Annotated in this window: 58 protein-coding genes, 1 tRNA gene and 1 other RNA gene (1 of these 60 cut by a window edge); 27 read left to right on the forward strand and 33 right to left on the reverse strand. The window is 70.1% G+C overall.

The window, feature by feature from the left end; all coding sequences use genetic code 11:
• Window positions 1–943, reverse strand: a 943-nt coding sequence (locus Aut01nite_RS20785) for an alpha/beta fold hydrolase (RefSeq protein WP_204037606.1), incomplete at its 3' end; no start/stop codon positions are given.
• Window positions 944–1,125: 182 nt separating this feature from the next.
• On the opposite strand from Aut01nite_RS20785, the gene Aut01nite_RS20790 reads away from it, so the two are divergent.
• Window positions 1,126–1,743 (forward strand): carbonic anhydrase, encoded by a 618-nt coding sequence (locus tag Aut01nite_RS20790; RefSeq protein ID WP_043525368.1) that lies wholly within the window; start codon window positions 1,126–1,128, stop codon window positions 1,741–1,743.
• Between the two features lie 91 nt (window positions 1,744–1,834).
• Here Aut01nite_RS20790 and Aut01nite_RS20795 read toward each other — a convergent pair whose 3' ends face one another.
• Window positions 1,835–2,161: a hypothetical protein gene (locus Aut01nite_RS20795; RefSeq protein WP_043525369.1), complete on the reverse strand. Its 327-nt coding sequence runs from the start codon at window positions 2,159–2,161 to the stop codon at window positions 1,835–1,837.
• A gap of 245 nt (window positions 2,162–2,406) precedes the next feature.
• Here Aut01nite_RS20795 and Aut01nite_RS20800 point away from each other — a divergent pair, with 245 nt between their 5' ends.
• Window positions 2,407–2,898 carry a DUF3145 domain-containing protein gene (locus Aut01nite_RS20800; protein ID WP_043525370.1) on the forward strand — a complete coding sequence of 164 codons (492 nt, stop codon included), beginning with the start codon at window positions 2,407–2,409 and terminating at the stop codon, window positions 2,896–2,898.
• A 91-nt stretch (window positions 2,899–2,989) separates the two neighbouring features.
• Window positions 2,990–4,729: a glycoside hydrolase family 3 protein gene (locus Aut01nite_RS20805; protein WP_043525371.1), complete on the forward strand. Its 1,740-nt coding sequence runs from the start codon at window positions 2,990–2,992 to the stop codon at window positions 4,727–4,729.
• 614 nt (window positions 4,730–5,343) lie between these two features.
• Here Aut01nite_RS20805 and Aut01nite_RS20810 read toward each other — a convergent pair.
• The 6 genes from Aut01nite_RS20810 to Aut01nite_RS20835 all read right to left on the reverse strand — a co-directional run bounded on the left by Aut01nite_RS20810 (window position 5,344) and on the right by Aut01nite_RS20835 (window position 11,680).
• Window positions 5,344–6,969: a carboxyl transferase domain-containing protein gene (locus Aut01nite_RS20810; RefSeq protein WP_043525372.1), complete on the reverse strand. Its 1,626-nt coding sequence runs from the start codon at window positions 6,967–6,969 to the stop codon at window positions 5,344–5,346.
• Window positions 6,966–8,192: a beta-ketoacyl-ACP synthase II gene (gene fabF / locus Aut01nite_RS20815; protein WP_043525373.1), complete on the reverse strand. Its 1,227-nt coding sequence runs from the start codon at window positions 8,190–8,192 to the stop codon at window positions 6,966–6,968. The genes Aut01nite_RS20810 and fabF overlap by 4 nt, the downstream gene beginning before the upstream one ends.
• A gap of 1 nt (window position 8,193) precedes the next feature.
• The gene (locus tag Aut01nite_RS20820; RefSeq protein ID WP_043525374.1) at window positions 8,194–8,436 is read right to left on the reverse strand and encodes an acyl carrier protein; all 243 of its coding nucleotides are present in this window, start codon (window positions 8,434–8,436) and stop codon (window positions 8,194–8,196) included.
• 56 nt (window positions 8,437–8,492) lie between these two features.
• A complete protein-coding gene (locus tag Aut01nite_RS20825) occupies window positions 8,493–9,443 on the reverse strand; it encodes a beta-ketoacyl-ACP synthase III (RefSeq protein WP_043525375.1) in 951 nt (316 codons plus the stop codon).
• Complete coding sequence (locus Aut01nite_RS20830; protein ID WP_043525376.1) at window positions 9,440–10,366, reverse strand: ACP S-malonyltransferase; 927 nt, start codon at window positions 10,364–10,366, stop codon at window positions 9,440–9,442. The genes Aut01nite_RS20825 and Aut01nite_RS20830 overlap by 4 nt, the downstream gene beginning before the upstream one ends.
• 159 nt (window positions 10,367–10,525) lie before the next feature.
• Window positions 10,526–11,680, reverse strand: a complete 1,155-nt coding sequence (locus tag Aut01nite_RS20835; protein WP_043525503.1) for a PucR family transcriptional regulator — start codon at window positions 11,678–11,680, stop codon at window positions 10,526–10,528.
• Between the two features lie 343 nt (window positions 11,681–12,023).
• On the opposite strand from Aut01nite_RS20835, the gene Aut01nite_RS20840 reads away from it, so the two are divergent.
• Both Aut01nite_RS20840 and Aut01nite_RS20845 read left to right on the forward strand, forming a co-directional pair.
• Window positions 12,024–12,245 (forward strand): hypothetical protein, encoded by a 222-nt coding sequence (locus Aut01nite_RS20840; RefSeq protein WP_043525377.1) that lies wholly within the window; start codon window positions 12,024–12,026, stop codon window positions 12,243–12,245.
• A gap of 101 nt (window positions 12,246–12,346) precedes the next feature.
• The gene (locus Aut01nite_RS20845) at window positions 12,347–12,949 is read left to right on the forward strand and encodes a TetR/AcrR family transcriptional regulator (RefSeq protein ID WP_043525378.1); all 603 of its coding nucleotides are present in this window, start codon (window positions 12,347–12,349) and stop codon (window positions 12,947–12,949) included.
• Here Aut01nite_RS20845 and Aut01nite_RS20850 read toward each other — a convergent pair.
• The 3 genes from Aut01nite_RS20850 to Aut01nite_RS20860 all read right to left on the reverse strand — a co-directional run bounded on the left by Aut01nite_RS20850 (window position 12,930) and on the right by Aut01nite_RS20860 (window position 17,431).
• Complete coding sequence (locus tag Aut01nite_RS20850) at window positions 12,930–13,577, reverse strand: hypothetical protein (protein ID WP_052163773.1); 648 nt, start codon at window positions 13,575–13,577, stop codon at window positions 12,930–12,932. The two genes, Aut01nite_RS20845 and Aut01nite_RS20850, sit on opposite strands and share 20 nt — an antisense overlap.
• A gap of 304 nt (window positions 13,578–13,881) precedes the next feature.
• A complete protein-coding gene (gltX, locus tag Aut01nite_RS20855) occupies window positions 13,882–15,288 on the reverse strand; it encodes a glutamate--tRNA ligase (protein ID WP_083999011.1) in 1,407 nt (468 codons plus the stop codon).
• A gap of 25 nt (window positions 15,289–15,313) precedes the next feature.
• Window positions 15,314–17,431 (reverse strand): methyl-accepting chemotaxis protein, encoded by a 2,118-nt coding sequence (locus Aut01nite_RS20860; RefSeq protein WP_204037610.1) that lies wholly within the window; start codon window positions 17,429–17,431, stop codon window positions 15,314–15,316.
• A gap of 137 nt (window positions 17,432–17,568) precedes the next feature.
• Here Aut01nite_RS20860 and Aut01nite_RS20865 point away from each other — a divergent pair, with 137 nt between their 5' ends.
• Complete coding sequence (locus tag Aut01nite_RS20865; protein ID WP_043525382.1) at window positions 17,569–18,102, forward strand: dihydrofolate reductase family protein; 534 nt, start codon at window positions 17,569–17,571, stop codon at window positions 18,100–18,102.
• Window positions 18,103–18,140: 38 nt separating this feature from the next.
• Here the strand turns inward: Aut01nite_RS20865 and aceE are convergent, their stop codons facing one another.
• Together aceE and Aut01nite_RS20875 are read right to left on the reverse strand one after the other, a co-directional pair.
• Window positions 18,141–20,879, reverse strand: a complete 2,739-nt coding sequence (gene aceE, locus Aut01nite_RS20870; RefSeq protein ID WP_043525383.1) for a pyruvate dehydrogenase (acetyl-transferring), homodimeric type — start codon at window positions 20,877–20,879, stop codon at window positions 18,141–18,143.
• A 188-nt stretch (window positions 20,880–21,067) separates the two neighbouring features.
• Window positions 21,068–21,472 (reverse strand): YjbQ family protein, encoded by a 405-nt coding sequence (locus Aut01nite_RS20875; protein WP_043525384.1) that lies wholly within the window; start codon window positions 21,470–21,472, stop codon window positions 21,068–21,070.
• A gap of 238 nt (window positions 21,473–21,710) precedes the next feature.
• Here Aut01nite_RS20875 and Aut01nite_RS20880 point away from each other — a divergent pair, with 238 nt between their 5' ends.
• From Aut01nite_RS20880 to Aut01nite_RS20900, 5 genes are all read left to right on the forward strand, one after another.
• Window positions 21,711–23,951, forward strand: a complete 2,241-nt coding sequence (locus tag Aut01nite_RS20880) for a transketolase C-terminal domain-containing protein (protein ID WP_043525385.1) — start codon at window positions 21,711–21,713, stop codon at window positions 23,949–23,951.
• A gap of 112 nt (window positions 23,952–24,063) precedes the next feature.
• The gene (locus Aut01nite_RS20885; RefSeq protein WP_043525386.1) at window positions 24,064–24,495 is read left to right on the forward strand and encodes a DUF3052 domain-containing protein; all 432 of its coding nucleotides are present in this window, start codon (window positions 24,064–24,066) and stop codon (window positions 24,493–24,495) included.
• Window positions 24,496–24,623: 128 nt separating this feature from the next.
• Window positions 24,624–25,088 carry a peroxiredoxin gene (locus Aut01nite_RS20890; protein ID WP_043525387.1) on the forward strand — a complete coding sequence of 155 codons (465 nt, stop codon included), beginning with the start codon at window positions 24,624–24,626 and terminating at the stop codon, window positions 25,086–25,088.
• Window positions 25,089–25,172: 84 nt separating this feature from the next.
• Window positions 25,173–25,247 (forward strand) — tRNA-Val (locus Aut01nite_RS20895).
• Window positions 25,248–25,438: 191 nt separating this feature from the next.
• Window positions 25,439–26,308, forward strand: coding sequence for a hypothetical protein (locus Aut01nite_RS20900; RefSeq protein WP_152628719.1), 870 nt, complete (start codon window positions 25,439–25,441; stop codon window positions 26,306–26,308).
• Window positions 26,309–26,324: 16 nt separating this feature from the next.
• On the opposite strand, the gene Aut01nite_RS20905 is transcribed toward Aut01nite_RS20900, so the two are convergent.
• Window positions 26,325–26,888, reverse strand: coding sequence for a DUF402 domain-containing protein (locus Aut01nite_RS20905; RefSeq protein WP_236642712.1), 564 nt, complete (start codon window positions 26,886–26,888; stop codon window positions 26,325–26,327).
• A gap of 347 nt (window positions 26,889–27,235) precedes the next feature.
• Here Aut01nite_RS20905 and Aut01nite_RS20910 point away from each other — a divergent pair, with 347 nt between their 5' ends.
• Window positions 27,236–28,078: a hypothetical protein gene (locus Aut01nite_RS20910; RefSeq protein ID WP_204037612.1), complete on the forward strand. Its 843-nt coding sequence runs from the start codon at window positions 27,236–27,238 to the stop codon at window positions 28,076–28,078.
• Window positions 28,079–28,260: 182 nt separating this feature from the next.
• On the opposite strand, the gene Aut01nite_RS20915 is transcribed toward Aut01nite_RS20910, so the two are convergent.
• A complete protein-coding gene (locus tag Aut01nite_RS20915; RefSeq protein WP_043525391.1) occupies window positions 28,261–28,896 on the reverse strand; it encodes a bifunctional DNA primase/polymerase in 636 nt (211 codons plus the stop codon).
• Between the two features lie 224 nt (window positions 28,897–29,120).
• On the opposite strand from Aut01nite_RS20915, the gene Aut01nite_RS20920 reads away from it, so the two are divergent.
• From Aut01nite_RS20920 to Aut01nite_RS20970, 11 genes are all read left to right on the forward strand, one after another.
• On the forward strand, window positions 29,121–30,350 hold the full coding sequence (locus Aut01nite_RS20920) for a helix-turn-helix domain-containing protein (RefSeq protein ID WP_043525392.1): 1,230 nt from the start codon (window positions 29,121–29,123) through the stop codon (window positions 30,348–30,350).
• A 49-nt stretch (window positions 30,351–30,399) separates the two neighbouring features.
• Window positions 30,400–30,984 carry a flavoprotein gene (locus Aut01nite_RS20925; RefSeq protein ID WP_043525394.1) on the forward strand — a complete coding sequence of 195 codons (585 nt, stop codon included), beginning with the start codon at window positions 30,400–30,402 and terminating at the stop codon, window positions 30,982–30,984.
• A gap of 163 nt (window positions 30,985–31,147) precedes the next feature.
• Window positions 31,148–31,969, forward strand: coding sequence for a Nif3-like dinuclear metal center hexameric protein (locus tag Aut01nite_RS20930; protein ID WP_043525395.1), 822 nt, complete (start codon window positions 31,148–31,150; stop codon window positions 31,967–31,969).
• Between the two features lie 15 nt (window positions 31,970–31,984).
• Window positions 31,985–32,719 carry a zinc ribbon domain-containing protein gene (locus Aut01nite_RS20935; RefSeq protein ID WP_043525396.1) on the forward strand — a complete coding sequence of 245 codons (735 nt, stop codon included), beginning with the start codon at window positions 31,985–31,987 and terminating at the stop codon, window positions 32,717–32,719.
• On the forward strand, window positions 32,716–33,816 hold the full coding sequence (locus Aut01nite_RS20940) for a bifunctional RNase H/acid phosphatase (protein ID WP_043525397.1): 1,101 nt from the start codon (window positions 32,716–32,718) through the stop codon (window positions 33,814–33,816). Before Aut01nite_RS20935 ends, Aut01nite_RS20940 begins: the two co-directional genes overlap by 4 nt.
• A gap of 80 nt (window positions 33,817–33,896) precedes the next feature.
• Window positions 33,897–35,189 carry a glycoside hydrolase family 18 protein gene (locus tag Aut01nite_RS20945; RefSeq protein ID WP_043525398.1) on the forward strand — a complete coding sequence of 431 codons (1,293 nt, stop codon included), beginning with the start codon at window positions 33,897–33,899 and terminating at the stop codon, window positions 35,187–35,189.
• 131 nt (window positions 35,190–35,320) lie between these two features.
• Entirely contained in the window at window positions 35,321–35,542 is a 222-nt protein-coding gene (locus Aut01nite_RS20950; RefSeq protein ID WP_043525399.1) for a DUF3311 domain-containing protein, read from the forward strand.
• Entirely contained in the window at window positions 35,539–37,185 is a 1,647-nt protein-coding gene (gene mctP, locus Aut01nite_RS20955; protein WP_043525400.1) for a monocarboxylate uptake permease MctP, read from the forward strand. The genes Aut01nite_RS20950 and mctP overlap by 4 nt, the downstream gene beginning before the upstream one ends.
• Before the next feature lie 507 nt (window positions 37,186–37,692).
• On the forward strand, window positions 37,693–38,439 hold the full coding sequence (locus Aut01nite_RS20960) for a DUF2637 domain-containing protein (protein WP_043525401.1): 747 nt from the start codon (window positions 37,693–37,695) through the stop codon (window positions 38,437–38,439).
• A gap of 58 nt (window positions 38,440–38,497) precedes the next feature.
• Window positions 38,498–38,761: a hypothetical protein gene (locus Aut01nite_RS20965; protein WP_043525403.1), complete on the forward strand. Its 264-nt coding sequence runs from the start codon at window positions 38,498–38,500 to the stop codon at window positions 38,759–38,761.
• Window positions 38,758–38,913: a hypothetical protein gene (locus Aut01nite_RS20970; RefSeq protein ID WP_161790642.1), complete on the forward strand. Its 156-nt coding sequence runs from the start codon at window positions 38,758–38,760 to the stop codon at window positions 38,911–38,913. The genes Aut01nite_RS20965 and Aut01nite_RS20970 overlap by 4 nt, the downstream gene beginning before the upstream one ends.
• A gap of 91 nt (window positions 38,914–39,004) precedes the next feature.
• Here Aut01nite_RS20970 and Aut01nite_RS20975 read toward each other — a convergent pair whose 3' ends face one another.
• The 15 genes from Aut01nite_RS20975 to Aut01nite_RS21045 form a co-directional block, all read right to left on the reverse strand.
• Window positions 39,005–40,141 carry a tyrosine-type recombinase/integrase gene (locus Aut01nite_RS20975; protein WP_052163759.1) on the reverse strand — a complete coding sequence of 379 codons (1,137 nt, stop codon included), beginning with the start codon at window positions 40,139–40,141 and terminating at the stop codon, window positions 39,005–39,007.
• Between the two features lie 101 nt (window positions 40,142–40,242).
• A complete protein-coding gene (locus tag Aut01nite_RS20980) occupies window positions 40,243–40,428 on the reverse strand; it encodes a helix-turn-helix transcriptional regulator (protein ID WP_043525404.1) in 186 nt (61 codons plus the stop codon).
• Window positions 40,429–40,463: 35 nt separating this feature from the next.
• Window positions 40,464–42,194: a replication initiator gene (locus Aut01nite_RS20985; protein ID WP_043525406.1), complete on the reverse strand. Its 1,731-nt coding sequence runs from the start codon at window positions 42,192–42,194 to the stop codon at window positions 40,464–40,466.
• Window positions 42,191–43,270, reverse strand: a complete 1,080-nt coding sequence (locus Aut01nite_RS43645) for a DNA cytosine methyltransferase (protein ID WP_236642715.1) — start codon at window positions 43,268–43,270, stop codon at window positions 42,191–42,193. Before Aut01nite_RS43645 ends, Aut01nite_RS20985 begins: the two co-directional genes overlap by 4 nt.
• 11 nt (window positions 43,271–43,281) lie before the next feature.
• The gene (locus Aut01nite_RS20995; RefSeq protein ID WP_043525408.1) at window positions 43,282–43,470 is read right to left on the reverse strand and encodes a hypothetical protein; all 189 of its coding nucleotides are present in this window, start codon (window positions 43,468–43,470) and stop codon (window positions 43,282–43,284) included.
• Entirely contained in the window at window positions 43,467–43,700 is a 234-nt protein-coding gene (locus Aut01nite_RS21000) for a hypothetical protein (protein ID WP_043525409.1), read from the reverse strand. The genes Aut01nite_RS20995 and Aut01nite_RS21000 overlap by 4 nt, the downstream gene beginning before the upstream one ends.
• Window positions 43,697–44,344, reverse strand: coding sequence for a hypothetical protein (locus Aut01nite_RS43650; protein WP_373871525.1), 648 nt, complete (start codon window positions 44,342–44,344; stop codon window positions 43,697–43,699). Before Aut01nite_RS43650 ends, Aut01nite_RS21000 begins: the two co-directional genes overlap by 4 nt.
• A 277-nt stretch (window positions 44,345–44,621) precedes the next feature.
• A complete protein-coding gene (locus tag Aut01nite_RS21010; RefSeq protein WP_043525412.1) occupies window positions 44,622–44,831 on the reverse strand; it encodes a hypothetical protein in 210 nt (69 codons plus the stop codon).
• Window positions 44,832–44,936: 105 nt separating this feature from the next.
• Entirely contained in the window at window positions 44,937–45,410 is a 474-nt protein-coding gene (locus tag Aut01nite_RS21015) for a hypothetical protein (RefSeq protein WP_043525413.1), read from the reverse strand.
• 11 nt (window positions 45,411–45,421) lie between these two features.
• Entirely contained in the window at window positions 45,422–45,622 is a 201-nt protein-coding gene (locus Aut01nite_RS21020; protein WP_043525414.1) for a hypothetical protein, read from the reverse strand.
• 1 nt (window position 45,623) lies between these two features.
• Complete coding sequence (locus tag Aut01nite_RS21025) at window positions 45,624–47,021, reverse strand: P-loop NTPase family protein (protein ID WP_043525415.1); 1,398 nt, start codon at window positions 47,019–47,021, stop codon at window positions 45,624–45,626.
• Window positions 47,022–47,356: 335 nt separating this feature from the next.
• A complete protein-coding gene (locus tag Aut01nite_RS21030) occupies window positions 47,357–47,569 on the reverse strand; it encodes a hypothetical protein (RefSeq protein ID WP_043525416.1) in 213 nt (70 codons plus the stop codon).
• Entirely contained in the window at window positions 47,566–47,910 is a 345-nt protein-coding gene (locus Aut01nite_RS21035) for a hypothetical protein (RefSeq protein ID WP_043525417.1), read from the reverse strand. The genes Aut01nite_RS21030 and Aut01nite_RS21035 overlap by 4 nt, the downstream gene beginning before the upstream one ends.
• Before the next feature lie 416 nt (window positions 47,911–48,326).
• Complete coding sequence (locus Aut01nite_RS21040) at window positions 48,327–48,650, reverse strand: hypothetical protein (RefSeq protein ID WP_152628720.1); 324 nt, start codon at window positions 48,648–48,650, stop codon at window positions 48,327–48,329.
• A 29-nt stretch (window positions 48,651–48,679) separates the two neighbouring features.
• Window positions 48,680–49,102 carry a hypothetical protein gene (locus Aut01nite_RS21045; RefSeq protein ID WP_043525420.1) on the reverse strand — a complete coding sequence of 141 codons (423 nt, stop codon included), beginning with the start codon at window positions 49,100–49,102 and terminating at the stop codon, window positions 48,680–48,682.
• 159 nt (window positions 49,103–49,261) lie between these two features.
• Between Aut01nite_RS21045 and Aut01nite_RS21050 the strand changes: the two genes are divergently transcribed.
• Window positions 49,262–50,044, forward strand: a complete 783-nt coding sequence (locus Aut01nite_RS21050) for a GntR family transcriptional regulator (protein ID WP_083999015.1) — start codon at window positions 49,262–49,264, stop codon at window positions 50,042–50,044.
• The gene (locus Aut01nite_RS21055) at window positions 50,041–50,739 is read left to right on the forward strand and encodes an HIT family protein (protein ID WP_201775517.1); all 699 of its coding nucleotides are present in this window, start codon (window positions 50,041–50,043) and stop codon (window positions 50,737–50,739) included. Before Aut01nite_RS21050 ends, Aut01nite_RS21055 begins: the two co-directional genes overlap by 4 nt.
• 461 nt (window positions 50,740–51,200) lie before the next feature.
• Here Aut01nite_RS21055 and Aut01nite_RS21060 read toward each other — a convergent pair whose 3' ends face one another.
• Window positions 51,201–52,367: a hypothetical protein gene (locus Aut01nite_RS21060; RefSeq protein ID WP_152628721.1), complete on the reverse strand. Its 1,167-nt coding sequence runs from the start codon at window positions 52,365–52,367 to the stop codon at window positions 51,201–51,203.
• Window positions 52,368–52,698: 331 nt separating this feature from the next.
• Window positions 52,699–53,097: RNase P RNA component class A (gene rnpB / locus Aut01nite_RS21065), an RNA gene on the reverse strand.
• A gap of 337 nt (window positions 53,098–53,434) precedes the next feature.
• Here rnpB and Aut01nite_RS21070 point away from each other — a divergent pair.
• Complete coding sequence (locus Aut01nite_RS21070; RefSeq protein WP_043525421.1) at window positions 53,435–54,202, forward strand: sulfite exporter TauE/SafE family protein; 768 nt, start codon at window positions 53,435–53,437, stop codon at window positions 54,200–54,202.
• Window positions 54,203–54,445: 243 nt separating this feature from the next.
• On the opposite strand, the gene Aut01nite_RS21075 is transcribed toward Aut01nite_RS21070, so the two are convergent.
• Entirely contained in the window at window positions 54,446–54,835 is a 390-nt protein-coding gene (locus tag Aut01nite_RS21075) for a toll/interleukin-1 receptor domain-containing protein (RefSeq protein ID WP_043525422.1), read from the reverse strand.
• Window positions 54,836–55,039: 204 nt separating this feature from the next.
• On the opposite strand from Aut01nite_RS21075, the gene Aut01nite_RS21080 reads away from it, so the two are divergent.
• Window positions 55,040–55,927 carry the 5' portion of a type I glyceraldehyde-3-phosphate dehydrogenase gene (locus Aut01nite_RS21080; protein WP_043525423.1) on the forward strand. Its footprint extends 171 nt past the window's final position, so the window shows 888 of its 1,059 coding nt (coding positions 1–888); the start codon lies at window positions 55,040–55,042; its stop codon lies off the right edge, out of view.

Genomic DNA, 55,927 nt, shown 5'->3' on the forward strand with positions numbered 1-55,927 from the left:
CCCGAAGGTCCCGGCTCTGCTCGCGCGACTCTCGTTTCTGCTCCCGTGCCTCCCGGCTCTGCTCCCGCAGCACCCGGCGGATCAGGCCGGTCAGCGCGGCCGACACCTCCGCCGGGCGCTCCAGCGGCAGCATGTGCCCGGCGCCCGGGACCACGGTCAGGTCGGCGTCCGGCAGCGCGCGGGCGATCGACTCGGCACAGGCCGGCGGGGTCAGTCGGTCCCGGTCGCCGACCAGCACGGCGGCCGGCAGACCGGCCAGCTCGGCCAGCGTCTCCAGGCGGGCCTGGGTGCCGATCGACTCCCGGAAGCCGCCGATCGAGCGCAGCGGGGCCCGGCCCAGGGCACGCATGGTCAGCCGCATCGCCTCCTCGCCGCACTCGTCGCCGAACAGCAGCCAGCGCAGCGCCGGGCGCAGGGCCGGCAGCATCACCCGATGCGGGCGCCACGGGCCGGACCGGGCGAGCAGGCCGGCGCCCAGGGTCTCGCCGGCCCGCAGGAGGCCGGCGATCTGGTCGGGCAGCCCGTACCGGGTGTGGGTGTGGCCCTCGGCGGTGGTCGAGACGAGCAGCAGGCCGGAGACCCGCTCGGCGAACTCCTCGGGGTGGCGGTGCGCGTACTCCATGATCGTCATGCCGCCCATCGAGTGGCCGGCCAGCACGACCGGGCCGGCCGGGGCGAACCGCCGGACCACCTCGGCCATGTCGTCGCCGAGCTGGGCCAGGGTCGCCGACCGCAGGTGGGTGGTCCCGGAACGGCCGTGACCCCGGGTGTCGTACGCGATCACGCGCGGCGCCCGGCGGCCCATCCCGCTCAGGGCCTCGATCTGATTCCGCCAGGTCCGCCGGTCCTGGCACCACCCGTGCGACAGCACGACGGTCAGCGGCGCGTCGTCCGGGCCGGAGACCGAGACGTGCAACCGGACACCGTCCGACAGCGTGATCATGGGTACCTCCGTGGGGGTCACGGTTCCCCGCAGTACCCGCGGGTAATAAGCATTACTCGCGATCAGCAGTATTACCAGCATGTTTCGGAGGGTCCTCCGGCCCGGTCGCCCGGATGTCGGATCCACAGTGAGTTAGCTCGCAAACACTTCTCCCCGCGCCACGGACAGCGAAAATCCTCTTCATGACGGCCCTTAGCGACGCACAGGTCAGCACGCCCGCCGCCGCTTTGAGTGAACTCATCGCGGGTAACAAACGTTTCGTCTACGGCCGCCCCCGCTACGGCCACGACGTCGCACGCGCCGCCGCCACCGCGAACGGGCAGAAGCCCCACTCGCTGGTGTTCGGCTGCATCGACTCCCGGGTGCCGCTGGAGGCGATCTTCGACCAGACCTTCGGCTCGATCTGTGTGGCCCGGTCCGGCGCGCACGTCCTGGACCGGTCGCTGATCGGCTCGATCAACTTCGCGGTGGCCGAGCTCGGCGTCTCGCTGGTGCTCGTGGTCGGCCACAAGCGCTGCGGCGCGGTGCACGCGACGGTGGAGGCGCTGCGGGCCGGCGCCCAGCCGGGCGGTGACGTGGATTACGTGGGGTACCTGGTCGACGAGCTGGCCCCGGCCGTGCAGGCGGTCGGCCTGGACCACGAGGACACCGACGAGAAGGCGGTGCGCGAGCACGTCAGCCGCACCGTGGACCGGCTGCGGGAGGTCCCCGGTCTGGTCGAGGGCATCGCGGCCGGCAAGGTGAAGGTGGCCGGCGCCGTCTACGACCTGGACAGCGGCTGGGTCGAGTTCCTGGATTAGGCCCCGCGGGGCCGGAGCCGTGATCCGCTGATCATGCGAAAAAGCGCCTCCCGGTCGAAACCGGGAGGCGCTTCTCGCGTTACGGGAGAGCTCAGCCCTCGAAGACGCCGGCGTCGACGAGACGCTTCTCGACGTCCGCCCAGCCGTGCTCCGGGTTGCTGTTGTGCAGACCGGTGATCTCGGTGCGGATCTTGACACCGTGACCGGCGGCGCTCAGAGCCCGGATCTCCTCGACGAAAGCGTCGGAGTCGGTCTTGAGGTGGGTGGTCTTACCGTTGGTCAGGTTACGCACGTACGCGAAGCGGCCGTCGGCGAGCGGGATGAGGTACTTGTACTCACCGAGCACGCTGAGGGCGCCACCGCTGCCCTGGCCGGCGCGGACTGATGCGCGGGCGGTCTTTGAAGTGTTGCTCGCCACGGCGGTACTCCTTGAAGGAAAGCTGAAAAGGCAGAAAAAAGGCCGTGGCAACTCTACACGACGGCAGCCGGACCATACCGTCGGAGCAGGTAACAGCGTTGGGCAGGGTATGCCACTACGGCAGCTCCCATAGTCGATGTTGCGGATTCCCTGGCGCACCGTCCGTACCACCCGGCATCATGGGACACGATCAACCGCGGTCGAGGTCGTAGGGGAAGACGCACCTCGGTCTCCGGGAGGTCACCGTGCCAACGTGTGGCGTCGTATACGTCCACTCGACCCCACTCGCCGTGTGCCAGCATGTCGAGTGGGCGATCGCGCGCGTCCTGACCGCGCCGGTCAAACTGGAATGGACCGTGCAACCGGTCGATCCCAGCATGCGCCGAGCCGAGTGCAGCTGGACCGGCCGGGCCGGTACTGGCGCCGAGCTGGCTGCTGCCCTCCGGCAGTGGCCCATGATCCGTTTCGAAGTGACCGAGGAGCCGAGCCCCGGCGTCGACGGGGAGCGGTTCATGCACGTCCCCGGTCGCGGGCTGTTCCACGGGGTCATGGGCGCGTCGGGTGACATCCAGATCGGTGAGGACCGGCTGCGCGCCATCATGTCCTCGGTCCGTGCACCCGAGGCGCTGTCGCATGCCCTCGAGAAGGCGCTCGGCACCGCCTGGGACGCGGAGCTGGAGCCGTACCGGTACGCCGGCGACGGCGCCCCGGTGACGCTGCTGACCCGGGTCGGCTGACACTCGCCCACTGGCATAGGGCAAATCCCCCTGAATCATGCCCAAGACACGTTGGGGGGTCGAGTAGCGACCTTTGCCGTGAACTGGTTCGATGGCGATCGTGAGAAACCTGTCGCGCGCGCTGGTCGTACCCCTGCTCCTGCTCCTGGGGGCGTGCGGGGACGAACCCGCACCGACCGGCACCACACCGGCCCCGGCCGCCTCCCGGCCGGAGGCCGCACCCGTCTCGCCGAGCGCCGTCCCGTCCGCGACCAGCGCCGATCCGGCGGCCCGGGCGGCCGAGGCGGTGGCCCGCCTCAGCGACGAGGACCTGGCCGGGCAGGTCCTGATGCCGTACGCCTACGGCAGCGACGCGACGAAGGTGGACGCCGCCAACGCGCGGGGCAACCAGGGCCTCGCCGGCGTCGACACCCCCGCCCAGATGATCGAGAAGTACCGTCTCGGCGGTCTGATCCTGGTCGGTTTCACCCCCGGCGACCCGACCGGCAAGACCAACCCCACCACGAACGTGGAGAACCCGAAGCAGGTCCGCGCACTCACCGAGGGCCTGCAGCAGGCGGCCGGACGGCTGCCCGCCGCGGCCCCGCTGATGATCGGCATGGACCAGGAGTACGGCACCGTCACCCGGGTCACCGACGGCGTCACCATGCTGCCGTCCGCGATGGCGTTCGGCGCCGCCGGGCAGCCCGCGCTGACCGAGGCGGCCTGGCGAGCGGCCGGCGAGGAGATCGCCGCGATGGGCGTCACCGTCGACTTCGCCCCGGTCGCCGACACGCTCAGCCCCAGCGGTGCCGGCGTGATCGGCTCCCGCTCCTTCGGCAGCGACCCGAAAGCCAACGCCGCCCAGGTCGCCGCCGCCGTCCGGGGCCTGCAGTCGGCCGGGGTCGCCGCCGCCCTCAAACACTTCCCCGGCCACGGCCACACCACCGCCGACAGCCACGACGAGCTGCCGCTGATCAGCCAGACCCGGCAGGCGTGGCAGGCGCAGGACGTCCCGCCGTTCGCCGCCGGGGTGAGCGCCGGCGCCGGCGTGGTGATGTCCGGCCACCTCGACCTGCAGGCCGTCGACAAGGGCGTGCCGGCCACCTTCTCCCACAAGATCATGACCGAGGTGCTGCGCGGCCAGCTCAAGTTCACCGGCGTCGCCGTCACCGACGCGATGAACATGGCCCCCGCCAAGAAGTGGCCCGCCGGGGAGGCCGCCGTCCGCGCCCTCAACGCGGGCAACGACATGCTCCTCATGCCGCCGGACATCGGCGCCGCCCGGGACGGCATCCTCGCCGGCCTCAAGAACGGCAGCCTCAAACGGGAACGCCTCACCGAGGCCGTCACCCGCATCCTCACCCTCAAGTTCACGACCGCCCGGACCCCGCAGCCCGACCTCACCACCATCGGCTCCGATGCCCACCAGCGGGCCGTCAGCGCCCTCGACGCCGCCGCCGTCACCGTCCTGCGCGGCAAGTGCGCCGGCCCGCTGGTCACCGGTCCCGTCTCGGTCACCGCGCCGGCCAGCCGCGAGGTCGCCCGGGTCGCCCTGGTCAAGGCCCTGCAGAACGCCGGCGTCCCGGTCCAGGCCTCCGGTGGCTCGGTGATCCGCCTCGTCGGGTACGGCGACGCGCGCGTCGACCTCGACGACACCGCCGCCGTGACCGTCATGATGGACGCTCCGCGCCTGCTGGCCGTGGCCCAGACCCCGACCCTGGTCGCCACGTATTCGTCGAGCCAGCTGTCGCTCACCGCCCTCGCCGCGGTCATCGCCGGGAAGGCGAAGGCTCCCGGCCGGTCACCCATCGCGGTCGGCAACCTGCCCCGCAGTGCTTGCGTGAAATAAGACCCGTTTCTGGTACGCCCGTGACCGTCCCGAACGCGACCATCCCGTTCCGCCGGGTCCGCGCGAGGTTCGCGCGGGTCCGGACCGAAACGCGGCCACCGGGCCGGATCCGTGGTCACCGAACGGCCCGCCCCGCCGCCCACCGGTCCCGGACGTATCCGCCGGGGACGGCCGGACCCACCCCCGGACGTGTCGGCCGGGGACGGCCGGACCCACCCCCGGACGTATCCGCCAGGGACGGCCGGACCCGGCCCCGACGTGTCGGCCAGGGCCGGCCGGACCCGCCCGGACTGACCCCGGACCCCCTGACCGCCCGCCCCATCGCCCGCGGAGCTGAAGCCGGACCGGGTCAGTCCAGCCGCCCCGGCCTTCCAGAAGACCTCGGCTGGCTCTCAGGGCTGACTCGAAAGTCGGCCATCACCGCGGCTCATGCCTTGATTGAAGACGTTATGTCAATCGCGCCCGGCGTTCGGCTTTCACGCAGGGCACGGGCGTCGCAAGGACACGGATGGCTGTCTCGGGCGGCCGGAGACAGCCCTGATGACCAGCCGGGCAAGATCCACCGTCTCTCGGGCCTCTACCGGGCCTCTGCCGGGCGAAGCCGGTGACTTCGGTCAAAGGGGCGTGGGGCCGGGCCGGCCGCGGCCGGCGGGCGCCGCGGCGAAGGTCTCGGCGATCCGCCGGCGGGTCTCGGTGGGAGTGATCACGGCATCGATGACGCCGGTCGCGACGGCCTGAGTGATGTCGCCGGCGGCGGCCAGGCGGTCGCGCAGCAGCCGGGCGTGGTGGGCCGGGCGGTCCCCGGGCGGGGTGGCGGCGAGGGCCCGGCGGTGCAGGATGCCGACGGCTGCGGACGGGTCGAGGGCGGCGACGTCGGCGTCCGGCCAGGCGAACACGGCGGTGGCGCCGAGAGCGCGGGAGTTCATGGCGATGTACGCGCCACCGTAGGCACGCCGGGTGACCAGGGTGACCCGGGGGACGACCGCCTCGGCGAAGGCGTGCAGCAGTTTGGCGCCGCGGCGGATCACGCCGTCCCAGTCGTCGCCGGGGCCGGGAAGGTGGCCGGGGGCGTCGACGAGGACGATCAACGGCAGACCCAGGGAATCGCACATGCGGACGAAACGGGCGGCCTTCTCGGCGGCCGGAGCATCCAGGCAGCCGCCCAGGTGGAGCGGGTTGTTGGCGATCACGCCGATGGTACGGCCGGCGAAACGGCCCAGGGTGGTGACGACGTTCGGCGCCCAGCCGGCGTGCAACTCGGTGCCGTGCTCGTCGAGAAGGCCGCGGATCACGGGCCGCACGTCGTACGGGTGGATGGAGCCGGCCGGGATCAGCGCGTCCAGGGAGATGCCGGTGCTCGCGCCGGGTTTGACGTCATCGGGGGAGACCCGGCCCTGACGGCCGAGCAGCACGATCAGCGCGCGGGTCTGCGCCAGCGCCGCCTCGTCGTCGGCTGCGGTGAGGTGGACGACCTCGGAGCCGTGCGCGCCCGCTTCCGGACCGGCGGAGAAGCCGGCGGAAGGACCTGTGGGGAGGCTGGTGGAAGCGCCGGTGGAAGGACCTGTGGGGAGGCTGGTGGAAGCGCTGGTGGAAGGACCTGTGGGAACGCCGGTGGGAACGCCGGTGGAACGGGCGCCGGTTGCCGGGCGGGAATGGCTGTGTGCCGGGGCGCCGGGGAAGGGCCCGCCGAAGGCCGTCGTGAGGCCGGTGTGGCCGGGAAGGGCGGTGCCGGGCGGCGGCGGGACCGGTGTCGCGTCGCCGGTGACGAAGAGCCGGCCTGCGCGGCTGCGGATCACGATGTCGGTGAGGGCGGGCGCGTAGGCCGCTCCTCCGGCGGCCGGGCCGAGCACCGCCGAGATCTGCGGGATCCGGCCGGAGGCCTGGACCACCGCCGCGAAGACCCGGCCGACGCCGTCCAGCGCGACCACGCCTTCGGCGAGCCGGGCGCCGCCGGAGTGCCAGAGGCCGGCGACCGGGACGCGTTCGCGTACCGCGGTTCCGATCGCCTCGACGATGCGCCGGCATCCCGCCACGCCCAGGGCGCCGCCTTTGCGGGTGGCGTCGGTGGCGAAGGCGATGGCCGGGATCCCGTCGACCCGGCCGCGCCCGGAGAGCACGCCGGATCCATCGGGATCGGCCAGCAGCCGGAGCGTGCCCCGGTCGAACAGCGCCCGGAGCCGGAGCTCCGGGTCGCGGTGGTCGACCGGGGACGGTACGTGCCCGGAGGGGTTCGGGCTCACGCCCGGGTGAAGATCAGCGCCACGTTGTGCCCGCCGAAGCCGAACGAGTTGTTCAGCGCCGCCTGGATGTCGGCGGTGCGGGCCTTGTGCGCCGCGACGTCGAGGTCGAGCCGCTCGTCGGGGTCGTCGAGGTTGATGGTCGGAGGGATGATGCCGTCCCGGATGGCCAGGATGGTGGCGATCGACTCGAGCGCGCCCGCCGCGCCGAGCAGGTGCCCGGACATCGACTTGGTCGACGTGACGATCGGGTGCCCACCGATGGCGGCCCGGATGCCCTTGATCTCGCCCATGTCGCCGGCCGGGGTCGAGGTGGCGTGGGCGTTGACGTGGTGGATGTCGGCGCCGGTCAGACCGGCGTCGCGGATCGCCGTCCGCATGGCGCGGATGCCGCCGGCGCACTCCGGGTCGGGCTGGACGATGTCGTACCCGTCCGAGGTGATGCCGGCCCCGGCCAGACGCGCGTAGACCCGGGCGCCGCGAGCGGCGGCGTGGTCGGCGCGTTCCAGGATGATGGTTCCGGCGCCCTCGCCGAGGACGAAGCCGTCCCGGTTGGCGTCCCACGGGCGGGAGGCCCGTTCCGGCTCGTCGTTGCGGGTCGACATGGCCCGCATCGAGGCGAACCCGGCGATCGGCAGCGGGTGCACCACGGCCTCGGTGCTGCCGGCCACGACGACGTCCGCGCGGCCGGCGCGGATCAGGTCGAGGCCGAGAGCGACCGCCTCGGCGCCGGTGGCGCAGGCGCTGGCCATCGCCCGGACGCCGGCGCGGGCGCCGAGTTCCAGGCCGATGTGGGCGGCGGGGCCGTTCGGCATGAGCATCGGCACGGTGTGCGGGCTGACCCGGCGGGGTCCGGAGCTCTGCAGGATCTCGTTCTGCTCCAGCGTGGTGATCACACCGCCGATGCCGGTGCCGAAGCTGACGGCGAGCCGGTCCTGGTCCACCCCGGCGTCGGCCAGGCCGGAGTCGGCCCAGGCCTCGCGGGCCGAGATGACGGCCATCGCCTCGGCCCGGTCCAGCCGGCGCAGCTTGACCCGCTCGATGATCTCGGAGGGCTCGACGGCGAGCTGGGCAGCGATCCGCACCGGGAGGGGACCGGCCCACTCCTGGGTGAGCGGACCCACCCCGGAGCGGCCGGCGAGCATTGCGTCCCAGGTGGACGCGACGTCCCCGCCGAGCGGGGTCGTCGCGCCGAGCCCGGTGACGACGACGTCTACGCTGCTCATGTCAGTGGTTCGCCTCGATGTAGGTGACGGCGTCGCCGACGGTCTTCAGGTTCTGCACCTCGTTGTCCGGGATCTTGACGCCGAACTTCTCCTCGGCCGCCACCACGACCTCGACCATGGACAGCGAGTCGACGTCCAGGTCGTCGGTGAAGGACTTCTCCTCGGCGACGTCGTCCGGGTTCACCCCGGCGACCTCCTCGAGGATCTCAGCGAGGCCGGAGGTGATCTCTGCGCGAGTTGCCATTGTGGGAATCTTTCCTCTCGATGGTGGTGCGGAATTCGACGGTCAGGGCACGCTGCTCAGGGGCAGCGGATGACCTGGCCGGCGTAGGTGAGGCCGCCGCCGAAGCCGAAGAGCAGCACCGGCGCCCCGGAGGGCACCTCGCGGCGCTCGATCAGCTTGGACAGGGCCAGGGGAACGCTCGCGGCGGACGTGTTGCCCGACTCGACGAGGTCCTTGGCGACGATCGCGTCGGGGCTCAGGCCGAGCCGCTTGACGATGCCGTCGATGATCCGGGTGTTGGCCTGGTGCGGCACGAAGGCGGCGAGTTCGGACGGGTCCACCCCGGCACGCTTGCAGACCTCGATGGCGAACGGCGCCAGTTCGGTGGTCGCCCAGCGGAACACCACCTGACCGGTCTGCTTGATGTACGGCTGCCAGCCCGCGATCGTCAGGGCGTCGCCCTTGTCCGGGGCGGAACCCCAGAGCACCGGGCCGATCCCGTCCTCCTCGCCGTCCGGGACGGCGCTGACCACTGCCGCGCCGGCGCCGTCGGCGAAGAGCACCGCGGTGGTGCGGTCGGACCAGTCGACCACGTCGGAGAGCTTCTCCGCGCCGATCACCAGGGCGTGGCGGCTGGCGCCGGCCCGGACGGCGTGGTCGGCGGTGCCGAGCGCGTAGGAGAAACCGGAGCAGGCGGTGTTCAGGTCGAACGCGGCCGGCGAGGCGATGCCGAGCCGGGCCGCGACCCGGGTGGCGACGTTCGGGCAGCGGTCGATGGCCGAGCAGGTGGCGACGACGACCATGTCGATGTCGGCCGCGGTGAGCCCGGACGCGGCGAGCGCCTTCTCCGCCGCGAAGGTGGCCATGTCGGCGACCGACTCGGAGTCGGCGATCCGCCGTTCGGCGATGCCGACTCGGTCCCGGATCCACGCGTCGTTGGTCTCCAGGGTGGCGGCCAGGTCGTCGTTGGTGACCACACGCGAGGGCTGGTAGTGGCCCATCGCGACGATGCGGGAACCCGCGGTCATCGTGTCTCTCCTTCGGTGCGGGCGATCAGGTCGAGGGCAGCCGGCAGGTCGTCCGGGGTGTTCAGGGTGACGATCTCGGGGGCGCCCTCGCCCTTGAGCTCGCGTTTGACCAGCCCGGCGAGGGTGCCGGCGGGCGGCAGCTCGATGATGCCGGTGACACCGAGGTCCTTGAGAGCACGCATGCACAGGTCCCACCGGACCGGGGCGGTGACCTGGCGGACCAGGCGCCGGAGCATCTCCGCGCCGTCGCCGACGGCGGTCCCGTCCAGGTTGGACAGCAGGGTGCGGGCCGGGTCGGCGGCGGTGATCCCGCTCGCGACGGCGGCCAGCGCGGTCTCGGCGGGCGCCATGAACGGCGTGTGGAACGCCCCGGCCACCTTGAGGGCGATGACCCGGGCCCGGGCCGGCGGCGCGGCCGCGAACTCGGCGAGCGCGGGCAGCGCCCCGGCGGCGACGATCTGGCCGGCGCCGTTGCGGTTGGCCGGGAACAGCCCGTGCTTCTCGATGGCGGCGACCACCTCGTCCGGGTCGCCGCCGAGCACGGCGCTCATGCCGGTCGGCTCGAGGGCGCAGGCGGCGGCCATCTCCCGGCCGCGGACCCCGGCGAGGGTGATCGAGGTCTCGGCGCTCAGCACCCCGGCGAGGGCGGCCGCGCCGAGCTCGCCGACACTGTGCCCGGCGATCACCGCGCCGCCCAGCGGCAGGTGCTCACCGGCCAGCAGGGCGGCGGCGACCAGCAGCGGCTGGGTCCGGGCGGTGTCCTTGATCTCCTCGGCGTCGGCTTTGGTGCCGAGGTGGAGGAGATCGACGCCGGCGAGCGCGGACCAGTCGGTCAGGCGGGCCTCGGCGCCGGGGAGGTCGAGCCAGGGGGTCAGGAAGCCGGGCTTCTGGGAACCCTGGCCGGGCGAGAGTACGGCGAACACGTCCTCGACTCTTCCGGATCCGGAGGCTTTGCGGGGTAGCCGGGCGCGACGAAACCCTACGATCAGGGTTGTAGGTTTCCTACAAAACCCCTGTGCTTCTGGGTAACTTCCACCCCTTTTGTGGCTACCGCCATCGTGTCTGATGGTGAGAGATCCGGCTCACGTCGCGGGGTCGAGACGCCCGATCGTGAGCGCCATCCGCAGGGCGAGCGAGTCCCGCCCGTCCAGCGGGGACAGGGCGGTGACCTCGGCGACCCGGCGCAGCCGGTACCGGACCGTGTTCGGGTGGACGTACAACTCGCGGGCCGCGCTCTCCAGCACCCCGCCGGAGGCGAAGAAGGCGTCCAAGGTCTCCAGCAGCCCGCTGCCGGCCAGCGCCAGCGCGCCGAAGACGTCGTGCCGGAGCTTGCGCCGGGCGTCCATGTCGCCGGAGAGCACCCGCTCGGGCAGCAGGTCGTCGGCGGCCACCGGGGACGGCGCGCCGGGCCAGGCGGCCGCCGCGCGGAACCCGGCGAGCGCCGCCCGGGCCGACTCGGTCGCCTGGTCGAGGGAGGGGACCGCCGGGCCGACCACGACCGGCCCCTCGCCGAACCCGGTCCGCAGCGTGGCCGCGGCGGCGACCGGGTCGGTGGCGCCGCCGACCACGACCACGAGCCGGTCGCCGTGCACGCCGGCGATCACCTCCAGGCGCGCGCGGCGGGCGGCCCGGTAGACCGCGTGCAGCACCGCGGTGATGTCGCCGCCCGGGGAGCGGCCCACCACCACCGCGACCGGCGGGGCGTCCGCCCAGCCGAGGGCGGCGGCCCGGCTGGCCAGCACGTCGGAGGAGTCGCCGCGCAGCAGGGCGTCGACGAGCAGCGCCTGCAGCCGGGCGTCCCAGGCGCCGCGGGACTCGGCGGCCCGCGCGTAGACCCGGGCGGCGGAGAAGGCGATCTCCCGAGAGAACCGCAGGATCGCCTGGATCAGCGCCTCGTGCTCGCCCGGCTCGGCGAATCCGGGCACCTCGGCCTCGGCGACGTCGATCGTCACCTTGATCAGCTGGACGGTGTGGGTGAGCGTGATGACCCGGGCCAGCGCGCGCGGCGCGGCGGCGAACACCTCGTCGGAGATCTCGGTGCTGGCCGCGACCGTGCCGCCGGAGCGCAGCCACTCGACGAGCGACCGGACGCCCGCCTGTGCGACGAGCATCACCCAGGCGCGCTGGTCGGCCGGGAGCGCGCGGAACCAGGGCAGCGTCTCATCCATGCGTGCCACGGCCGAGCTGGCCAGCGCGCCGGCATGCCGTTCGATCCGGCGCAGGGTGGCCGGGAGCAGCGGTTTCGCCGGGGCGTCCGGGCGGGCCGCCGGGGTCTCCGGGCGGGGGGTCGCGGCGCCTGCAGTGTCGGTGTCTGCCACCGGCACAGCGTGACACGGCACGACCGGGGTCCGGCATCCGGATGACCTCGCGGCGAGCACATGACGGCGTACGTTTTAGGAGTTTTTATGACATTTGACCGGTGTAGCGGTGCGCCTTCCCCACGATTCCGGTGGGTGACCTGGCATCGTGTCGAACGGCGTGTCGGCCCGCCGGACCCGTTAACCCCGGGCGGTGCGATGCCGATGAGGAAGCGGTGCCGGCGACACCGGCGCCGATGGCACTGATCGAGGAGGCGAGACGATGGAACGGGACGACGCGTTCGCGTACACCGACAGGGATCCCGCCCTCGACGAGGTGCCGGCGGCGCTGCCGGCCGACGAGGAGCCGATCGCGGACGGCGGCCCCGGCCGGGTCGGCTGCCGGACCGATCTGCGCGGCTGGGCCGGCGCCCATCTGCACGGCGCGGTCCGCCCGCGCCGCCGGGCCGCCGGCCGCGGCCGCCCGCCGGGCCGCTGGTGCTGAGCCCTCCACCGGGCCGGTGAGCGCCTCGATCGGGTGAGTGCGGGCCGCCGTCCTGGCGCGTTTCGCCCCGGCCGGGCGGCGGGCCTGGTCAGGTTGACGTGGTGGACGACAAGAGACGGCAGATCCTCGATCAGGCGCTCGCGCTGGTGGACGAGCGCGGGCTGGCGGCGATGTCGATGCGGGCCGTCGCCGAGCGCGTCGGGCTCACCTCGATGGCGCTGTACCCGTACGTCGGGGGTAAGGACGCCCTGCTCGACGGCCTGGTCGATCTGCTGCACCTGGAACTGGGCAGCGCAGTGGGCGCCGATCCCGCGGACATCGACTGGCGGCACCGGCTGTGCGCGGTGGGCCGCGCCGTCCGGTCCCTGGCCCGCAACCATCCCAGCGCCTTCCCGCTGCTGCTGAACCGGTCGGCGGCCGGGCCCTCGGCCTCCTGGCTGGCCGGCGCGCTGCAGGGGATCCTCGCCGACGCCGGGGTGCCGGCCGCCGAAGTGCCCCGGACAGCCCGGTTGATCTGCGCGTTCCTGCTCGGGTACACCACCGGCGAGGTCACCGGCGGCCTGCCCGGATCGACCCCGGAGATGCTGGAGGGCGCCGCCGAGTTCGATGCCGACCTGGAGGATCTGGTCCGCCTGGTCGAGAACTCGGCGACGCCCCGCAGCGACGTCGGTCAGCCGGAGCGCGTCAGACGCGCCGGCGGATGAGGAACGCCATGCCGGCCAGACCGGTCAGGATGATCAGCAGGACCGCCCCGTTGAGCAGGAACAGCCGGCGGAACTCGGTGACGGCCGCGGTGACCTCGTCGAAGGCGCTCGCCTCCTCCTCGGTCAGGTCGGTGCCGACACCGCCGCCGATGCCGCCGCCGACCACGTCCGGCTTGGCCTCCAGCGGAGCGCCGGCGAGCCGCAGCGCCTCCGGCATGGAGAGCCGGCCGTAGAACCAGCCCTCGGTCATCTTGCCGCTCGGCTGCTTCGCCGGACGGTGTGCCCGCGGCCCGCCGGCGGCCAGCGGGTACAGGTGGTAGATCTGGTTCGGCGCGTCCTTGACGAGCACGGTGACCGTGTATTTCGCGCCGAGGGTCGCGGTCTTCGGAGCCGATGTCGACGACGTTGCCGACCCCAGCCAGTTGACCTCGCTCATCAGCATCTGGAACAGCTTCGGCCGGTCCGCCTGGTCGACCCGGACCGCCTCCTCGAGACCGTTTCCGGTCACCTGCACCGCCGTCGGCTGCGGCGCTTTCGGCGCCGCCTGGGCCGCGGCCGGAGCCGTGCCCGCCGCCAGCGCCAGCGCCGCGGCGAACGCCGTGCCCGCCGTGACCAATCTGGTGATCATCCCCCGCACCATCCGACCTCCCCGCCCGTGGATGGACATCAACCCGCTGCTCGTGCCCGGCGATGGAACCGGGGCACGGCCCCAGGCCTCCAGCCTTCCCGGACACCGCCCTGCTCGCATCCGGAGGCAGGGTGAATTGGAGCCATGTGGGGGATGGCCGCGGAGACGGAACGGCCGTTGATCAGCGGCCGAATAGTACCGAGTCCCGGCAATCGGTGGGTGTGGTGGTCACCCTGTTGACGGAGAGCGTCACCGCATGCGGCGACCGGCTCTAGCGGGCCGGGCGCCGCATGCGGTAGAACCGTCAAAGGCGGGCGCGAGCAGCGGAAATGCGGGCGAGCGTGCGCTCCCGGCCGAGCAACTCGATCGATTCGAAGAGCGGCAGCCCGACGGTCCGGCCGGTCACCGCGACGCGTACCGGCGCCTGAGTCTTGCCCAATTTGAGACCTCGCGCCTCGCCGACCTGCTCGAGCGCCGCCTTCAAAGCGTCCGCGGACCAGTCGGTGAGGTCGCCGAAGGCGGCCGCCGCGCCGTCCAGAATGTCCGCCGCGCCCTCCTTCATGGCTTTCGCCCAGGAGGCTTCGTCCTGTACCGGCTCGTCGAGGAACAGGAAGTCGACGTTCTCCACGATCTCGGAGAGGACCGAGATCCGGGTCTGGGCCAGCGGGGCGATGGTGGTGAAGATCTCGCTGTCGAATTTCGCGGGATCCCACGGCGGGGCCGGGATGGTGTCGGTGCCGGACAGCCACGGCGCGCAGACCTGAGTGAACTCGCTCGGCGTGAGGGCCCGGATGTACTCGCCGTTGAACGCCCGCAGTTTCTTCACGTCGAAGAAGGCGGGGGCGTGGTTCACATCCTCGATCCGGTACTCCTCCTCGACCACCGACCACGGGACGATCTCCCGGTCGCCGGTCGGGGACCAGCCCAGCAGCATCAGGTAATTGCGCATGGCGGCGGCCAGGTAGCCCTCGTCCCGGTACGACTCCAGGGCGACCTTGTCACGGCGCTTCGACAGCTTCTGCCGCTTCTCGTTGACGATCACCGGCACGTGGCCCCACACCGGCGGGGTGTGGCCCAGCGCCTCCCACAGCAGCTGCTGCTTCGGCGTGTTGGGCAGGTGCTCCTCGGCGCGGAACACGTGGGTGATCCCCATGCTCATGTCGTCGACCACGTTGGCCAGCAGGAACACCGCCGAACCGTCGCTGCGGGCGATGACGAAGTCCTCGAGCAGCTTGTTCTCGAAGGTGGGCTTGCCGCGGACCAGGTCCTCCACCACGGTCTCGCCCTCGTCGGGCGTGCGGAACCGCAGCGCGCGGCCCTCGCCCGGCCCGAGCGCCCGCTCCCGGCAGAAGCCGTCGTAACCGGTGTGCTTGTTGCCGGACCGGGCCACCACGTCGTCGCGGGTGCAATCGCAGTAGTAGGCCTTGCCCTCGCCGTAGAGGCGGGTCGCCGCGGCGGTGTGGTCGGCGGCGTAGGACGACTGGAAGTAGGGCCCCTCGTACGTCCCGCGCTCGATGCCGATCCAATCGAGCGCCGAGATGATGCCCTCGGTCCATTCGGGCCGGTTACGGGCCGCGTCGGTGTCCTCGATCCGGAGCACGAAGACACCGCCGTGCTGCTGGGCGTAGATCCAGTTCTGCAGGGCCGAGCGGGCGCCGCCGACGTGGAACATGCCGGTCGGGGAGGGTGCGAAACGTACGCGAACAGTCACCGCCCCAGCGTACCGACCAACCGTCTCAAACGGTGAAGCGCCCGACCAGCCCGGTCAACCGCTGGGCGGTGGCGGTCAGCTCGTCCGCGGCCCGGTGGGACACCGCCACCGACTCGCGGGTGCTGCGCATCGCCCCGTCCACCGTACCGATGCCGTCGGCGATGTCCCGGCTGCCACCGGCCGCCTCGGCGATGTTGCGGGCCATCTCCGCGGTGGTGGCGGCCTGTTCCTCGACCGCAGTCGCGATGGCCGTCTGATAGTCGTTGACCTGGGCGATCCGGGCCGAGATGGCGTCGATGGCGGAGACCGCGCGGGCCGTGTCGGCGTTGATCGCGGCGACCCGCGTGGTGACGTCCTCGGTCGCCCGGGCGGTCTCCTGGGCCAGCTCCTTGACCTCGCCGGCGACCACCGCGAAGCCCTTCCCGGTCTCACCCGCGCGGGCCGCCTCGATGGTGGCGTTCAGGGCGAGCAGGTTGGTCTGCTCGGCGATGGTGGCGATCAGCCGCACCACGTCGGTGATCTTCGCGGTGGAGGCCCGCAGTTCGGTGATGACGTCGGCGGCGGCCGCGGTCAGGTCGACCCCGTCCCGCCCGGCCCGCGCCGCCTCCTGGGCGTTGTGCGAGATCCGCGAGATCGACGTGCCCATCTGCTCGGCGCCGGCGGCCACCGTCTGCACCACGTGCGAGACGCTCTCCGCCGAGACGCTCACCGTGCCGGCCCGGTCCGCCGCGGTGTCGGCGGCCGTGGACATCTCGCCGCTGGTGGCCGCGACCTGCCGGGCGGTCTGCGTCACCTCCTCGGAGGCGCCGGTCACCTCCCGCATCACGGTCCGCAGCTCCTCGGCGGCGGTGTTGAGCGCGGCTCCGGCCGCCCCGATCTCGTCGCGGCCCCGGTCGTCGACCCGGACGGTGAGATCGCGGCCGGCCAGCCGGGTCAGCGCCCCGGTCAGCGCGGCCATCCGGCCCGAGATCCGGGAGGCCTGCTGGTACGCCACCCCCGCCCCGGCCAGTGCCAGCAGCACCGCGGCGATGAGGAACGAGGTCAGCATGGTGTCGCGGCCCTCGCGGACGGCGGTGACCGCGGCGGCGGCGTCGGCGTCGTAACCGCCCACGGTCACCGCCCACTGGTACGGCGCGTAGTAGGCGACCGTGGTGGTGGTGTCCCCGGCGGGCGCGCCGGCTGCCCCGGGCAGCCGGTACTCGGTCTGCCAGGTGGCTCCGTCGGCGAGTTCCGGCGCCTTGGCGACGATCTCCTCGACGTACCGGACTCCGTCGGCGTCCGTGGCGTCGAACGCGGTCTGCTCGGCCGCGCCGTCGATGTTGGAGGCCACGATCCGGCCCTTGTCGGCGGCCGCCGTGCTGAAGACGGAGACCCAGCCGTTCGTCTGGATCTTCAACCGGCTGATCGTCTCGGTCAGGTTGACCAGCGCCTCGGCCTGCGGCACACCGACGTAGAGAGCGCCGATCACGTCCCCGGCGGCGTTCTTGATCGGGTCGTAGACCGAGATGAACGGCGTGCCGACGACCAGCGCGACGCCGCGATACGCCTTGCCGTCCCGGATCGCGGCGGCCACCGCGTTCGGTTTGCCGTCCGCGGTGGCCGGGATGTAGGTCCCGATGGCGCGGGTGCCCTTCGCGGACTTCACCGTCGTGCCGACCCGCAGCAGGTCACCGGCCGCGTTCATGCGCTGGAAGACCGTGACGGTGGCGCCGGACAGAGCCGCCGTGTCGTCGACGAACGGGGTGGCCCGCTTCAGGTCGGTGTTCTGCCCGAGCCATCGGCCGCCGACCTCGACCCGGGGCAGGGTGACCGTCGTCGTCTCCTGGGTGACCTGGTTGGTGGCCGTCCAGGTGGCCTGCCGGCCGGCGTACCGCATGCCGCCGTTCTGGGCCAGGTACACCGAGGCGCTGTTCATGCTGCGGTCGAGGCCCTGCTGGAGTTGATCACCGACGGTCCGGACCAGGGCGCTGACGTCCGCCGTGCTCTGCGCCAGGGCCGCCTGGTTCTGCCGGAGCACCTCCTTCGCGGTGCTGTCGGCGAACCGGCCGCTCTGCCAGGCGCCGACCACGACCAGCACGATGGCCGTGACCAGGACACTGCCGAGGCCCAGCAGGAGCAGTTTGTGGCTGATGCGGAATCCCACCCCAGGATCATCGTCCCCGGCAGGTCTCGCCGGAGGCGGATTTCCACTGTCCGTGACGCCACCGCGCTCACACTTGCTCGTTGCGACGGTACCGGCTGTGATTTCACGGCAACGTCGACCAGAACGAGGTGAGGACGATGGGCAAGATCGTCGCAGTGGAGTACGTGACCCTCGACGGGGTCTTCGAGGAGCCGGTCTGGAGCGGGCCGTACTTCAACGCCGAGCTCAGCGCCTGGCAGGCGGCCAACCTTCAGGAGGCCGACGCGCTGCTGCTCGGGCGCAAGACCTACGAGGGGTTCAAGGCGGCCTGGCCGCAGATGGCGGCCGAGACCGGTGACTTCGGCGCCAAGATGAACGGGATGCCCAAGCACGTGGCCACCACGACGCTCACCGAGCCGGAGTGGAACGCCACCTTCATCGAGGGCGAGGTGGCCGATGCGGTGGCGAAGCTCAAGACCGAGCCGGCCAACCTGCTGATCAACGGCAGTGGAAACCTCGTCAACTACCTGACCAGGCACAACCTGATCGACGAGTACCGAGTGATGATCTTCCCGGTGGTGGCCGGGGAGGGTCGCAGGCTCTGGGAGCCGGGCACGAAGATCGCCCTGGGCCACGCCGGCAGCTGGAGGTCCGAGACCGGCGTCGAGGTCATCAACTACGTCCCGGCATGAGAAAAGGGGGGCCGAGGCCCCCCTTTCCCGGCGTTCTCTTACGAGTCGCCGCCGGTCTCGCCCACCGGCGCGGCGTTGACGTCGTCGATCGCGTACTTCTTGGCCGCCTCGGCCGGCACGTGCGCCGGGACCAGGCCGCGCAGCGCCAGCTCCCGCAGCGTCGCCACGGTGACCGACTCGCCGTCCACGTGGAAGTGGCGGCGCAGCGCGTGCCGGGTGTCGCTCATGCCGAAGCCGTCGGTGCCGAGCGAGGTGTACCCGTTCGGGACCCATCGGCTGATCAGGTCCGGCACCGCCCGCATCCAGTCGCTGACCGCGACCGACGGGCCCTCGGTGGCCTCCAGCTTCTGCTGGATGTACGGCTTGCGCGGCGCGTCGCTCGGGTGGAGCAGGTTGTGCTCCTCCGCCTCGATGGCGTCGCGGCGCAGCTCGGTCCAGGAGGTGACCGACCAGACGTCGGCGCTCACGCCCCAGTCCGCGGCCAGCAGCTCCTGCGCCTTGAGCGCCCACCGCATGCCGGTGCCGGAGGCGAGCAGCTGCGCCTTCGGCCCGTCCTTCTGCGGGCTCTCGCTGAACCGGTAGATGCCCTTGAGCAGGCCCTCGGTGTCCAGGCCGGCGGGCTCGGCGGGCTGGATCGCCGGCTCGTTGTAGATGGTGAGGTAGTAGAAGACGTTCTCCTGCTTCTCCCCGTACATCCGGTGCAGGCCGTTCTCCATGATGTGCGCGATCTCGAACCCGAAGGCCGGGTCGTACGCCACCACGGCCGGGTTCGTCGCCGCGATCAGCAGCGAGTGCCCGTCCTCGTGCTGCAGGCCCTCACCGTTGAGCGTGGTCCGCCCGGCGGTCGCGCCGAGCAGGAAGCCGCGGGTCATCTGGTCGGCGGCCGCCCACAGCTCGTCGGCGGTGCGCTGGAAGCCGAACATCGAGTAGAAGATGTACAGCGGGATCATCGGCTCGTCGTGCGTCGCGTACGACGTGCCGGCCGCGATGAAGCTCGCCGTGGAGCCCGCCTCGTTGATGCCCTCGTGCAGGATCTGACCGTCGGTCGCCTCCTTGTAGGACAGGAACAGCTCCCGGTCCACCGAGGTGTAGGTCTGGCCGTGCGGCGAGTAGATCTTCTTGGTCGGGAAGAGCGAGTCCATGCCGAAGGTCCGGGCCTCGTCCGGGATGATCGGCACCCACCGGGCCCCGAACTCCTTGTCCCGCATCAGGTCCTTGAGCAGCCGGACGAACGCCATCGTGGTGGCGATCTTCTGCTTGCCGCTGCCGCCCTTGAGGCCGCTGAACGCCTTCGAGTCCGGGATCGCCAGCGACTTCGCCGTGGTCCGCCGGGACGGCACGTAACCGCCCAGCTCACGGCGCCGCTGCTGCAGGTACTCGTACTCGTCGGACTTCTCGCCGGGGTGGTAGTACGGCGGGAGGTACGGGTTCTCCTCGAGCTGCTTGTCGCTGATGTCCAGGTAGAGCCGGTCCCGGAAGCCCTTGAGGTCGTCCAGGGTCAGCTTCTTCATCTGGTGCGTGGCGTTGCGGGCCTCGAAGTGCGAGCCCAGCGTCCAGCCCTTGACCGTCTTGGCGAGGATGACGGTCGGCTGACCGGTGTGCTCGGTGGCCGCCTTGTACGCCGCGTACAGCTTGCGGTAGTCGTGGCCGCCGCGCTTGAGGTTCCAGATCTCGTCGTCGGTGAAGCCCTCGACGAGCTTGCGGGTCCGCGGGTCCCGGCCGAAGAAGTGCTCCCGCACGTATGCCCCGGACTCGCCCTTGTAGGTCTGGTAGTCACCGTCGGGCGTCACGTTCATCAGGTTGACCAGGGCGCCGTCGGTGTCCGCGGCGAGCAGCTGGTCCCACTCGCGGCCCCAGACGACCTTGATCACGTTCCACCCGGCGCCGCGGAAGAAGGCTTCCAGCTCCTGGATGACCTTGCCGTTGCCGCGGACCGGGCCGTCGAGGCGCTGCAGGTTGCAGTTGACCACGAAGGTGAGGTTGTCCAGCTCCTCGCGGGCGGCCAGGCCGATCGCGCCGAGCGACTCGACCTCGTCCATCTCGCCGTCGCCGAGGAACGCCCAGACGTGCTGCTGGCTGGTGTCCTTGATGCCGCGGTTGTGCAGGTACCGGTTGTACCGCGCCTGGTAGATCGCGTTCAGCGGGCCGAGGCCCATGCTGACCGTCGGGAACTCCCAGAAGTTCGGCATGAGACGCGGGTGCGGGTACGACGGGAGGCCGCCACCGGGGTGCGACAGCTCCTGCCGGAAACCGTCGAGCTGGTGGGTGGTGAGCCGGCCCTCGAGGAAGGCCCGCGCGTACATGCCGGGGGAGGCGTGACCCTGGAAGAAGATGTGGTCGCCACCGCCCGGGTGGTCCTTGCCCCGGAAGAAGTGGTTCATGCCCACCTCGTAGAGGCTGGCGCTCGACGCGTACGTCGAGATGTGGCCACCGACGCCGATCTCCGGCCGCTGCGCGCGGTGCACCAGCATCGCCGCGTTCCACCGGATGTAGGCGCGGATCCGCCGCTCGACGAACTCGTCACCGGGGAACCAGGGCTCGCTCTCCGGCGGGATGGTGTTGATGTAGTCCGTGGACGTCAGTGGCGGAACGCCGACCTGTCGCTCCCGGGCCTTCTCCAGAAGGCGCAACATCACATAACGGGCTCTCTTGGCGCCTCGTTCGTCGATGACTCCGTTGAGCGACTCGACCCACTCGTTGGTTTCCTCGGGGTCGATGTCGGGAAGCTGGCTCGGCAGGCCATCGCTGATCACCGGGCGCTTGCGCTCCGTGGCCACAGGCAATCCTCTTGGTGTGAGTAGCGGACGTCCGGGCGACCCAGCTGCCTCACAGGGTCAAGGTGGCGAATCGCTCGGAAATATCTCTCCATCCTGCCCCCTCACCGTGGGGCCCGTCACGCCTACCGGCCGTTGCAGCGACGCGCGACACACGTACTGACCAGTAACTTCCTGACCCCGGTGGGACGTCAGCCGGCCACGAAGGAGAAACGTACCTGGCGGACCTGGTTGTCGCCGTTCGGGTCGACCAGGCAGATCGACTGCCACGTGCCGAGCGCGATCCGGCCGTTGATCACCGGCAATGTGGCGTACGGCGGAATCCACGCCGGAAGGACGTGGTCGCGCCCGTGCCCCCGGGAGCCGTGCCGGTGCCGCCATTTGTCCTCGGCCGGCAGCAGATCGTCGATCGCGGTCAGCAGATCGTCGTCGGAGCCCGCCCCGGTCTCGATGATCGCCAGCCCGGCCGTCGCGTGCGGGACGAAGACGTTCAGCAGACCGTCCCGTTCGGACGCCACGAAATCGGCCGCCTCACGGGTGATGTCCACGACGACGGGAGCGCCGCCGGTCCGCACGGTGATCACTTCGGTACGCATCACGCGAGCTTAGGACTTGTCCGGTGGATCACCCAGGGCCTCGCCTCGCACTCGGGTGATCCACCGGACAAGCCTAGATGTAGAGATCGAGCAGCAGGAACGCGGTCGCTGTCCAGATCAGCCAGAACGCGCACCGGGCGGCAGCCCACAAGATCATGTCCCGATTACACCACCGGATGCGCACGGTCCGTGCAAAGATCGATTCTCTTCGCAGTGGCACGGCTGGCTCCGGTCGGGAATGCTGAGATTCGTGACCACCCCGCAAAGCCTCGACGAGCGGTTCCGCGATGCGGTCTCGGCCCTGCCGCCACCGGATTCCGGGCGCCCTCCCGGCGACCCGGTCCGCGACGGCGCCACCCTGACCGGCGCCGGCGCCCGGGACCTCTTCGACGCCCAGTTGACCAGCCGCCACCTCGACCTCGCGGCGCGCTGGCTGCGCAGCTTCAACGAGGGCTTCCACACCGGCGGATCGGCCGGGCACGAGGGCGACGCGGCGGTCGCCGCGGCGCTGCGCGGCGACGATCCGGCACTGCTGCACCACCGGTCCGCGGCGTTTTATTGCGTCCGCGCGGAACGTCACCCCGGATCCGCCGGCCAGGACCGTGGCCGCCGGCTCGAGGACGCCGCCCGGGACGTCCTGCGCGGAGTGGTCGGCTCGGTCCGCGACCCGATCAGCGGCGGCCGCGACAAGGTGTTCGGCCACCCCGGCCTGCACCTCATCCCGGCCGTCTCCACCTCCGGCGGCCACCTGCCCCGGGCCGTCGGGCTCGCGCACGCCCTGAGCCGCGGCGGCGAACACCCCTGGCCGGCCGACGCGATCGTGGTGGCCACCTTCGGCGACGGCGCGGCCGGCCGTCCCGGCGGCGCCGCCGCACTCGCCGCCGCCGGCCGCCTCGACCACGCCGGCGGTCCCCTGCCGCTGCTGCTGGTCTGCGAGGACGACACCCCCGGCGGCCCGCACCCGGACGGCCTGGTCGCGGCGGCGCTGCGCGACCGCCCCGGGCTGCGGTACTCCTTCGCCGACGGCGGCGACCTGGCCGCGGCGTACGACGCGGCGGCCGAAGCCGCCGAGTTCGTGCGCACCGAACGCCGCGCCGCCGTCCTGCACCTGTCCGCCGTGCGCCTGCTCGGCCGGCCCGGCGACCCGGACCCCGGCGACGAGGGACTGGACCGCGACCCGCTGATCGGCGCCGCCCGGCTGCTCGTCGCGGCCGGGCTGTACACCCCCGACGAGGTGATCACCCGGTACGACGAGGTCGGCTGGCAGGTCCGCAAGGCCGCCGAGGAGGTGCTCGGCGAACCGAAACTGGCCGCCGTCGGCGAGATCGTCGCCACGCTCGCCCCGCGCCGGCCGCTGCGGGTCGCGCACGCCGTCGCCGAACACGCCGACCGGGCCCTCGGCGCCGGGACGGTCCGGCAGCGGGTCTTCGGTGGGCGGCTACCCGAGGACGCCGGGCCGATGACCCTGGCCGAAGCCATCGGGGCGACCCTCGTCGACGCCCTCGCCGCCGACCCGCGGATGCTGGCCTTCGGGCCCGCGACCACCCGCGGCGGGCGGTACGGCGTCACCAGCGGCCTGCACGAGCACGCCGGTGACCGGGTCTTCGACAGCCCGCCGGACACCACCACGATCCTCGGCCTGGCCCTCGGCGCCGGGTCGGCCGGCCTGCTGCCGGTGCCCGAGCTGGACTGCCTGTCCGCCCTCACCGACGGCGCCGAGCAGCTGCGGGCCGAGGCCGCCACCATGGCGTACCTGTCCTCCGGCGCCTACCGCAACCCGATGGTGCTGCGGGTGCCCGGCCTGCCCCAGCCGTTCGGCGTCGGCGGGCACCTGGTCAACGACAACACCGTGGCCGCCCTGCGCGACGTGCCGGGCCTCGTCGTCGCGGTGCCGGCCCGCGCCTCCGACGCCGTGCCGATGCTGCGCTCCTGCCTCGCCGCGGCGGAGGTGGACGGGAGCGTCTGCGTCTTCCTCGAGCCGGCCGCCCTCTACCAGACGAGGGACCTCTATCAACAAGGCGACAATGAGTGGCTGGCGCCGTACCCGCCGCCCGGCGCATGGGCCGAGGATCACGTCCCGATCGGCCGGGCCCGCATCTACGGGCTCGGCACCGCCCAGGACCTGACCATCGTGACGTACGGCAACGGCGTCCGGATGTCGCTGCGTGTCGCCGCCCAGCTGGCCGCCGAAGGCTACGGCTCCCGCGTGGTCGACCTGCGCTGGCTCAACCCGCTCCCCGTCGCTGACCTGGTACGGGAGGCCGGCGCCACCGGCCGGGTGCTGATCGTCGACGAGACCCGGCGCTCCGGCGGCGTCGGCGAGGGCGTGCTGGCCGCCCTGGTCGACGGATCCTTCGTCGGATCCGCGCGCCGGGTCGCGGCCGCGGACGCGCCGGTTCCGCTCGGTCCCGCAGCCCAGCACGTGCTGGTGGGAGAGGATGCCATCACACAGGGTGCCCACACGCTGCTGGCACGGTAAATTGCCACACACTCGGTGCGCCACTTGCGCACCGGCCCCGGAATGTGTGGACTACCCCCAGGTTCCGGAACATTTCGACGGTATTTTTTTGACGGCTAGGAGGATTTGGACAGTGAGCGCGACCGCGGGTCAGGCCGACGGCGTACGCAGCCTGGCGGACCGGTTCGGCCTGGAGCCGAACATGGTGGTCATGGAGATGGGTTACGACGATGACGTCGACGAGGATCTCCGTGACGCCCTGACCGAACGCGTCGGTGACATGGTCGACGAGGACACCGACGAGGTGGTCGACGCGGTGCTGCTGTGGTACCGCGACGGCGACGGTGACCTTTTCGAGATTCTCACCGATGCCCTTGGCCCCCTCGCCGACAACGGCGTGGTGTGGCTGCTGACCCCGAAAGCCGGCCGTGACGGGCACGTCGAGCCGAGCGAGATCAGCGAGTCGGCCCCCACCGCGGGTCTGCAGCAGACCTCGACGGTGAACGCCGGCAAGGACTGGACCGGTGCACGCCTGGTCTCCCCCCGGGGCGCCAAGAAGAAGTAGCTCACTGCGACCTCCCCCCAGGTCGGCGCCCACCGCGGGCGCCGGCCCAGCGGCGCACGCCCACCCGGCGTAGCGATCTTGGTGGTATCCGGCGCGACGGCCGGCAAAGCCCGTTCTAGGCTGGGCGGATGCCGATCGACGTGGGCGCGCCGGCCCCGGACTTCGTCCTCAAGGATCAGAACAACCAGGAGGTACGCCTCGCCGGCTTCCACGGCCGCAAGGCGGTCCTTCTGGTCTTCTACCCGCTCGCGTTCAGCCGCCGCTGCCACGGCGAGCTCACCGAGATCCAGCAGAACCTGGACACCTACGTCAACGAGCACGTCCAGGTGCTCACCATCAGCGTCGACTCGTCGTACAGCCACAAGGTCTGGGCTCTCCAGGAAGGCTTCGACTTCCCCCTGCTGGCCGACTTCTGGCCGCACGGGGCCGTCGCCGACGCCTACGGCGTCTTCGACTCCGAACGCGGCATCGCCAACCGCGGCACCTTCCTCGTCGACGCCACCGGCACCGTCCGCTTCGCCGAGATGAACGGCCCCGGCGAGGCCCGCGACCAGAACGCCTGGCGCGCCGCCCTCGCCACCCTCGGCCGCTGATCCCGCTTTGCGGCGATGAGGTCGCCGTTTCCCGCCCTCGATCAGCGGCAGGGTAAGATGACGGCTCCGGCCATGCCGTGTGCCGGGCGCGTAGCTCAGTGGGAGAGCACTCGCCTTACAAGCGAGGGGTCGTAGGTTCGAAACCTACCGCGCCCACCACTCGAACTGCAGTGGACCGGGCAGCTTGCAGCGAGCAGGCATGCCCGGTCTCTCTGCACCGTCTCCACCTCGAACTCCAGCCATGATCACGAATGGCGACTGCCGTACTGGGGGTCGCCATGCCAGCGTGGTTGTGCGGGATCATGCCGCCGGTGGGCATCCCTGTTGACGGCGGCCCTCACTCTCGAGGCATGGCGACTGTGGACAAGACCTTCGATGTTGTGGAGATCGACTCGTCGCTTCAGCGCGTCATCAGGCGGAAGAGATTGTTCGTCGCGGTTCCCATCGCGGCTGGGGTGCTGGCTTTCCTCATGGTGGTCTGGGAGGTCATCCGGCAGAACGTTCCGGACGGCTATCTGAAGCGGTGGCCGTGGAAACTGGAGCTGCTCAACCTGGAGTCGGGCGCTACGGTGCTCACCGTTCTCATCGTCGTGGTCTTCACCCGCATGCAATACGCGGAGACCGTACGACCCTCGATCGGCTGGACGATGGGCCCCGTCCGCAGCGAGGCCGAGCGTAGTTCGGCGGCGTACTGGCTGAGCGACATCCGCCATATGATGATCGTCAACGTGTTCAACGGCGGGGGCGGCGGTGCGGTCCTCGTCGGTGTCCATTACCGCGTCGCTCTCTCGACGCAGGAGCACACGTCCGGATGGATCGACCACGCCGAGCTGTATGAATTGCTGGACAGTTTCGGGATGGCTCGTGGCGACGGCTTCTACTGCTCCCTGTTGCGAGCGGGCCTTCCCGTGCCGCCGGGCACATCCCTGCTCGACCGGAACCTCATCGCGATGATGATGTCCCGGGAATGCCTCCGACGTCTGCGGATACTGGACATCCGGCTGCGTTTCTCGGATCCGGTCGGTGACCTTCATGAGCGGGTGCTCGCCTGCCGTTTCAACTTCGTCGATGAGCACGACTACGACGGTGTCGAGGACGGGAGCCCTCCTGAGTCGCACCCTGAGCGACGGCCTGTGCAGCAGGGCGGCCGGCTCAGGGCGCTCCTGGCGATGCCGGCAGGTCGGCGTGCTGCGCGGCAGCGATCTTCGACGAACCGATGATGAGGGCCCGGTGGGCTCAGCGGTGGCGGCCGGTCCCCGCGAGCATGCGGTTCATCCAGATCTCATGACGGCCGGTGAACGGGTCGTGTGGGCCGGCCAAGGCCTGGTGAAGCGCGTCGGCGGCGCTGCCGGCCGCGGTGACCACGTCGGCCGGATAGCCGAAATGCTCGCGGTGCTGGTGGAACTCGTCCTCGTCGTCGATCTGGACGCGGCCGTCGGAACGGAAGCGGAGGACGTCGATGTCGAGGTCGACGACGGTGAAGCGGGGGATTCCGGTGGGGGAGACGTCGCGTTCGGCGGGGGTGGCGACGTCGCAGTAGACATCCAGGCGGTTCGGGCGGTCCAGGAACATCGCCATCCACCAGCCGTGGTGGGGGAGCAGGCGGACGGCGTGTTCGCGGGTGCGCTGGCGGCGGCGCCAGCCGTAGCTGTAGTGGACGACCGAACCGCGGGGGGTGCCGATCCAGGTGCCGAAGTCGTCGGTGCCGAGGAGGTGGCCGGTCACCCGGCGGTGCGGGCGGCCGTCGTACTTGCGCAGGACCAGTTCGGCCGGGGTCATGCGGTTCGGCGCCGGGATCACGCGGTGAGGATAGGCGGTCCCCATCGAGGGACGTCGGCCGCCGTTGCGATGCCGCGGTCGACACCGGGCGTCGGCGGGTGGTGAGTGGCCCGCCGACGGGATGATCCGGCTGGTGAGATCGGACGGGCCGTTCCGCGCGGCGAAAGGGTGGCAACCGGGCGGTGGGGAAGAGGCAACCAGGGTGCAACGGGTGCGGGCTCAAGACGGGGCGGGGGGAACCGATTCTTGATTTCGTCCGCCGGGGAAGCCCCGCGGTGGGCGGGTCCGGGCCGGTGTCCCCTCGGCGGCCGGGGCCCGCCCTGACGGACGGGGAACAGCCGGGCAGGCGCGACACCACGGAGGCCGACGTGACCACGGAGCTGCACGCCGGTTTCGACGACGAGAAGGTGGTCGTCTCCTCGTACCCCCTCAGGATGCGCAGTGGGCGCGCCCGCCGTGAGCGGACCGGAAGCCTGATCGAATTCGTCCCCCGCCCGCCCAGCGGGCGCGGCCGGGAGGAGCGGGTGACGCTGACCGCACGCGTCGCCCTGCCTGTTCTTCTCGTCGTCGCCGGGCTGAGCGCGGCCGGGTTCAGCTGGTGGCTGGCGGCCGGTGGCGGCGCGGCGCTGCTGGTGGCGTTCTGGCGCCGGCAGGCCCGGGCGGCGCAGCAGGCGGCGTTCGCGGTGCCGCGTGACACCGGGTCCCGGGTGCTGTGGACGCTGCCGGAGCGGGCCGCCTTCCAGGGTGCGCTGGCCGCCTCGCAGCGGGTCCGGCGGACCTGGCCGGCGCTCGGCGACATGATCGACCCGGTCGCGGCGGACCGGTCTCTGACCCGGGCTCTGGAGGAGTTGTCCGAGGTGCTGGCCCGGCGGCAGGAGCTGCGGCGGTTGCGGGAGGACCTGGCGGGGGTACGCGATGCCGACATCCCGGCGGACAGCCCGGCCCGGATGGCCGCCGACCTGCAGGAGGAGCGTGCCGGCGCGGCGTGGCGGGAGGCGGGCGAGGCCGCGAACCGGATCCTGCGCAGCATCGACACCGCGGCCCGCGCCGGCGAGGGTTTCATCCGGGAGCGGCAGGTCGCGGCGACGGCCCGGCACGCCGAGCGGACCCTGGCCCGGGTCACCGGCGCCGGCACGGTGGCCGAGAGCGGCCCGGAGCTGGCCGACCGTACCGAGGCCGTGATCGCCGCCTATCGCGACCTCGCGATCTGACGGCTCGACCCCCGGCTGGTCGTGGCTGCTGTCTCAGCGCGGTGGAGACAGCAGCCACGACCAGCCGGAGGTTTCCCGCAATTCACTCAACAACTTCATCCTCTGGGGTGATGCGCCCGACGGCGACCTGCGAGAACCTTGTCGGGTGACAGGTGTTCCCGTGTTCAGGAGATTTCCGGGCTTCAGGCTGCTCTGCGCGATGTGGACAGTTGCCGTGGCACCACCACGGCGCCCGCCCGGCGATCCGTCCCGAGCGCGGCGATCAGCTTCTCCTGCACCTCTTCCGGGTCCGGCAGGCGCCACTGTGACCGGTCCGGATGGACCTCCCAGCGGACCTGGCCCTCGGGCATCCGGCTGGGCGGGGCGGGGATCCACGAGCCGGCGCCGTGCCGCACGACGTCGAGGCGCCGTTCCAACTCGGGCCGCAGCGGGCCGCCCGGCCGCGTCAGGAACATCCATCGCCCGCCGGCGGTCACCGCGACCGGCCCGATGCCCGGGCCGAGGCGCCCCACGGACGCGGGGACCTCCAGGACGTCGAAGGATGTTCCGGTGGTGAGGAGGACGGTGTGCGGCAGGCGCCGCCACCACGCGGCGATCCGGACCGGATCGTCGCTCGCCGAAGCGGCCCACTCAGTCAGGGCCGGATGGCATCCGGAGATCGAGCAGTCGGGTCGACCGCAGTCGAACCGGTGGCCGGTGAGATACGAGCCAGGAGTCACGGACCACCCGTGCGCGGCATAGCGCAGCGCGGCCCGGCGCAGCAGGGCCCGGTCGAGGATTGACGGTGGGACGTTCGGCTGACGGCTGGTCCACTGCATGGCTCGATACCCCCGGATCGGGCTGGAGAGCCGTATCCCGCTGCGACGGTCGTCGTTGGATTCGGCAGATCCACCCTTTGCAAGTTGCAAGAAAACTACGAGCATCGGTGAGCAGGCGATCACACACGCTGTGCGATCTGTGCACACGTGAGCGGTCCACACTGCGAGTGACACCGGATGGCTCAGCCCGGCGGAGACTCCGCCGGTTGAGTGGGGGAGGCACCGTGGACGAGCTGCCGATCGGCCGCCGCGTCGCCTATTGGCGGGGCCGACGCAAGATGTCCCAGCAGGTGTTCGCGGACCGGCTGGGCAAATCCAAGAGCTGGGTCGACAAGGTGGAGCGCGGGGTCCGCCGTCTCGACAAGTTCTCCGTGGTCTATGACATCGCCGACGTGCTCCAGGTCGATGTCACGTTGTTGCTGGGCAAGGAAGTGGAGCGCAAACCGGAGACACAGAACTGCATCGACCAGGTGGAGGTCGAGGAGATTCGCGCCGCTCTGGAGCGTTATGACCAGATGAGCGCGTTCTTCCAGGCGGTGCCACATTCGCCACCACTGACGGAGATGCGCAAGGCGGTCAGCCATGCCTGGCTGACCTACCAGCACGCCAAGTACGGGGTCCTGGCGCGCGCCCTGCCCAAGCTGCTCCGTGACGCCCAGGCGGCGGACAGCGCCCACGCGAGCAGCGACGAGGCGAGCACCGCCGCGCACCTGCTCGGGCAGGTCTATCAGATCGCCTCGTCGGCGCTGCGCAAGGTCGGCGAGCACGAGTTGTCCTGGCTGGCCGCGGACCGTTCGATCGCGGTCTCGCAGCGGGCCGGCGACCAGCTGCTGGCCGGCCTGGCCAGTTACCGCGTGGGGAGCGCGCTCCTGGCGCTCGGGCGGGTCCGCCCGTCCCTCGAGGTGAACGTCAACATCGCCAACCGGCTTGCGCCGGTGGGCCCGGCCCGGCCCGGCGAGGACCAGCTCTCGGTGTACGGGATGCTGCTGCTCAACGGCGCCATGTCGGCGGCCCGGATCGGCGACAGTGCGACCGTGCGCGACCTGCTCTACGGGGCCGAGCAGGCGGCGCGGGAGCTGGGCGGCGACTGCAATCACTACTGGACCAGCTTCGGCCCGACGAACGTCGAGCTGCACCGCTGCGCCACGGCGGTCGAGCTGGGTGACGGGCGACTGGCCGTCGAAGCCCACGAGAAGATGAACAAGGCGGGCTTCCACGCCATGCTCCCGGAACGCCGGGCGCACCACTATCTCGACATCGCCCGCGGTTACACGCAGATCGGTGATGTGGAGAAGGCGGGCGAGATGCTGCTGGAGGGCGATCGGCTCGCCCCTTCGGAGATCCGGTGCCGGCCCCTCGCTCACGAAGTCCTTTCCGACGTGCTCCGGCGTACCCGGGGCACGCCGCCGGCTCCGATAGCGGAGCTGGCCGAACAGATGGGAGTCGGTGTATGAGGGGAGCCTTTAGTCCGTCTGGGGGCGGCGGGTGGGGGGTCCGCGAGTGATGACGGGTAACCCCTCACCCGGTGTGCTGTACGTGCTCGTGTGCGGTTCGCCGATGGCCCGGGACGTCGGGATCCTGGTCAGTCAGGCCCAGAGTGAAGGCTGGGATGTCTGCGTGGTCACGACGCCGGACGGCCGTAAGTTCGTCGACGTGGCGGCGTTGCAGGCCCAGACCGGACACCCGGTTCGTTCCGACTACAAGAGTCCCGGCGATCCGGACGTGCTGCCGCCGGCCGATGCGATGATCGTCGCACCGGCCACCGTCAACACGGTCAACAAGTGGGCCGCCGGGATCACCGACACGCTGGTGCTGGGTCTCCTCGTGGAGGGGTACGGCTACGGCGTCCCCACCGCGGTGGTGCCGTACACCAACAAGGTCATGGCCCTGCATCCGGCACTGCACGAGAGCCTCGCGAAACTACGCGACTGGGGGGTGCACGTCCTCTACGGGGAGGACGTGTGCCGTCTGGGCGGTCCCGGGCAGACGGAACGTTTTCGGGGCCAGTTCCCCTGGCGGCGGGCCCTGCAGGCGGTCAGCAACCCGATCGCGGCGGCGAGCCGAGTCGAGCCGGGGGCGGTTTCCTAGCGGTATAGGGTTTCAGTCGTGACCGACTGCACCGAGCTGCGCCAACCGATTCGGGACGGCAACCTGGACCGCGAGGGCCGGGAGTGCACGACCGAGCTGGCACAGTCGTGACCGACTGCTCCGAGCCGCGCCTGCCGAAGGCGTCCCTGCCCCGGGTCCGGTCGTGACCGACCGCACGGTCCGCGCGCTGGTGGACGCCCTGGATGCCCGTTTCCCGCGGGACTGGGCGGAGTCCTGGGACCGGGTCGGGCTGGTGCTCGGCGAGTTCGAGCGTCCCGTCACCCGGGTCCTGTGCGTCGTCGACTGCGTCCCGGAGACCGTCGACCAGGCTCTCGACCTCGGCGCCGACATGATCGTCGCCCATCACCCGCTGTTCTTGAAACCGGTGTCGTCGATCGCCCCGGACACGTTCAAGGGCGCCCTCGTGCACCGGTTGATCCGGGCCGGGGTGGCGCTCTACACCGCGCACACCAACGCCGACGTGGCGAACCCCGGCGTCTCCGACGCGCTCGCTGCCCGGCTGGACCTGACCGGACTGCGCCCGCTGGTCCCGGCCGAGGGCGCGGCCGCCGGCGAGGGCCGTGGCCTGGGCCGGATCGGCACGCTGCCGGAGCCGCTGACGCTCGCCGCGCTGACCCGGTTCGCGGCCGGCCGGCTGCCGGCCACCGCGGCGGGGGTGCGTGCCGCGGGTGACCCGGAGCGGCTGATCCGCACGGTGGCCGTCTGCGGTGGCGCGGGCGACTCGTTCCTGTCCGACGCGACCCGGGCGGGCGTCGACGCGTACCTCTGCGCCGACCTGCGGCATCATCCGGTGAGCGAGCATCTCGCGGCCGGTGGTCCGGCGCTGCTCGACGTCGCCCACTGGGCGAGCGAGCGGCCCTGGCTCGACGACGTGGCAGTCTGGCTGCGCGACGCGTTCGACCTCGACGTCGTGGTGTCGGACGTGGACACCGACCCCTGGACCGTCCATGCGTTTCGGAAATGACTTGGAGACCCGCCCGTGAAGGCCGCCCCCGAAGCCCAGCGCCGCCTGCTCGATCTGCAGGCCGTCGACACCACCCTGGCCCAGCTCGCGCACCGGCGTAAGTCGCTGCCCGAGATCGCCGAGATCGACGCGGTCGCGCGGGAGATCTCGGCGCTCGAGGACGAGCGGGTCCGCGCCCAGGTGGTGGTGGACGACCTGGACCGGGACATCGCCCGGCTGGAGAAGGACATCGACCAGGTCCGCCAGCGCAAGGACAAGGACCAGAAGCGCCTGGACGCGGGCGGGTCGCTGCGTGAGCAGGAGGGCCTGCAGCACGAGCTGACCTCGCTGAAGCGGCGGCAGTCCGAGCTCGAGGACGCCGAGCTGGAGCTGATGGAGAAGCGGGAGACCGCGGAGGCGGCGCTGACCGAGGTGCGGGGCCGGCTCGCGGCCGCGGTGGAGCGGCGGACCGACGCCGAGCGCCGCCGCGACGAGGCGTACACCGACATCGCCAAGGAGCTGGAGTTCAAGACGCAGGCGCGGGGGCCGCTCGCCGCCGACCTGCCGGCTGATCTGGTCACCCTCTACGACAAGATCCGCACCGACACCGGGATGGGCGCGGCGCTGTTCTACGCGGGCCGCTGCGGCGCCTGCCGGATCGAGCTGTACGGCGCCGACCTGAACCGGGTGAAGTCCTCGCCGAAGGACGAGGTGGTCCGCTGCGAGGAGTGCCGCCGGATCATGGTGCGGACGTCGGAGTCCGGCCTATGAGCGGCCTGCGGGTGATCGTCGAGGCGGACGGCGGGTCGCGGGGCAACCCGGGCCCGGCCGGGTACGGCGCGGTGGTCCTGGACGCCGGGACCGGTGAGGTGCTGGCGGAGCGGTTCGACGCGCTCGGCATCACGACGAACAACGTCGCCGAGTACTCGGGCCTGATCGCGGGCCTGGCCGCCGCCGCCGAGCTGGGGGCCGAGCGGGTCACCGTCCGGATGGACTCGAAGCTGGTCGTCGAGCAGATGTCCGGCCGGTGGCAGATCAAGAACGCCGGGCTGCGCCCGCTCGCCGCCGAGGCCGCCGCGCTTGTCGGCAAGTTCGCCGGGGTGACCTTCGAGTGGATTCCGCGGGAGCGCAACAAGGCCGCCGACGAGTTGGCGAACCGGGCGATGGACGGCGCGGCCGGCAAGGCGCCGAAAGCGGAGACGGTGAAAGCGGCGGCGCCGAAGTCGTGGGCGCCGCCCGCCTCGACGGAGGAGGCGACCCGGATCATCCTGGTTCGGCACGGCTCCACGCCGCTGACCTCGCAGGGTCGTTACTCCGGGCGGGGTGACGTGCCGCTGACCGACGAGGGTGAGGCGCAGGCGATGGCCGCGGCGGGCCGGGTCGTCGGCATCTCGCAGGACATCGCGGCGGTGCTGTCCTCGCCGCTGTCGCGGTGCGTGCGGACCGCCCAGCTGATCGCCGACGCGGCCGGTGGGCTGCCGGTGACGGTCATGGACGACCTGATCGAGTGCGACTTCGGGCTGTGGGAGGCGAAGACCTTCGCCGAGGTGCAGGAGCAGTGGCCGGACGAGATGAACGCGTGGCTGGCGTCGACGAGTGTCGCCCCGCCGGGTGGGGAGTCGTTCCAGGCGGTCGCGAAACGAGTGCGGGGGGCGCTGGCGACCGTGCTCAGCGCGTACCCCGGGAAGGTCGTCGTCCTGGTCTCGCACGTGTCGCCGATCAAGTTGATCCTGCGGGACGCGCTGGCGGCCGGTGAGGCCTTCCTGCACCGGTTGTTCCTGGACGCGGCGGGTGTGTCGACGATGGACGTGTGGCCGGACGGGAACATCGCGGTCAGATCGGTCAACGAGACCGCCCACCTTCGATAATGGGATATTGACCCTCGCAGGGCGGACGTTTAGCTTCCTCAATTAGGAAACTTTCTTCAACGTTTCGCCCTGGAGGGCTCATGCGCGGTTTCACCCGCCGCCTCGTCGCCGGGGTCGCGGTAGCCTCGGCTGTCGTGGCTGCCGCACCCGCTCCCGCACAGGCACGGGCACATACGAAGGACTCGTACGTCAAGGTCGGCTACTTCACCCAGTGGGGCATCTACGGCCGCGACTTCCAGCTCGCCGACGTCCAGCAGTCCGGCGCGGCGGCGAGGCTGACCCACCTCAACTACGCGTTCGGGCCGGTCACCGCCGACGGCGTGTGCGCCTCCGCCGACCCGTGGGCCGACTGGCAGACGTCGTTCTCCGCGGAGAACAGCGTGGACGGGATCGCCGACGCCGCCGGTCAGCCGTACGCCGGCAACCTCAACCAGATCGCCGAGCTGAAGGCCGCGAACCCGAAGCTGAAAGCGCTCATCTCGCTCGGCGGCTGGTCCGGGTCGAAGTACTTCTCGGACGCCGCCCTCACCGACGCCTCCCGCAAGAAGCTGGTCGGCTCCTGCCTCGACCTGTGGATCAAGGGCGACCTGCCGGGCCTGTCCGACGGCATCGCGGCCGGGGTCTTCGACGGCATCGACCTGGACTGGGAGTGGCCCGGCTCGTCCGGCGAGGTCGGCAACATCATCCGGCCCGAGGACAAGCGGAACTTCACCCTGCTCGCCGCCGAGTTCCGGGCCCAGCTCGACAAGCTCGGCAAGGTCAACCGGAAGAAGTACCTGCTCACCGCGTTCCTGCCGGCCGCGCCCGCGAAGATCGAGGCCGGGTTCGAGGTCGACAAGATCTTCAAGTACCTGGACTTCGGCACCGTGCAGGGCTACGACTTCCACGGCACCTGGGAGCCGAGGACCAACCAGCAGTCGGCGCTGCGGGTGCCGGCCGGGGCCCCGGACAACCCGGACTTCTCGGTCGAGAACACGATCAACACCTGGATCGCCGGCGGCGCCCCCAAGCGCAAGCTGGTGCTCGGCGTGCCCTATTACAGCCAGGGCTGGACCGGGGTCACCGGCGGCGGCGACGGCCTGTTCCAGCCGGCCACCGGACCGGCGCCCGGCATCTTCGCCAAGGGCACCGAGGACTGGAAGACCCTCAAGAAGCTCCCCGCCCAGGGCTTCACGGTGCACCGGGACCTGCGCAACGGTCACACGTGGCTCTTCGACGGCAACACCTTCTGGACGTACGACGACCCGGCCGTCCTGCTCCAGAAGTCGCTCTACATCCGGGCCAAGGGGCTCGGCGGCGCCATGATGTGGTCGCTCGACGGCGACGACGAGAAGGCGTCGCTCACCAAGGCCATCGCGGCCGGCCTGCGCTGACCTTTCGCCGAGTGCGGCGGTGTGCCCTTTCGGCGCACCGCCTCGCCCGTTCGGCGCAGCGCGTATCGCCCGATCGTCCACTGTCTCGTTAGCGTGACGTAACGCACACGCAAGGAGTACAGGGGAGAACCATGGCTGAGCCGGAAACTCCGCGCCGTACCGATAGAAGTCCCTGGAACTGGCTGCTCGTGGTGCCGATCGTGGTGCCGCTGCTGACCTTCCTCTACAACCGTGACGAGCCGCGAATCGCCGGATTCCCGCTTTTCTACTGGATGCAGTTCGCCTTCATCCTGCTCGGCGTCGCCACCACCACGGTCGTCTACCGGATGACCAAGAAGCGGGGCGGGGCATGAGAGACCACATCACCGAGATCGTCATCTTCACGGCGCTGTTCCTGCTGGTCAGCGGAATGGGCTTCGTGGCGGCACGGTGGCGGCGGCCCAAGGACATGGCGCACCTCGACGAGTGGGGGCTCGGTGGGCGCAGCTTCGGCGGCTGGGTCACCTGGTTCCTGGTGGGCGGTGACCTCTATACGGCGTACACCTTCGTCGCCGTGCCCGCCCTGATCTTCGGCGCCGGCGCCGCCGGGTTCTTCGCGGTGCCCTACACGGTGATCATCTACCCGCTGTTCTTCCTGATCCTGATCCGGCTCTGGTCGGTGTCGCACCGGCACGGCTTCGTCACCCCCGCCGACTTCGTCCGCACCCGGTTCGACTCGCCGACCCTCGCGCTCGTCGTGGCGGTCACCGGGATCGTGGCGACCATGCCGTACATCGCCCTCCAGCTCGTCGGCATCGAAGCGGTGCTCAAGACGATGGGCGTCACCGGCGAGGGAGTGATCGCCCGGCACCTGCCGATCATCGTGGCGTTCGCGATCCTGGCCGCCTACACCTACCAGTCCGGACTGCGGGCGCCCGCGCTCATCGCCTTCGTCAAGGACACCCTGATCTACATCGTGATCATCGTGGCGGTGCTGTGGCTGCCGTACAAGCTCGGGGGCTGGGGCGCGATCTTCGACGCCGCCGACGCGAAGTTCCAGGCGTCACCGGCACCCAACGACGGGATCATCCTCAACGCCAACAACCAGGTCCAGTACTTCACCCTGGCCCTCGGGTCGGCGCTCGCGCTGTTCCTCTACCCGCACAGCATCACCGGGGTCCTGGCCAGCAAGAACCGGGACGTCATCAAGCGGAACATGAGCGCGCTACCGGCGTACAGCCTCCTGCTCGGCCTGATCGCCCTGCTCGGTTACATGGCCATCGCCGCCGGCGTGAAACCGCTGCCCGGCACCAACCCCGGCAGCGTCGACAGCAACACCGTCGTGCCGGTCCTCTTCGACCAGCAGTTCCCCGCCTGGTTCACCGGCATCGCCTTCGCCGCCATCGGCATCGGCGCGCTGGTCCCCGCCGCGATCATGTCGATCGCCGCGGCCAACCTGTTCACCCGCAACATCTACAAGGAATACCTGCGCAAGGACGCCACCCACGCGCAGGAGGCCAACGTCGCCAAGATCACGTCGCTGGTGGTGAAGGTCGGCGCCGTCGCCTGCATCGTCTTCCTCGACCCGCAGTTCTCCATCGACCTGCAACTCATCGGCGGCGTGATCATCCTGCAGACGGCCCCGGCCGTGGTGATCGGCCTCTACACCCGATGGCTGCACCGGGGCGCCCTGATCGCCGGCTGGGCGGCCGGCATGTCCCTCGGCTTCTGGATGCTCTGGCAGATCCCCAACGCGGCCACCGGCCGCAGACACTTCGGCGGCTCGGCGTTCCCGCTGTCCGAATTCGGCTTCGACAGCACGAAGACGATCTACGTCGGGTTCGTGGCGGTACTGGTCAACGCCCTCGTCGCGGTCATCGTGACGCTCGCCCTGCGAGCCGCCAAGTCGCCGGAGGGCGCCGACGGGACCGAGCCGTCCGACTACTTCGCCGACGAGGGCGATCCCCGCATCGAACGCGAACGCACCACCACGGTCGACAACATCTCCTCCACCTGAGGTTCGCTGTCGGGTTGCGGCGGGCTCCGGCCCGCCGTTTCCTTCTTCGCTGGTACGGGGAACGAACACTCCCGTGCGCCGGCCTGGTCCGCGTGGTGATCAGGCGCGCCCGAACCGTTCCGCCGCGTGCGCGCATCCGCCGCGTGCGTGGTGAGGTGTGGCGCGGGTCGAGCCGCCACTCTCCACGGCAGCCGGGTTGGCGTGCGACCCCCGCGCTGCCGCCGTCCGATGTCGGACCGGGCGGTCCTCATGGCCGAGTTAGGGCATACGCGAGGCTAATTTCCGTATTAGTCCGACTCGCGGGTCTGTTCCGGTACCGTCGGTTTCCGGCGCCGCCTTCCGCTCCTTTCCTGGCGCGCCAGGACACCGTGATCGTCTGCGGTGCGCCGGCATGCCGTGATCGTCTGCGGTGCGCCGGCATGCCGTGGGTTTCCGCGGTGCGCCAGCACGCCGTACCGATCGCGGCGTGTCGTCACAGCCGGCCGCGACACCCGGAGGAGCTCGGCGTTGCAGACCCCGACCCTGACGCAACAGTTCGCCACCGAGTACGCCAAGGGCGCGGTGCCCGGCATGCTCAGGGCCATCCGGATGATCAAACGCGCCAACAACCTGATCCTCATCGGCGCGCTGGCCGCCAGCTACCTGCACCAGGCCCACTACCTGGCCACCCTCGGCGCCGGAATGTTCGCCTGGATCGTCCCGGCCGTCTTCGACCTGGCCATGCTCTCCATGCTGACGATCACCCAGACCACCGGCATGGCCGCCGACGCCCGCCGCGCCGCCATGAAGATCCTCTCCATCGTGGTGGTCATCTCCGCCGCCGTGAACTTCGCCGCCCCCGGACCGCTCGGCCTGCGCATCATCTTCGCCCTGGTCGTCGGCCTGGTCGCCGGCGTCGAATGGGTCGCCGCCAAGATCCGCCCCGACTTCGCCGCCATCGAGGCACGCGAAGTCGAAGTGATCACCGAGGTCCGCCCCAACCGCAAACTCGACCCCGAAGTCGCCAAAGCCCGCGCCGCCAAGGCCGCCGCCACCCGCCGTGCCAAACAGGAAGCCGCCACCGAAGCCGCCAAAGCCGCCGAGGAAGCCGCCCGCGCCCGAGCCGCCCGCGCCGCCGAACGCGCCCGCGCCCGCGCCGAGAAGGAAGCCGAAGCCCTCGGCCACGCCGAGATCGACCGCTTCCTCACCGGCAGCCGCAACGACTTCGAGAACGCCGGCGCCCACCGCGCCCCCGAGGCCCGCCTCAGCGCCTGACCCGATCGCTCCAACGTCCCCGTACCGCTGTCGGACGCGGTGGAGCGGGGCTAGGGTTATGAGTCTCTGCCTGGTGAAGGTGACCGCCGACCTGGCACGGCGGATCGAGGCGGACCCGGATCTGCTGGAGCAGCTCTGGAACTCCGAGGACGACGAGCCGGACCCCGAGATCGCGGCGATCGACCGGGAGCGGGACACCCTGTTCGAGGACTTCCTGGACGTCTCGCGAGAGGCGGAGCGGTTCCCGTGGATGAAGAAGGCTCTGGAAGGGGTCGGGCCCGAGATCGACTTCGACTACGGGTACGGCAACGCTTCGTCGTGACGGCCGCGGAGGCGGCCGAGATCGCGGACGGTCTGGTGGGTGAAGGTTGGTGGCAGCCGGGCCAGGAGATCAAGCTGATCCCCGAGGCCATCGCCGCGTTCTACCGGGCCGCTGCCGACGAGGGCCGCACCGTGATCGGCGGCGTCTCCTGACGGCAGCCGTCAGCGCGAGACGGTGTCCCGGTGTGCGGGCGGCGGACGAGCCGGCCTGTACGCCGGATTCTGTTGAATACATGCCGTCTGATCAGGCGTTCTGTTGGTCATTTTGACCCTGGGGCCATGGCGGGGCCATCAGGAGGCCGATCATGTGGTCGAGCGCGGTCCGGGCGCGGCCCTGGCTGGACTGCATCAGGTGGGTGTAGACGCGCAACGTGAACGCCGGATCGGAGTGGCCGAGCCATTCGGAGATCGCGCGGATGTTCTCGCCGGCGTCCAGCAGCGTGGAGGCGAACAGGTGCCGCAGGGCGTGCATGCCGTTGGCCCGAGTTCGCTCCAGGCCGGCGGCGGTGATGGCCGGGTGCCAAGACAGCTTGTTGAACGTGGTCCGGTTGAGCGCACCGCGGCGCCCGGTGGTGAAGACCAGGTTCACGGTGACCGGCTCGCCGCGCATCGGGTCCTCCCATGGAAGGGTGACCGGGACCGGCTCGAACTCCGCGATGTGGGCTTTGATCTCGCGGGCCACCGAGGCGGGCAGCAGGGTCTGCCGTTCCTTGTCGTTCTTCGGAAGGCCGAACACTAGCCGGGACCGGACCCGCTTGACCTGACGGCGGATGGTCAGCCAGCCGCCGTCGAAGTTGAAGTCCTCGGGGGCAACGCCGAAGATCTCACCCTGCCGGGCGCCGCAGCCACCACCGAGATCCACCGTGCAGCGGTATCGGGGGAGGAGGGCGGCCCGGATCGCGGCCACGGTCGGCGGCGTCCAGGGAACGACCTTGCGGGGTATCGGCTGTGGCTGAGTGACCGACTTCGCCGAACAGGGGTTCTTCGCGATCAGCCGGTCGTCGACGGCCGCGGTAAAGATCGCGCTGAGGTGGGAGAAGCACACCGAGCGGGTGGCGACGGCGAGCACTCCGACCAGGCTGGAATCCCACTCGCGGACATCACTAGGCCGGATCGTGTTGACGGCACGGCCCCGGAAGAACGGGATGATGTGCTTCCGGACCCGGATCTCCGTGGATTCCCGGCTCGACTCGTCGAACTGGTGAGTTCGCAGCCAGCTCTCGGCGAACTCGTCGAACCGCTTCTTGCCGGCGTTGGGGTCGATGAACTCACCGCGCTGCTTGTCCGACTCGACACTGATCAGGAACTGTTCAGCGGCCCGCTTCTGCCGATCGGGAAACGACTTGCTCAGCGGTTCGCCGTCCGGACCTTCGTACCGCACCCGATACCGGTGACCGACTCCGAAGCGGGGCTTTTTGATCCTCTCGGTCCCGCCATCAGGCTTCGTGACAGTCCGCCACCAGCGGTCTTCGATCGATCCCATCAGGCCGCCTCCTGGTTCCGGAACCACGCGCGGACGGCAGCAGAGTCGTAACGCAGATGGCGGCCAACCCGGCCGGCTGGTGGCCCGTAATGGCGCTTGCGCCAGGCGTAGAGCGTGCCTTTCTCTACGCGGAGGAACGCGGCGGCTTCCTCGATGGTCCACAGTTCATCCGGGCCGGCGGCCATTGTTTTCGTGCCGGGGACCGCTGTCAGGTGCTTGGTCATGTCGCCTCCTCTGCCGTGTCGTCGGTTGCCGAAAGATCCGCGGCGGCGAGCTGGGCGGCCCGGTCCTGTGCGGCGAGCAGGGAGGCCCGCCACTGGGCACGGTGGGAGAGGGCACGGAGCAGACGGTGACCGAGTGGCGCCAGGTCGGCGTCCTGCGGTTTGGCCATCTCCCAGGCGTAGACAGTCTCGGGCTCCTCGGAGCCGCTGGTTTCGGCGTATTCGGCATCGGCAGTGACACCGAGGAGGGCGCGGACCCAGGCGCGGGTGTCGGCGCGGTGGTCGGCGAGGGTCTTGCCGGACCAGTCGCGAGACACGAGGATGCGCCGGCCACCGATACCGAGGGTGGCGCGCTGGTGGGTCTTGCCCTTGCAGCGGCCGGGCTGGAGACGGCTGTGGGCCTTCTTCGGCTGGATGCCGTACAGCAGCCAGTTCGCGCACCGCTCGTTGCACGGGGTGATCCTCAGGGCGTGCCAGAGCCGGTCCAGGTGCTCGCGCTGCCGGTCGGTGTCCGGGCGGTGGCAGTCGGCGGCGGACTTGGTGACGTACTTGGTGATGTAGCCGATCGTGCGGGCGGCGTGTTCGGTGCCGGGCATCACGCCCTGAGCGTCGACCTGGCGACCGAAGCGGATCACGTGGGCGGGTTCGGCGTCCTCGTCGTCGTCGATCAGGGCGAGCGCGTCGTCCCACGTGGGCAGTGGCTGGCGGGTGTCGGGATCGAGCCAGCCGCCGTTGTCGGGGGCGAAGACCGGCGCCCGGTCGGGGGTGTAGACGAGGTCGCGGGCCGGCGGCCACCACACCTGGTGGTAGGTGGCGGCGGCGACCTGGCGCAGCACCTCACGAGGGATGGTGCCGCGGATGGCGAAGTGGGCGTGCGGGGCCAACCGCTTCTGAGGTTCGACGCATCCGGCGTACTGGACGTTCCAGCCGACACAGCGGCGCAGGTTCTGCCAGAACCGGTCCAGCAGGCGGGGGAAGTGCACCGCATCCCACGCGGCCCGCCGGTAGTCGTATGTACGGGGATCGACGGGGGTGCCGTCGGTGCGGACCCGGCCGTAGGTGTCCAAGGTCACGGTCAGCCACATGGACGGCTGGTATTCGCGGCCGTCGGGGGCGGTGTAGACGCGGCCCACCGTGCGGGATTCGACCTTCTTGCGGGGAAGATCCGGGGTGTCCTGGCGGCGGCGGGTGGACCGGTGTCGGCGCTTGCCCGCGGTGGGGTCCTCGTCGTCGTGGGGCGGGGCGACGGCACCGCGGAGACCTTCGGCGGCGATCTTCTCTTCCACCTCGCCGATGGCCTGATCCACGTCTGCCACGCGGCCCCAGTCGGCGGCGCGCACGGCGGTGTCGCGTTCGGCTTCCAGGTGGGCGCGGAACTCGATCAGCGCGCGTTGGGTGTCGGTGGCCGGGGCGGGGCCGGGCAGCGGTTCGGCGTTGCGGTGCCACCCCTCGCGGATCTGGGTCTGTCGCAACCGGCGGGCACGTTTGGCGCACGGCCCGCACACGTCCTCACGGGTGGACCCACACGGGATGTCGATCAGCTCTGTCTGGCCGGTGGTCAGGTCGGTGCGGCGCAGCGCGACCGGACGCAGGCACACGCCGTACTCGGCGCACATCTCCTTGAGGACCGTGACCGACATGGGCAGGCCGAGGCGGGCGGCACGCGAGCCCGGCCGGGGCTCCTCCGACGGTGTGGCGGGGTCCAGGCCGGGCAACGTTGGCGCGGTCACGCAGCGGTTCCTTCCATCGCGTCGAACAGGTCGAATTGGACCGGGCGGGCGGTGGACTCGCCGAGTAGGAGCCGCAGCGCTCGGGCTGCTGCTTGGGGCACGACGCCGTTGCCGAGGATCCGCAGCGCGTCGGCGCGTTTGGTGATCACGTCGGTGACGTGGCCGAGCGGGAGGCCCATCAGCCATTCGACGAAGACGGGCGACAGGTGCCGGCGTCCGCGGGTGGTGATGGTGGGTTCGGGAGCGGGCCGGCCGAGGACGTGTTCCCACCGACGGATAGCGGCGGTGTAGGCGCCCCACCGGTCGGCGTGTGCCACGTCCGCGAGGGTCCATCCGTCAACGTTGGTCGTGAGCTTCGGAGCCCGACGGTGAGCAGTAGCGTTGCGGCCCCAGTGCGTGGCGGTGGGCGTTGGCAGGAGCCGGTCGACCTGGTCGAGTGAGGGCCGGATCGGGCCGACACGACCGCCGGCGCCACCTCGGTTGTTGCCTGCGCGGGCCGTGGGCGGGCTGGGCAGCAGGGTCAGCCGGTCGGCATGCCGGGCAGGGTCGGCCCCGTCGCCGGCGAGGTGGGGCGGGGTTGCTTCCTGCGGCCACGCGACGGCGAAGAGCCGGTCCCGGTGGTGAGCGGCTCCGGCGTCACTGGCGCGTACGCAGCGCCAACGTCCCACGTACCCGAGGGCGGCCAGGGAGGCAACGACGGTGGGGAAGCCGCGGTTGAGGTGTCCCCGGACGTTTTCCAGGATGACGAGGCGGGGTCGAAGCGCGCGAATGGCCGCGTGCACGTCTGGCCAGCGGTTGCGGGGGTCATCGAAGCCCTTTCTGATGCCGGCGGCGGAGAACGGCTGGCACGGGTAGCCGGCCGCGACGATGTCGACGGGGTCGAGATCGGCCCAGCCGTCGGCAGCGGTGACGGCGGCGATGTCGCCGAGGTTGCGCACATTCGGCCAGTGCCGGGCGAGCACGGCGGCGGGGGCGGGATCGTATTCGCCGTGCCAGGCGTGATCGAGGGGGCCGAGGACGAGATCTGTCGCGAGTTCGAGGCCGCCATAGCCGGAGCACAGCGAGCCGATCCGCAAGGGTGTGGTGCTCATGTGGGCGGGGCTCCTTCCGTGGCGGGGTCGAGCAGGTCGCAGGTCAGGTAGAAGCGCACGTGTGCCAGGTTTCGGTGACTCGGGTACGGGCCGGCGAGCGTGGTGATTCGCAGACCGGCGGCGGCGTGGAGCCGGTCGACGGCGGCGGCGCACTCGGTGCGGGTGCCGATGAGCCGGATCTTCACGGCTCCACCTCCGTCACCGAGAAGAGCGTGAGTTGCCCGACCATCGGCTGATCGATCGGCGTGGAGGTGGGGTGGCCGACACGGGCGGCCCAGCGGCGCACGGCCGAGCGGTGCCGGTCGCAGGCAACGGCGCGGCGAAGTTCGGTGTCCACGGTTCCGGCCTCGATCTCGACGGTGGCGGGAACCGCGCATCCGTTGCGGGAGCAGTAGATCGGCAGCGGCGCGGTCACTGGGCACCTCCGGTGAAGGCGTGACCGTTGACCGACGGCGCGGTCGGCGGGAGGAACCCCGACGGAACCCGCGGGCCGGCGGGCGGCTCGTCAGGTGCGGTGTCAGGAGCAGCTGTGACCGCGGGCGGCGCCGGTGTCGCGATCTCAGCCGGTGTGGTCGGCGGGACGTTGACGGAGGCGGTAGCCGGAACGGTGATCGGCGCGGTGGCCGGAACGGCAGGCGACGCCGGAGCGGGCGGGATCGGCGGGGTGGTCGTGGTGCCGGAGAAGACCAGCTTCACCAGGGCCATGAACGCCAGCGCGGGTACCGCGGACAGCAGCCAGCCGGAGGGGCTGGGTTTGGCGACGGCGAGTTGCGCGGCCAGCGAGAGCGCGGCGGCGGCGATCAGCAGGCCGAGCGGGTAGCCGATCGGCTGACGGTTGCGCAGCCGGCGACGGATGGTCAGGAACGCGGCGACGGGGACGAGTTCGCTGATCACGGCGTTGACCCAGCCGAAGGCGTCCGGTGTCCCGGCGGGGGCGTGGCGCATCGTCCAGTCGTGGACATGGGTGAACGACGCCCAGCCGGCGGCGACAGCGACCACTGCAAGGATCACGGCGAGCGTGCCCGCTTCGAGCTGATCGGCCCGGATCTTCATTTTCATGACGTCACCTGGCCGGGCACCGTGGCGGACCAGCCACACACGTCACAGTCGAACCAGCCGCAGTACTGGCAGCACCCGGACCGGTCCTGGCCCGCGGTTGCCTTACCGAAGGTGTCTTCGCAGTACGAGTCACCGCACTGGCACGGTCCCAGGTCGGCAGCCTGATCCCGCAGGTCGGCGGCTTCCTCCGGGTCCATCACACGATCAGCACGCCGCAGCAGGTCCTCACGCGCCGCAGCACGAGCCTCTGCCGAGTCCCAACCACGACCGGTGCCCTTCATGCCGGCCACCCGAAGGCCTCGGCGTCCTCGGCGACCAGCTCGGCGTGCCGGGTCAGGGCGATCCCGAGGGCGTCGTCGGTGTCGGCGCCGGCGGTGCACCACGGGCACGGCTCGTCCGGGTTGTCGTGGCGGGTATCGAGGCAGATCGTGTGGACCGGGCGCAGCCGCAGCCGCGGGAGCCGGGCCGGGTCGGGGTTCGTGTACATCGCAGATCACTCCTGTCGTCGGGTGGTTCGGCCCAGGGATGTCGCTGGCGGCCACCGCACGCGGTCGGGCTGGAGGGAAGACCGGTCCGACCGCGGCGGAAGCGGTCAGCGGTGCCCGCAGCCGGAGCAGTGCAGGCCCATGCAGGCACCCGACCGGCGGCCAGCGCGGACGAGCAGCAGTAGGCCGGCGACGACGATCAGGAACCCGATCGCGGCGATCCCGGACCCGGAGGAGGTGGCGGCGGTGATGATCTGCTGAGCTGCGAGGTAGCCGCCGATCAGCAGGCCGGCGACGAGCGTGAGCACGGCGGCGGCGATGGCGACCGGCTTGACCCAGGGGCGGGACGAGGCCGGGAGCGGTGCGGGTGTGTAGGTCAGCGCGTTCTCGCGGACTCGGACGATCACGGTCACGCGGGGGTCGGTCGGGCCGACCTGGCAGGGGACCGAGGCGGAGACGAGCGCTCCGGAGTGCCGCAGCAGGCTCACGGTCGCGTCGATCTCGGACGGGGTGCCGGTGACCCGGCGGCGCAGGATGCCCGGCTGCTCGGGTTGGGTGGAGTGCTGGATGAGGACGGTCATGACAGGTCCCTTCAGGAGTGGTCGGAGCAGCCGGCGCAGTGATGGCCGGTGCACTTGGGTTTGCGGCGGGGGATGACCGCCGCGATCACGAGCAGCAGCACGCCGAGTCCGCCGAGCACGGCCGGGCCGTTGGCGATCAGGACCGGCACGATCAGGAAGCCCATGCCGGCCAGTGCGGTGCCCAGGAGCAGCAGGGCTAGGAGTAGGCGCATGTCAGGCCGCCTTCTCGCTGCTGGTGTGGCCGTCGCCGGGGCGGCGGGAGTCCAGGGGGATCACGTTGCGGGCGGTCTCGATGTACTGGACCAGTTCGCGGATGTCCTCGTTGCGGACGTAGCCGAGCCGGGCACGGACCACCGAGCGCGCGCCGTCTTCCAGGGAGAACAGGACACCGGGGGTCCGCTCGCTGATCTGGTGACAGGTCGCGCCGTACTTGACCGCGTCCTCGATCAAAGCCGCGTCGGTGTGGGACTCCGTCGGCAGCCGCATCGCGAGCCGGCGGGTGAACAGGTCCCGCAGCGTGAACGTGTCCTTCGTGGGTTCCTGGATCAGGAACACCACCGTGTAGCCGACCGCCCGGCCCTGAGTCAGCAGCAGCCCGAGCAGGTCATCAATCCTGCTGCGGATCGCGCGGGGCCAGTAGCGGGTCAGTGGGGCACCCTCGTCGACGTAGAGGACCGTCAGCGGCCGGCCAGGACGCGGGTAGAAGTCGCGTTCGTCGCCGTCGCGTTTGGCGTCCCGCTTCATGTCCGCCACGAGCCGTTCCAACAGGGCAACGGTCTCTTCCGGCTCTTGGGCGTAGTCGCCCTCGGCGAAAATCGTCGGTCGGCCTTGACTGAGTTCCTTGACCTTGGGGTCGATGCCGACGTTGCGGACCAGCCCGGCCGCGGTCGCAGGGGCGATGCCGCGCAGCAGGTTCCACTCCACGCTGGCCTTACCGGCGCCGATCGAGCCGGAGGCGCACAGGGTGCCACCGAGCAGGCTCACGTAGTAGGGATCACCGAACTCGTCGACGCCGATCGGGATCCGGCGGAAGTCGACCTCCGCCACGCTGGCCGGGATCGGGGTGGCCGGCACCAGTTCCTCCAGCGGATCCACCCTCATGAAGTTCAGGCCGTAGAGCTGCGGGGCGATCTCTCGGACGGTGGCCCGACGGGCACCGAACGCGGTGCGTAGCCGCTCGGTGGCGTCCTCGAAGTCGCGGAGTTCCTGACCGACCGCCGGGCGGATGATCAGGCGATCCCAGTAGCGGGTGGTGGAGACCTCCCGCAGACTCGGCAGGTGCACGTCGTCGCCGTCGTGGATGCCGAGTTCGCAGCGGGTGAGCACGGTGACCCACTGCCGCCGGTACGCCCACCAGCGACGCCACCAGGTACGCACCCACCGGCCCACGACCTTCTCGTAGGACGCGGCGTGTGCGGCCTTCCAGGTCGACGCGGCCACCAGCAGCAGGCCGGCCATCGAGGCGACCGCGACCCAGCCCAGGTAGAGCACCAGTGTGGACATGGCGGCTACGGCAGCGGTGGTCCGCGGGTGGCACACCACGATCACGAGCAGCCGCCACAACAGCCGGGCGAGCTGCTTGACCAGCCACACCAGGATCTTGCCGATCACGTCGAACAGGACAGAGCCCGCTGTTGGAAATTGCTTTGCCACCGTTCTCTCTCCTCTTCCCGCGATTCGTCTCTCGCCCTGTTTTTGGCAGCGGGGAGCCGCCGGAGATTTCGCCTTTCGGCTGCTCCCCGCTTAGCGGAATTGCCTTAAAGGTCCGTGGTCACATCCCGACCGGACACCCACTCGCGGGAGTCGTCGGGCCACTTGAGTTTGACCTTGTCGTCGGTGGCGTCGACCACTTTCGCCTGCCACCTGTTCGGGTCATCGAGTAGCCTGACCGGAAGATCGATCAGGTCAGTAAGCGGCCGGTGTTTCGTCATGACCGACCTCGGTTCCTAGCCGCGATAGCCGAGTTCGGCGCCGAGACGATCCATGTCCTCAGCCGCCCCCGCAAACTCGTTGATCTTCGACTGGACACCCGGCATAGGCTCCGTCGTGGCCAGGCCGGCCGCCATCTCAGGGTCCTCCTTGCTGGCGCCCTCGATCAGTCGGCGGATGGCCTCGACCTTCGCGTCGATCTCACCGATCCGTCCCCGCATGAGGCTCATGCCGCGTCCTCCGTCGTGTAGTAGATCTTCGCCTTGGCGAACGTGTCCCACTCCGTAGCAGCGGCGTACACCGCGCTCTCAGCCGTCCCGCACAGATCCAGGACCTCGTCCACCAGCGAGCAGAAGCGCCGCTCGTCGGCGTTCTTCGCCTTGCCCTGCCCGGCCCACGGGTTCCGCTCGTCCACGTGCAGGACCTGCTGACGCGCCGCGTGCAACGAGACCTGAAGAGCGAACATCGCCTTGGAGATCGCGTACCGGCGGGTCTTCATCATCCGCAGGTTGCGGTAGAACTTCGCCCGCTCGGCGTGCTCGACGCGTTTCTCGGCCACCCAGTTCGCCATAGCCGCCCGCGCCATTCCCTTACGAACCTGCTTCCGCGCCCGTTTCGGCGACAGGAAATTCGATTCCCGAACCGGCTTCGGAGGGGCCGACTTCACCGCACGCGGTCGGGGGGTGGTTGTTGCAGTTGCCATTAACCTTTCCCTCTCTGTAGAGCGACCTTCCGAGGATCAGGCCGCGCTTTTGCCCGCACGTTTGGCGGACCAAGATTCGGCACAGGTTTTGTGGACCGGGGTACCTTTCGGGCTCCGGCAGATCGCCGGCCTACCGCAGATCGAGCACGGAGCCGGATCACCGGCACCACCGGTCTTCGTCCAGTCCAAGAGGGGATCGGGCATGATAGGCCACGCCTTCCCGTGGAGGGCAGCGGGGCGGTCCGGCTTCCTACGGCATCAAGACCGCCCCGCGCCAGATCGAGTCAAGCCGCCGCCTGATCGGCCGAGACCAGCGACGACAGCTCCTCGGCGAGGCTCGCCGGCAAGGCCGGAACCGCACGGACCGTCTTGATCGGCTCACTGGCTCGCAGCACGATCCGCCAGCCGTGCCACACGATCGAGTAGTTGTGCTGGAAGTACCGGCTGCCCTGGAACTCGTCGATCTCCCGCTCTTCGCCGCCCAGGAACTTGCACCAGGCCGACGCCGACGACAGCAGATCGAAGCTGAGCGAGACGGACCCGCTGGTCGTGAAGTAGACCTCCTTCGGGACCGGCAGCTCCGAGGCTAGGGCCACATGGGCGTACATCGCCCGGATCGAAGCGCGCCGCGCGGCCATCAGGAAGCCGCCCTACGGGACCCGGCCTCGGCCAGAGTCTTCGGCGCCACCATGGCGGTCGCCCGGTAGGAGAACATCAGCTTCGGCCGACGGTTCGACTCCTTGCCGGGGTCGTCGATCCACGGCGTGACCATCAGACCCTCGAACTCGATCGGCTGGAACGGCCCGACCGGAGGAACCGGCTGGTGATCGGCCAGGATCTTGATGACGACCTCACGGGACTGCGCACCCAGCTCCGGGTCCGCGTCCATCACCCGGCACTGCCACACCCGCGAACCGGTCACCTTGTCGAACTGCGGCGTCCGAACCTTCGTCCGAGCGTCGTAGTCCTCCACCGGGGCCACCGAGTCGGGCACGAACACGCAGCCCGCCGGGAACACATCCTCGAACCGAACCTGGATCCGAGCGCCACCCTTGATCATGCTGACTCCTCTACGTCCATGCGCCCTGCTAGCGCTGCCAGTGCCGTTGCACTCGCCCGACCTCCCTAGGGAGGTGACTCAAGCATTGCCCCTCCCTAGGGAGGCTGTCAAGGGGTTCCGGGGAGACCTCTCTAGGGAGGATTGCCGTAGACTCGTAATATGGCTGGTACAGACGCTTCCGATCGCAGGCCGCTAAGTCGCCGGATTGCAGATGATTTGCGCGCGCAGATCGCGCGAGGCGACTTTACGCCCGGAGCGCCCTTGCCTTCTGAGCGTGAATTGATCGAGCTTTACAAGACGACCAAAGCGACGGCCAGCAAGGTCATCGGAATGCTAGTTGCTGAGGGTCTCGTGTACACCGAGTTCGGCCGCGGCACGTTCGTGCGTAGCCGGCCACCGCTTCGACGGATATCCGCGGCTCGACGCCACGCGGCCCACCGTGATGCCGGTAAGCCCGTATTCGATGTGCAGGCGATAGAACAAGGTCAAGTTCCGACGCGTGAGATCCTGTTCGTCGGTAGGGGAGCGGTTCCTTCTCATTCGGCGACGTGGCTGAGAGTTGCGACGGGCACAGAAGTTGTTATCCGGCGACGCTTGCAATTGCTCGACGGAGACCCGGCCGTCCTGTCGACCAGCTACTATCCACTATGGATTGCTGACGGGACACTCCTTGAGTCTCCCGACGCTATTCCTGAAGGTCCCGATGAGTTGATCGAGAAGCTTGGGCATCGATTCTCACATGGCATCGAGGTGTTCCGAGCAGAAATGCCGAGCCAGGAGGAAGCCCAGCTATTGAGGCTACGTCCTGGCATTCCTGTAGTGCACATGTGGGATGTGGACTACGACGAACAAGATCGACCTCTCCAGGTCGCGCATGACATCTATGCAGGTGATCGCCACGAGTTCTCCTACGAATGGAACGAGGAGGATATCCGAAGATGAGTTCCACATGGCCCCTTGACTGGGAAAAGCGCGTTGTCGGTACAGCATGCGAAATGTGCCAGGGGCGTAGTCCCGAAGTGGATGACTATGGAGTCCTAATCTACCGATCGCCGATAGTGGATGCGGTTCTACAACGTGCCCATATTCAACGCGGTTACACGCTGGTGATTTGGCGTGGGCGACACGTAATTGAGCCATTTGAGCTGAATGAAGATGAGGCTTCGCAATATTGGCTGGAAGTAGTTAAGGTTGGCAAGGTTCTAGCCGAGTTCTACAAACCGATAAAAATGAATTACGAAACCCTTGGAAACACAGTTCCTCACCTGCACACTCACCTTCTCCCGCGTTACGAAATCGATCCATCGCCGGGAAGGCCATTCCCGCTACTTCCTCAAGATGGAACCGAGAGGAAGATTAGCTCCGATATCTTGAATGAAGAGGCTAATAGGCTGCGGGAGTTGCTGGACTACGGCAGTGACAACGTCACGGGCGCGGTGATCCGGCGTCGCCGGGATGAGCTGGGACTGTCACAGGCTCAGGTTGCAGCGGCTGCGGGCGTAAGCACTAGGCAGATACGCCGCTACGAGGCAGGTGATCAGCAGCCTCTACTTTCCGTAGGCATCGCGATCGCTCGCGCGCTGCGAATGGATGTTCTGGAACTAGCTGGTGAGACGCCGAGCCGCCGCGATACCTGACGACCGTTGCCGAATTTAGCTGTACTAGATCAAGGCGCCGCCCACCCCGCGGCGCGCGGCCCGACCCGCGGCCGGCCGCGCCACCCCAGGGGGGCCCCACCCCGTCCGGCCGCGGTCCGGCCGCCGCAGTTGAAAAGGACCAGGGCGAAGCTCGGGTGCCTCCGGCGGGATCTACGACAGCGATGGGCGAAAGGCGAGTTCGCTGGCGCCAGGTCGATCGAGTGGTTACGGGTGAGGGTCCATCGCCGCCGTGAGCCAGGGCAAGCCGAGCACAGAGGCCCCCGCTGGTCAAGATCGTTCCTCCGGTTGGGGGCTGCATCTTGACCAGCGGGGGCCTCTGTGCCCCACGGTGTGCTGACTCACGGCGGCGATGGACCTGGTGGGGGTGCGGGGCGACAAGGGGGTTGCGGAGTTCGTCGGCTACCTCACTCGGTCATGCGTTCCCAAGCCCTAGGTCGCCATTATGCATTCTGTTGGGACTGGGCAGTAGGGGGATCGTTATTCGGTAGAATGGTTTTCACGGATTCGCGCAATTTCCGATCGTCTCTACTGCTCCTCCAGGTCGCCAAGTGGGTGATTGGCTCTGTGATATCCCTGCGTTCTAAGGCGGCGGCGCTTTCGCCAACCAGGGGAGAGTTGGAGACTATTAATAGGGGAACGTTCGGATATGTCGCGCGTATCCGCTTCACGCTTTTGATTAGCTCGGATTTTGTCTTCATTGCGCTGGTGCCGCGCAACCATTTGATAAGAACAAACGCCACGCGAGGCGGGCGCGACATTATGGCGTCGATTTCGGATTCGGCTTCGTATCCCCCTAAGATAACTCCTTCCTTCTTTGCAATTTCATTAAGAGCTGCCATGACCTCATATTCATAAACCAGGGCAGGGTTCCAAGGAATCTGCGGCGGATCAAAACCCTTGCTGGATAGATTATCGCGGAGGTCACGCGCCAGTGCGGCGACGCCGGGATCGAAGACCTTGAAGCTAACATTGGCTGCTTCGGTGGGCTCTTCGAGATTTTGCTCGGGATCATTGCTCTTCATTCCCGTACTGTCTCGGGGGTTCGCGTCCGACTTCCCGTTAGTCGAAGATCCGGAATCGGCGTCGTTTAGGGTGGCGGATTCTTCTCCCTGTTGCGAGTCGTCATTTTTAAGGTGTGAACCTTCGAACATGCTTAGAATGGAGCTAATCGCCTGCCCCTGCAGGCGATCTTTTTCTTTAGCGGTAACGCTTTTGTTGAGGGCGCTAAGCATAGATAGGGTGATGGTCGGCGGCAGCGGCGCGCGCTTTTCCTTCTCCACGACAGTCCGGTCATATACCCAAGTCAGGGTATCCCACCATCGTTCGTCTTCGTCTCGTCTTTTTGTGTGCTTAAGGGTGCGATGAGCGATTGTTGCTGCGATGACAGCTGCCGCTACGGCCATCACACCGCCGAAGCCGGCTGAGGTGAAGAACCGTTCCCAGAAATCCGGTCCGAAGTATCTCGATGGCTCCGCCTCGACGGAGGGGGCCGAAGGTGTTGGTAGTTGCGGGACTCCCAGGCGATGGAGTACTGACTCTGATACTGCCGCCGACACCGTAGTGAGAAAGTGGCACCCGTACATCGTCGGACCGTACAAGAGGGACATGGAGCCAGTACAGCAGTGAAGTACAGCAACACCGGACCGTGAGACCCTGGGCGAGGATCTCGAAGAGCCACGGAGCAGCGGAAACAACCGCATCCGATCAGGTCGCAGCTTATCGGTCGACTACGGGTCAGAGTCTCCGCTCGGCCGGCCGCAGTCAAGTCGTCACCGAGGCTTCCAACGAGGTCGTGACTGAGGTTCGTGGGGCCATCCTGGGGCCATGGGGCCATAGCGGGGCCATCGAATGTCGCCCAATGTTGCCCACCGTTGGCCATCAGCGCCTATATATAAGGCCAGGCCAACGCCGCCCCGGTGGTCGTGACCTTGAGGGCGGCGGACGAGCCGGCCTGTACGCCGGATTCTGTGGCCGGTGTGAGTCACCGGTGGCGGCCATCCATCTAGGCCTGCCGTTGCCGGCAGGCTCGAGCAGCCTACCCGCAGGCTCGGGCGAGCAGCCCTCGAACGCCTGCGCCGGCCGGTGCCTTGCGGCGCCGGCCTTGCTTGGCCTTGCTCCGGGTGGGGTTTACCGAGCCACCCCGGTCACCCGGGGTGCTGGTGAGCTCTTACCTCACCGTTTCACCCTTACCCTCCCCGAAGGGAGGGCGGTCTGTTTTCTGTGGCACTTTCCCGCGGGTCGCCCCGGGTTGCCGTTAACAACCACCCTGCTCTGCGGAGTCCGGACGTTCCTCGGCGACGCCCCGGAAGGCGTCGACGCGGCCGCCCAGCCGACTCGTCCGTCGCCCCGCAATCCTACGTGCCGCCCGGATCACCCACGCCGGGGCCGCCCATCCGGCCGGCGCTGGGCGAGGGACGGGGGCGCGCCGGTTCCGGTCGGCTGGTTCTCAGGGCTGACCCTGCCGGCCGATTGCGTGCCCGCCGGTTGTCGATCTTGCGCGGTTGTGGTGCATCGGTTCGCCCGAAACTCACTAGATCTCGCGCGTACGGGGTGGATCCGTCGCGGACGGGGTGGGAGGCGGTGGGGCGGGGAGATCGACGGGCTGGGGTGAGAGGCGGGGCGGTGGGGAGATCAACGGGCCGGGTGGGTGGGGAGGACGTAGATTCACGGGATCATGGATTTCTCGCACATCGTGTTGCTGGTCGTGGCGGGGGTGGCGGCGGGAGGCGTCAACGCCGTCGCCGGGGGTGGGTCGCTGATCACGTTCCCGAGCCTGATCGCGACCGGGTTGCCGTCGGTCGAGGCGAACGTCACCAATTCGGTCTCCGTCTTTCCCGGGTACGTGTCCAGTGTCTTCGGGAGCCGGGCCGATCTCGCGGGGCAGGGTGGCCGGGTCCGGGCGACGCTGCCGGCGGCGATGGTGGGGTCGGCGGCGGGGTGTGCGCTGCTGCTGCTCACGCCGGCCCGGGCGTTCGAGATCGTGGTGCCGTTCCTGGTGCTCGGGGCGGCGGGGACGCTGGCGTTCCAGGAACGGCTGCGCGGGCTGGTGGGACATCCGCGGGCGATGTCACCGCGGCGGGCTGCGGTGACGTTACAGCTGGTGGTCTTCCTGGGGGCGGTTTACGGCGGGTATTTCGGGGCTGCGCTCGGAGTGATGTACGTGGCGGCGCTCGCGTTGATCCTCGATGAGCCGCTGAAGCGGATCAACGCGATGAAGAACGTGCTGTCGGCCACGGTCGGGCTGGTGACGCTGGTGGTCTTCGCGGCGTTCGCGCGGGTCGAATGGGGTGCGGTGGCGGTTCTCGCGCCGGCGACCGTCGTGGGCGGGTACGTGGGGGCGCGTCTCGCCCGGCGCCTGCCGCAACGGGTTCTGAAACACCTCATCGTCACGTTCGGTACGGCCATCGGGCTCGTTCTCTTCTACCGCGCGTTCCTCGGCTGACGCTGGGTCATCGGCCGGCGGCCGGGCGGGGGGGGCGTGTCACTCCGAAGGGCGAATCTGCCGGCGGGCTGGGCCGGCTGACCGATCGCGGTCACGGCGTCTCGGTGGAGATCGTCGAGGACCACCATGCGGGACGATGGTCGCTGTCGGCCCCCGGGGGCCGGGTTCGACTCGCCGGGGCAGGGTGGCGGGGCCCGGGCGGGGCGGGGCGCGAGGACCGTACCGAATGATGGGTGTCGGGGTTCAGGCGAAGCCGGGAGCCGGTCGGCGGACGCCGCCGACCAGGGTGAGGAGGGTCTCCAGGGCGTCCTCCTCGTCGAGGCCGTGCAGGCTGCGGCAGGGGATCGCGCGCAGGGCCCGGGGCGCCTCGCAGATGTCCAGGCGGAGGGCCATCAAGCGGCCGGTCAGGGCGGGTGTGCGGATGATCAGCGCCCAGTCCTCGGCGGTGGCGCGATGCTCGCCGGAGAGCAGCAGGAGCACCGGGCCGGGGCTGCCGAGGCCGCCGGCGAGGCGGTGGGCGAAGGCGCGATCGGCGGGGTCGAGGCGGGTTTCGTGCCCGGCCGCGCGAAGCGATGTGTCGATCCATTGTGCCCAGGGTTCGTCGGCGGGCGAGTGGGAGACGAGGACCGGCACGTTTCCAGCATGCCGGACGGGCGTCCACTGTGCTCGTAGGGGTTCGACGATCGTCTCTGGGGCGGTGTGAGAATGTCGTGCGTTGACGTGCAAGTTGCACGACTCATAGTGTCGGAGTCGTGACGCCGGGTGGACCCTTGTGAGGCGGGGGAACCAAGTCACGGGGGAATTGCGGACAAAGCATCTCGAATCGAGGAGCGCTCGATGACTGTCGCGATCGGGATCAACGGGCTCGGGCGGATCGGCCGTAGCTTGACCCGGATCGTGGCCTCCGTGCCAAATCCCGGTGTGGAGATCGCCGCGGTGAACGACATCGCGTCGACCGACAAGCTGGCCTATGGCCTGCGCCGGGACAGCATCCGGGGATCATTCCCGGGCACGGTGGTCGCGCGGGGAGACCATCTGGTGGTGAACGACCACGCGATCCGGACATTCCACCACGAGCGACCGGAGCGGATACCGTGGGCCGATCACGGGGTCGACGTGGTCATCGAGGCCACCGGGCGGTTCCGGGCCGGCACCACGGCCCGTAAGCACATCACGCACGGTGGCGCGCGCAAGGTGGTGATCAGCGCCTCGGCTGACGACCCGGACGCGTTCCTGGTCGTCGGCGTCAATCATCTGAGCTACGACCCGGTGTCGCACGACGTCGTCTCGCCGGCCTCGTGCGGGGTCAACGCGCTGACCGTGATGGCCAAGGTGCTGCTCGACCGGTTCGGGTTACGGTCGGTCAACACCTCGGTGATGCTGGCGGCCCAGGGCTGGCAGCGGGTGCAGGACTCGGCGGTGGACACGTCGCGTGACGACCCACGGCTGGGCCGGGCCGTCGGCGACAGCATCATCCCGCACAACTACGTGGTCGGTGACCTGGTGCGGGTGGCGCTGCCGGAGATCGGGGAGATGCGGTACAGCTACTACTGCGTGCCGACGCCGGTGGGCTCGCTGGCCGAGCTGTCCGGGCAGACCGACCGTCCGGTGACCGTCGAGGAGGTCAACCGGGCGATGGCGGAGGCGGCGTCGGGGCCACTGCGCGGCATCCTGGCGTACGACCCGGACCCGACCGTGTCGATCGACGTGAAGAACAATCCGGCG

Origin of the sequence: Actinoplanes utahensis (assembly GCF_016862455.1) — a bacterium.
In the GTDB taxonomy this organism is placed as follows: domain Bacteria; phylum Actinomycetota; class Actinomycetes; order Mycobacteriales; family Micromonosporaceae; genus Actinoplanes; species Actinoplanes utahensis.

Coding starts and splice junctions, on each gene's coding strand:
- Aut01nite_RS20945 (WP_043525398.1), top strand. CDS start 33,897: ATGCGCGGTTTCACCCGCCGCCTCGTCGCCGGGGTCGCGGTAGCCTCG.
- Aut01nite_RS20840 (WP_043525377.1), top strand. CDS start 12,024: ATGGAACGGGACGACGCGTTCGCGTACACCGACAGGGATCCCGCCCTC.
- fabF (WP_043525373.1), bottom strand. CDS start 8,192: ATGAGCAGCGTAGACGTCGTCGTCACCGGGCTCGGCGCGACGACCCCG.
- Aut01nite_RS21035 (WP_043525417.1), bottom strand. CDS start 47,910: ATGGCGAACTGGGTGGCCGAGAAACGCGTCGAGCACGCCGAGCGGGCG.
- Aut01nite_RS21015 (WP_043525413.1), bottom strand. CDS start 45,410: ATGACCGTCCTCATCCAGCACTCCACCCAACCCGAGCAGCCGGGCATC.
- mctP (WP_043525400.1), top strand. CDS start 35,539: ATGAGAGACCACATCACCGAGATCGTCATCTTCACGGCGCTGTTCCTG.
- Aut01nite_RS20880 (WP_043525385.1), top strand. CDS start 21,711: ATGCTGAGATTCGTGACCACCCCGCAAAGCCTCGACGAGCGGTTCCGC.
- Aut01nite_RS21010 (WP_043525412.1), bottom strand. CDS start 44,831: ATGTACACGAACCCCGACCCGGCCCGGCTCCCGCGGCTGCGGCTGCGC.
- Aut01nite_RS20820 (WP_043525374.1), bottom strand. CDS start 8,436: ATGGCAACTCGCGCAGAGATCACCTCCGGCCTCGCTGAGATCCTCGAG.
- Aut01nite_RS20950 (WP_043525399.1), top strand. CDS start 35,321: ATGGCTGAGCCGGAAACTCCGCGCCGTACCGATAGAAGTCCCTGGAAC.
- Aut01nite_RS21020 (WP_043525414.1), bottom strand. CDS start 45,622: ATGCGCCTACTCCTAGCCCTGCTGCTCCTGGGCACCGCACTGGCCGGC.
- Aut01nite_RS20790 (WP_043525368.1), top strand. CDS start 1,126: ATGACGGCCCTTAGCGACGCACAGGTCAGCACGCCCGCCGCCGCTTTG.
- Aut01nite_RS20980 (WP_043525404.1), bottom strand. CDS start 40,428: ATGGCCGCCGGCCCGGATGAACTGTGGACCATCGAGGAAGCCGCCGCG.
- Aut01nite_RS20805 (WP_043525371.1), top strand. CDS start 2,990: ATGGCGATCGTGAGAAACCTGTCGCGCGCGCTGGTCGTACCCCTGCTC.
- Aut01nite_RS43650 (WP_373871525.1), bottom strand. CDS start 44,344: ATGAAAATGAAGATCCGGGCCGATCAGCTCGAAGCGGGCACGCTCGCC.
- Aut01nite_RS20900 (WP_152628719.1), top strand. CDS start 25,439: ATGGCGACTGTGGACAAGACCTTCGATGTTGTGGAGATCGACTCGTCG.
- Aut01nite_RS20940 (WP_043525397.1), top strand. CDS start 32,716: ATGAGCGGCCTGCGGGTGATCGTCGAGGCGGACGGCGGGTCGCGGGGC.
- Aut01nite_RS20875 (WP_043525384.1), bottom strand. CDS start 21,472: ATGCGTACCGAAGTGATCACCGTGCGGACCGGCGGCGCTCCCGTCGTC.
- Aut01nite_RS20850 (WP_052163773.1), bottom strand. CDS start 13,577: ATGATCACCAGATTGGTCACGGCGGGCACGGCGTTCGCCGCGGCGCTG.
- Aut01nite_RS21070 (WP_043525421.1), top strand. CDS start 53,435: ATGGATTTCTCGCACATCGTGTTGCTGGTCGTGGCGGGGGTGGCGGCG.
- Aut01nite_RS21060 (WP_152628721.1), bottom strand. CDS start 52,367: ATGTCCCTCTTGTACGGTCCGACGATGTACGGGTGCCACTTTCTCACT.
- Aut01nite_RS21040 (WP_152628720.1), bottom strand. CDS start 48,650: ATGTACGCCCATGTGGCCCTAGCCTCGGAGCTGCCGGTCCCGAAGGAG.
- Aut01nite_RS20890 (WP_043525387.1), top strand. CDS start 24,624: ATGCCGATCGACGTGGGCGCGCCGGCCCCGGACTTCGTCCTCAAGGAT.
- Aut01nite_RS21030 (WP_043525416.1), bottom strand. CDS start 47,569: ATGAGCCTCATGCGGGGACGGATCGGTGAGATCGACGCGAAGGTCGAG.
- Aut01nite_RS21055 (WP_201775517.1), top strand. CDS start 50,041: ATGAGTTCCACATGGCCCCTTGACTGGGAAAAGCGCGTTGTCGGTACA.
- Aut01nite_RS20865 (WP_043525382.1), top strand. CDS start 17,569: ATGGGCAAGATCGTCGCAGTGGAGTACGTGACCCTCGACGGGGTCTTC.
- Aut01nite_RS20825 (WP_043525375.1), bottom strand. CDS start 9,443: ATGACCGCGGGTTCCCGCATCGTCGCGATGGGCCACTACCAGCCCTCG.
- Aut01nite_RS21050 (WP_083999015.1), top strand. CDS start 49,262: ATGGCTGGTACAGACGCTTCCGATCGCAGGCCGCTAAGTCGCCGGATT.
- Aut01nite_RS20965 (WP_043525403.1), top strand. CDS start 38,498: ATGAGTCTCTGCCTGGTGAAGGTGACCGCCGACCTGGCACGGCGGATC.
- Aut01nite_RS20915 (WP_043525391.1), bottom strand. CDS start 28,896: ATGCAGTGGACCAGCCGTCAGCCGAACGTCCCACCGTCAATCCTCGAC.
- Aut01nite_RS20925 (WP_043525394.1), top strand. CDS start 30,400: ATGACGGGTAACCCCTCACCCGGTGTGCTGTACGTGCTCGTGTGCGGT.
- Aut01nite_RS21045 (WP_043525420.1), bottom strand. CDS start 49,102: ATGATCAAGGGTGGCGCTCGGATCCAGGTTCGGTTCGAGGATGTGTTC.